We start from the raw sequence: 57,671 nt of genomic DNA on the forward strand, positions 1-57,671 counted from the left end.
CAAATTCTTTTTTTGTTTTCTTTTTAGTTTTTTAAAGCGGTCTCCTCTCCTGCGCGGGGGGGCTCCCGCGGGCCCCCCGCCCGGACCGTTCGAACGGTCCGGGCGCCGCTGTCGTTCCGCGCTTCGCCGCGAGGTGCGCTCGGCCCGGTCTCCCGCCCGGCTCAAGCCCGCACCGGCCCCCGGCAACAGGCTTGCCGCCGAGAGCCGTTGGCGGTGATGGAGACCGCCCGTCGGGCGGGCGCCGATCGCGCAGCCGTCCGACGGGCGGAAGCAGGGAAGTGCGGGGCCGGGGTGGTCAGGCGCCGGACTCCTCGTAGCGGTGGGCGAGTTCGGTCGCGCCCGATTCCGTCAGGCTGCCGTGCAGGCGCATGCGGGCGACGCCGCCGTCCGGGAAGGCGTCGAGGCGGACGTGGGTGACGACCGCCCGGGCACGGAGCGGGAAGCGGTGCAGGGTGTCGGGCTGGAGCCGGGTGCGGGGGATGATCTCGAACCATTCGCCGGTCTCGCCGTTGCGGCCCTGGAGGGCGATCCAGCCGGCCGAGTTGCCCTTGAGGTAGGCCGTGTCGATCTCGATCGCGCGGACCGCGCCCTGGGCGGGCAGACGGAAGCGGACCCAGTCGTTCGTGTCGCGGACCCGGCGGCGGCGGTTCTCCCAGCCGTCGTCCATCTTGCGGGAGGTGCCGGGCAGGATGATCTGGGTCGGCGAGGAGTAGAAGCGGTCGGAGGCGTCCTCGTAACTGCCGCCGTTCAGGACCGAGATCAGGTCGAACGTGCCGAGCGTGGCGAGCCAGGACGGGTCGGGGAGGACCTCGCCGTGGACGCGGAGGCGGGCGATGCCGCCGTCGGGGTGCTGGCACAGGCGTACGTGGGTGTAGCGGCGGCCGCCGGTGATCTCGAAGCCGTTGGCGGCGTGGCCGCGCACGGGGGTCGGCGGGACGATCTCCTCCCACTTCACGTCGTCGGCGAGGAGTTCGGCGGGGCCGGGCGAGCCCTCTGCCGAGGTGGCCTGGACCGAGACGCGCTGCGGGTAGTTGCCGCGGAAGTGGGCCGTGTCGACGACGATGCCGCGGATGATGCCGGGCGCGCCGAGGCGGATCAGCGCCCAGTCGTGCTCGCCGGGGGCCGGGAACGGGTGCTCCGCGTCCGCGCCGCGTCGGCGGCGGGTCTCCCAGCCGTCCATGATCTTGCCCTTGTGGCCGAAGTGCTCGGGGTCGAAGGCCGCGCGCTCCCGGAGCAGGAGGTTCTCGCGCTGGGCGAAGAACTCGTCGTTGGCGGCGATCACGCCCGCGCCGAGGCGGCGGTCGGCGAGGTCGACGAGCTCGGTGAAGGGGAGGTCGGTGGTCCGGTAGTCGGCGTACGGGTCACCACCGCTGTACGGGGCCGCGTCGTTGGCGTGGGGGTCCTCGTGGTGGTTCTCATTCTGGTCGAAGGTCATGCACGTAGTGTCACGGCGAGCAACCCATCAGGTCCAGCGAAAGTTTTTGCACTGTTCATTCAGTGGAAGTGAACGATTCGGCGGTCGTGGTGAGCGTGGCGAGGACCCTGGCCACCGCGGGGCCCCGCTCGGCGCCCTGCCGCACCGCCGCCACCACATGACGGCGCGGCTGGTCGGCGTCGAGCGCCCGCATCACCACGCCGCCCCGGCTGCGGCGTTCCGCCGATGCCATGCGCGGGACCAGTGCCACGCCCATGCCCGCCTCGACCATGGCCAGGATCGCCGTCCAGCCGGAGGCGCTGTGCGCCTGCTCGGGCACGAACCCGGCGGCCTCGCAGGCGGCCGTCGTGATCTGCGACCAGGGCCCCGAGCCGCCGAAGATCCAGGGCTCGCCGGAGAGGTCCGCCAGCCGGAGGGCGGGCGCGGCGGCGAGACGGTGGCCGGCGGGCAGCGCCACGTCCAGGGGGTCCGCGAGCAGCGGCAGCACCGCGAACCGGGGATCGCGGGCCGTCGGGGCGTGCGCGGCGAGGGACAGCGCGAGGTCCACGTCACCGGCGACCAGCAGTTCGTACGCCTGCGCGGCCTCCGCCTCCCGCACCCGCACGTCGGGCCCCGGGCGGTCCTCGGCGCGCAGCCGCCGGATCGCCGGTACGACGAGGGCGGACACCGCCGTGGAGAACGCCGCGATCCGCACCTCGCCGGCCTCGCCGCGCAGATAGCCGGTCAGTTCGGCGTCGGCGCGCTCCAGTTGGGCGAAGACCGCCTCGGCGTGACGCAGCACCAGGTGTGCGGCGTCGGTGAGCCTGACCCTTCTGCCCTGGGCCTCCAGGAGCGGTACGCCGAGCTGCCTGGAGAGGCCGGAGAGCTGCTGCGAGACCCCGGAGGGGGTCATCAGCAGGGCCTGTGCGGTGGCGGTGACCGTGCCCCGGTCGCGCAGGGTGCGCAGGATGCGGAGCTTCTTGACGTCCCACTCGATCATGGCCGCAACCTACCCGGCGCCCCCGACGGGGAGACGTGCCGCGGACATGCGTGTGCGCCGCGCGGTACTCGGGGAGTACCTGCGGCGCACTCGGGACGGGCGTGGAGCGTCAGGCCTGCTTCTTGGACTTGTCCAGGACCATGACCAGGCCCGTGATGACCAGGTACAGGACGATGGGTGCCACGACGTAGAGGCCGATGGTCTCCATCGCGCTCAGGCCGGGCCCCGGGTCGTCACCGTCGTCGCGGGTGAGCGCGAGCGCGGGGGACGACATGAGCAGCATCATCAGCGTCGTTCCGGCCGCGACGGCGCCGGCGCGCATAGCGTTCTTCTTGTCCACGGTGCAAACGTAGCGAACGCCCGCGAGGGGCGCGCGCCCGGGGGTGCCGTACGGGGTTCGGGGCGGGACTTGGGGCGGAGTTCGGGGTGGCGAAACGGGCCTGGCCCCGGGGAGGACCGCGGGCCTGCCCCGGGCCGGATCGTGGGCCCGGTCGCGGGCCTGATCGCGGGCCCGGCCCCGGGGAGGATCGCGGGCCCGGTCGCGGGCCTGATCGCGGGCCGGATCGCGGGTCGGGTCACCGGGCGGACTCCGGGTGGTCCCCGTGTGGTTGGAAGACCTCCATCAGGCGGTGCAGGCGGGGCGCGGCGGCCAGTTCCTCCAGGGTGACCGGGTGGCCCTCCGCGTCGGCGACGGGCAGGCGCCAGTTGGGGTACTGGTCCCAGGTGCCGGGGAGGTTCTGCGGGCGGCGGTCGCCCAGCGCGTCGGGCAGCCAGACGCCGGTCATGCGGGCGGGGGTGCGCAGCAGGAAGCGGTGCACGGCGCGGACGGCGCCCTCCTCGTCGCCCTCGCCCTCGGGGAGCAGGCCGAGTCTGGAGAGGTGCCCCAGCCATTCGGTGGTGTCCGCCGCGTCCGCCGTCAGCTCCTGGTCGAGCGGGCGGGTGAGCAGGCCGAGGCGATGGCGCAGCGTCACATGGTCGCCGCTCAGCCGGGCCGCGGTGGACGGCAGGTCATGGGTGGTGACCGTCGCCAGGCAGTCCTCGCGCCACTGCTCGGGGGCCAGTGGGCGGCCGGTGCCCGCCCAGTCCCGCTCGAACCAGAGGACGGAGGTGCCGAGCACCCCGCGCCGGGCCAGCTCCTCGCGCACCCCGGGCTCGACGGTGCCGAGGTCCTCCCCCATGACGACCGCGCCGGCCCGGTGCGCCTCCAGGACGAGGACGGCGAGCATCGCCTCGGCGTCGTGGCCGACGTAGGTGCCCTCGGTGGGCGGGCGTCCCTCGGGCACCCACCAGAGCCGGAACAGGCCCATGACGTGGTCGATGCGCAGGGCGCCCGCGTGGGCGAGGAGCCCGCGCAGCAGTCCGCGGTACGGGGCGTAGCCCGACGCGGCCAGGACGTCCGGGCGCCAGGGCGGCAGGCCCCAGTCCTGGCCCCGGGCGTTGAAGGCGTCCGGGGGCGCGCCGACGGACATGCCGTGCGCGAAGGCGTCCTGCTGGGCCCAGGCGTCGGCGCCGCCGGGGTGCACGCCGACGGCGAGGTCGTGGACGATGCCGACGGACATGCCCGCGTCGAGCGCGGCGCGCTGGGCGTCGGCGAGCTGACCGTCGGTCAGCCAGGCGAGCCGGCAGTGGAGGTCGACCCGGTCCAGCAGCTCGCCGCGGGCGCGGGCGGTCTCCTTGGAGCGGGGGTCGCGCAGCCCGGCGGGCCAGGTGTGCCAGTCGGGGCCGTGCACCTCGGCGAGGGCGCACCACAGGGCGTGGTCCTCCAGGGCCTGCCCCTGCTCGGCCAGGAAGTCGCAGTACGCGGCGCGGCGGCCCGGGGTGAGGGGCACCTTCCGTACGAGGTCGAGAGCCTGGCGCTTGAGCTCCCACACGGCGTCACGGTCGATCAGGGCGCCCTTGTTCAGGACGGTGTCGCTGAGCGTCGCGGCGTCCTGCCGCAGGTCGTCGAGAGTGCCCCGGTCCGTCACGTGCCCGTACTCGGGGACGGACTCGATGCGCAGATGCACGGGGTCGGGGAAGCGGCGCGAGGAGGGGCGGTACGGAGACGGGTCGGAGGGGCGGCCGGGCACCCCGGCGTGGAGCGGGTTGACCTGGAGGAAGCCGGCGCCCAGCGTCCGCCCGGACCAGGCGGCGAGGTCGGCGAGGTCCCCGAGGTCGCCCATGCCCCAGGAACGGGCGGAGAGCAGGGAGTAGAGCTGGACGAGGAAGCCGTGGCTGCGAGCGGGCGGCCGGGGCGCCCGGGGCGGGGCGACGACGAGTGTGCCGGACCCGGTCCGGCCGCCGGGGGCCCGCACGGCCAGCCGGTGCACCCCGAGCGGCGGCTCGGTCCACCAGGCGGGCGCCGCGGGCGCTTGCGCACCGGCGTCCGGCGCCGCGCCCGTGCCGCCCTCGCCCCGGCCGCCCCCCGGGTCCGGACGCCCGCCGGCGGCGCCCCACGCCGAAACGGCCGGATCCGGTCGGTCGGCCGGAACGCGCATCCGCGGGGGCGGGTCCGAGCCGGGGTCTTCGAGGTGGATGTCCAGCGTGGTGCCGGGCGGCAGGGCGGTCAGGGCCGCGGGCAGCGGCTCCCCGGTCCACACCACCAGCGTCGGCGGGAGCAGCCGGGAGCGGGCCGCGGACTCTGCGGCGGCGAGTGACTCCCGTACCGCCTCGGGTGTGGCGGCGTCCACGCCGAGTGCGGCGAGTACGGCGACGACCGTCTCGTCGGGGACGGACACCGTCGCATCGGCGGACGGGGAGTAGGAGGTGGCGACGCCGTGCAGTGCGGCGAGCCGGGACAAGCCCATTCAGACTCCTGGGGACTCCGTGCCCCATGCGCCGCCGGACGTGGCCGGCTCGCTGGTCAGCGGGGCGTTTACGGCGAGCGGCGGCTCGCTGGTCAGGGGGGTGGCGTCGGCGAGCGGCGGCTCGCTGGTGAGGGGTATCGCATCGGCGAGCGGCGGCTCGCTCGTCAGCGGGCCGGTGCGGGGCGCCGGGACCAGCGGCGCGTCGTGGCGGGGAGCCGGGGGCGCGGTGGCGTCCGGCACCTGTCCGGAGAGGGCGGAGAGCAGAAGCTGTGCGGCGGCGGGCATGGCGGCCTCCTGGCCGTGGGGATACAGGACACAGCAGACCTACCCGGCGGGCTCGACCACAGACGTAGGCGTCATCACAACGAGTCCAACGTGCCCTGGGTCACATTCCGTTCCCCCCGGGCCGGTTCCCCGCAAGTTGTCCGCTCTTTTCGGCCATCCGGCGTCATCTTTGGCGTCCGTCGCCCCGCCCGGCCACTGCCCGCACCATCTGCGGCTACGGGCATTTCCGGCACACCACCCACGCGCATTGACACCCTCGCGCGGGGGTGGTGGGCTCGGAGCCCTCCGGTCCGAACGCCGGGGGCCACCGGCGGGAACGAGGGAGACGGGCGATGCGGCTCAGACGCGGAAAGCAGGCGGCGGCCATCGCGGTCGCCGTGCTCGGCGGACTGCTCTCCACGGGAACGCCGACGGCCGTCGCGGCCCCTTCGGCACCCGGCTCCCCCGCCGTCGCCACCCCCGACCGCACGGACGACGCGGGGCTGCCCGCCGTATGGCCCCGGCCGCAGTCCATCGAGGCCGCCGGACAGTCCGTACCGCTGACCGCCGAGGCCACCCTCGTCGCCGGCGCGCACGCCGATCCGTACGCGGTCGACGCGCTCCGCCGCGTTCTGCGGGGCGCGGGCGTGCGCACCGTCCACGAGGCCCTGCCCGGCCGCGGCCCGGTCATCAGGCTCGGCGGCGACGGGGCCCGCGACGCGCTGCGCACGCTGCGCGTCCCGGAGCGCGGCGATCTGCCCGGCGGGGGCTACCGGATCGCGGCCGGCCGGGTCGCGGGCCGGGACACCGTCGCCGTGGACGGCGTCGGTGAGGACGGCCTCTTCCACGGCGTGCAGACCCTGCGGCAGCTGATCCGGGACGGAGGCGTCGCCGGGGTCACCGTCAGGGACTGGCCGGGCACCGCCGTGCGCGGGACGACCGAGGGCTTCTACGGGCAGCCGTGGACCCGTCAGGAACGGCTGGCCCAGATCGGCTTCATGGGGCGCACCAAGCAGAACCGGTATCTGTACGCGGCGGGCGACGATCCGTACCGGCAGGCCCGTTGGCGCGACCCCTACCCGGCCGACCGGCGCGCCGACTTCCGGGCGCTGGGCGAGCGGGCCCGCGCCGAGCATGTGACGCTCGGCTGGGCCGTCGCCCCGGGCCAGGCCATGTGCATGTCGTCGGCCGGTGACGTGAAGGCGCTGACGAAGAAGCTCGACTCGATGTGGGCGCTGGGCGTGCGGGTCTTCCAGCTCCAGTTCCAGGACGTCAGCTACAGCGAATGGCACTGCGACGGCGACGCCGAGACCTTCGGCAGCGGCCCCCGGGCGGCGGCCAGGGCACAGGCCCGGGTGGCCGGCGAGGTGGCGCGGCATCTCGCGGACCGGTATCCGGGTTCGCAGCCGCTGTCGGTGATGCCGACGGAGTTCTACCAGGACGGGTCCACCGACTACCGCAAGGCGCTCGCCGAGGAGCTGGACGACCGGGTCCAGATCGCCTGGACGGGGGTCGGTGTCGTGCCGAGGACCATCACCGGCGGGGAACTGGCCGGTGCCCGTGCCGCGTTCGGGCACCCGCTGGTCACGATGGACAACTACCCGGTCAACGACTACGCCCAGGACCGGATCTTCCTCGGCCCCTACACCGGCCGGGACCCCGCCGTGGCCATGGGTTCCGCGGCGCTGCTCGCCAACGCGATGGAGCAGCCCTCCGCCTCCCGCATCCCGCTGTTCACCGCCGCCGACTTCGCCTGGAACCCGAAGGGTTACCGGCCGCAGGAGTCCTGGCGGGCCGCGATAGACGATCTGGCGGGCGGTGACGCACGCACCAGGGAGGCGCTGCGCGCGCTGGCCGGGAACAGCGCGACGTCGGTGCTGGGCGGTGACGAGTCCGCGTATCTGCGGCCGCTGCTGGCCGCGTTCTGGAAGTCCCGCGCGGCGCACGACGTCACGGCCCGGGACGATGCGGCGCGCGACCTGCGGGAGGCGTTCACCGTGATGCGGGAGGCCCCGCAGCGGCTGAAGGGCCTGGCGGACGGGCGGCTGGACGGCGAAGTGCGTCCCTGGACCGAGCAGTTGTCCCGGTACGGCCGGGCGGGCGAGCTGGCCGTGGATCTGCTCCAGGCCCAGTCGCGCGGCGACGGCGACGCCGCCTGGCAGGCGTCGCTGGCCCTGGAGCCGCTGCGCAGGGCGGCGAAGAAGGACGGCGCGACGGTCGGCAAGGGGGTCCTGGGCCCGTTCCTGGACCGGGTGCGCCGGGAGGCGGACGCCTGGACGGGCGCGGACCGCGACGCCGGTACGGTCACCAAGGCTCCGGGCAGCTACACGGTCCGGCTGAACCGGTCCCGTCCGGTGGAGGCCGTGACGACGATGACCCTGCCCGGCGGTGGCACGGTGGCCGGCGCGGCGCTGGAGGCGCATGTGCCCGGCGAGGGCTGGCGCCGCCTGGGCACGCTGTCGGAGACCGGCTGGACCCAGACGGCGGGCAAGGGGCTGCGGACCGACGCGATCCGGATCAGCTGGCCCACGGGCGGCCCGTCGATGCCCCCGGTCGTCGCGGGCCCGGTGGCGCCGATGGCCCCCGGGAGCAGCACCGCCGGGAGCACCTCGGCGCCGGCTCCCCGGGTGCACGCGCTGGTGCCCTGGTTCGGCGACGAGCCCGCGGCCCGGCTCGATCTCGCGCGCGGCGAGACGGACGCCGAGATCGGCGGCGGGCCGCAGCGGGTCGACGCCCGCCTGGCCGCCCGGCGCCCCACCGAGGTGCGTGGCGCGCTCACCGCGAAGGCGCCCAAGGGCATCAAGGTGGACATACCGAAGCAGACGAGGCTGCCGCGAGGTTCGCGTACCGAGGTCCCCGTCGAGATCACGGTCCCGGCGGGCACCCCGGCCGGGGAGTACGAGGTGCCGCTGAGCTTCGGCGACGAGCGCAGCACGCTCACCGTCCGGGCGTTCCCGCGCACCGCGGGCCCCGATCTGCTGCGTGCCGCCACCGCGTCCTCGTCCGGCGACGAGACCCCCGACTTCCCGGCGTCGGCCGCCACCGACGGCGATCCGGAGACCCGCTGGTCCTCACCGGTCGAGGACGACGCCTGGTGGCAGGCGGAGCTGCCGCGGACCGCCCGGATCGGCCGGGTGGTGCTGAACTGGCAGGACGCGTACGCCACCCGCTACCGGCTCCAGGTCTCCTCGGACGGCCGCAGCTGGCGCACGGCGGCGACCGTCCGGGACGGCAGGGGCGGGCACGAGTCGGTCCGGATGGACGCGAAGGACGCCCGCTATCTCAGGGTCCAGGGCGATGCCCGGGGCAGCGAGTTCGGCTACTCGCTCTGGTCGGTGGAGGCGTACGCCGTCGCCGGGACGGAGTAGCGATCCGGGCCCGTTCCGTCCCGGGGACGGCTGAGAGCGACCGGCAATTGGGGGGTGGGAGAAGGAGCGGGGCTGGGTGCGTGCGGTTGCAAGGCGGAGGATTGAGACAGATGGGGTCTCCCCTGCTCGAGCGCAGTCGAGAGCTCGGGGAAGGAGCGTTGTTGATTGACGGCAACGCCGCAGACGCGCGTGCCCAGCCCCGCGACGCCGCCCCCCAATTGCCGGTCGGTCTAAGGCCCGGATCTCTCAGGCGGAAATGCCGTCGATCCGGGCCATGGCGTCGTCCGCGCCGAACGGTTGCAAGTAGGGCAACCAGCGCGGGTCGCGGTGTCCCGTGCCGATGATCCGCCAGGCCAGGCCCGTGGGCGGGGCGGGTTGCTGGTGCAGCCGCCAGCCGAGCTCGGGCAGGTGCCGGTCCGCCTTGACGTGGTTGCAGCGGCGGCAGGCAGCCACCACGTTGTCCCAGGCGTGCTGTCCGCCGCGACTGCGCGGAATCACGTGGTCGACGCTGGTCGCGGCGGCGCCGCAGTACATGCAGCGCCCCCCGTCCCGGGCGAACAGCGCCCTGCGGGTCAGCGGCACGGGCCCCCGGTAGGGGACGCGTACGAACCGCTTCAGGCGGACGACGCTGGGGGCCGGGACGGCCCGGGTGGCACTGTGCATGAAGGCGCCGGACTCCTCTAGGCAGGTGGCCTTGTTTTCGAGGACGAGGACGAGCGCGCGGCGGAGCGGTACGACGCCGAGTGGCTCGTACGACGCGTTGAGAACCAGGACATGCGGCACGGTGGATGCCTCCTTGTACGCCGGCGGCGCGTGGCTCGCGCCGGGACGATCCGATCTCAGTCTCTACTCCTGCCTGGTCGAAGCGCCACCACGTGCGGGTAACGGGCCGGGAGGATTTTTCTCCGGGCCCCCCGCCGCCCGTGCCGCGGCCGCGCGCCGGAAGCGGGTGCTCCGGCGGCGTTGTCCGGGCGGCCGCACCGATGTGCGATCGGCCACAGACGACCGCGGCGGCCGCTCGCCGCACCCGCTTCCCGGCCTCGGAATCCCCTCGTGAGACGTGTCTCTCCGCTCGGTCACGGCAACGGAGTACGCGGGTGAGGCCGTTAGTGTGGTCGGGCCGTCGTCGCCCACCTGGAGGTTCCACCGTGTCCCTGTCCGCCCTGTTGGCCGCAGCCCCGTCACCCGAGCCCGGCAGCTCGTTGGACGAAGCCGCCAAGCAGGCCGGCGACGCCGCGGGCTGGGTGGAGGAGAACTGGTCCACCTGGCTGAACACCGGTCTGCGCATCATCCTCATCGCCGCGATCGCGATCGTGTTGCGGATCGCGATCCGGCGTGCTCTGACCAAACTCATAGAACGGATGAACCGCAGCGCCCAGGCGGTGGAGGGCACCGCGCTCGGCGGGCTGCTGGTCAACGCGGAGCGCCGCCGCCAGCGCTCGGAGGCGATCGGTTCGGTACTCCGCTCGGTCGCGTCGTTCCTGATCCTCGGCACCGCCGCCCTGATGATCCTGGGCGCCTTCCAGATCAACCTGGCCCCGCTGCTGGCCTCCGCCGGTGTGGCCGGTGTGGCGCTCGGTTTTGGTGCGCGCAACCTGGTCACCGACTTCCTCTCCGGTGTCTTCATGATCCTGGAGGACCAGTACGGCGTGGGCGACACCGTCGACGCGGGCGTCGCCTCCGGCGAGGTCATAGAGGTCGGCCTGCGGGTCACGAAGCTGCGCGGCGACAACGGTGAGATCTGGTACGTCCGCAACGGCGAGGTGAAGCGGATCGGCAACCTCAGCCAGGGCTGGTCCACGGCCGGAGTCGATGTGACGGTGCGCCCCACCGAGGACCTCGACAGGGTCCGTACGGTGATCACCGGGGCCGCCGCGGCCATGGCCAAGGAAGACCCGTGGAACGAGCGCCTGTGGGGCCCCGTGGAGATCCTGGGCCTGGACGCCGTGCTCCTGGACTCGATGACGGTCCGGCTGAGCGCCAAGACGATGCCGGGCAAGGCGCTGGGCGTGGAGCGCGAGCTGCGCTGGCGGATCAAGCGGGCCTTCGACGAGGCGGGCATCCGCATCGTCGGCGGCGTCCCGGCCCAGGCGGACGAGCCCTCCAAGGCCGACCCGGCAGCCTCCGTGGCCGCCCCCTCGGCCTATGCCTCGGCCACCTCGCCGCAGTCGCTGGCCACGGCCCCGATCAACCCGCCGAACATCTCGAAGTAGGCCGCGGCCGTCCGGGCGGCCGGCGGGCCGGCGTGTCCCCAACTCGGTTCACCGGCGGCCCGATCGGGCATGCGCCACCATGGAGCCGGAGATTCCGGAAGTGACCGAGGTAACGCTTTGGTTGCCACCGGGGCGCTGCCCATTGACGCCCCGGTGACGTGCGCATACCGTCCTCTCACCGAATAGGAAACTTTCCTAACAGAGGGCAGGTGCAGCACTCATGGCCGGAACCACACCGGGTACGCCCCGCGTACTGCGGGCCATGAACGACCGGGCCGCCCTTGATCTGCTGCTGGAGCACGGCCCCCTGTCCCGGACCAGGATCGGGAAGCTGACCGGGCTCTCCAAGCCGACCGCCTCGCAGTTGCTGGCCCGGCTGGAGGCGGCCGGGCTGGTCGTCGCGACCGGGACGGTGGCGGGGCGCCCGGGGCCCAACGCGCAGTTGTACGGGGTGAACGCGCGGGCCGCCCATGTCGCGGGGCTGGATGTGAACGCCCGCCGGATCGTCGCCGCCGTCGCCGATGTGACCGGCGAAACGGTCGGGAACTTCGAGCTGCGCACCCCGGGGCGGCGCGCCGACAGTGTGGTGCGGCAGGTGGCGGAGGCGCTGGACGGGGCGGTGAAGGACGCCGGGCTCACCCGCGGCGATGTGCACCGGGTCGTCATCGGCACCCCGGGCGCCTTCGACCCCGGGACCGGGCGGCTGCGGTACGCCTCGCACCTGCCGGGCTGGCACTCCCCCACGCTGCTGGAGGAGCTGGCCGCCTTCCTGCCGATGCCGGTGGAGTACGAGAACGATGTGAACCTGGTCGCGGTGGCCGAGCAGCGGCTGGGCGCGGCGCGGGGGCACGACGACTTCGTCCTGCTGTGGAACGAGGAGGGGCTCGGTGCCGCCCTCGTCATAAACGGCCGGCTGCACCGCGGCTTCACCGGAGGCGCCGGCGAGGTCGGCTTCCTGCCGGTGCCGGGCGCCCCGCTGGTCCGTCAGGTCACCAAGGTGAACGCGGGCGGCTTCCAGGAGCTGGCCGGCGCCCAGGTGCTGTCCCGGCTGGGCCGGGAGCTCGGCATCGACGACGAGCCGGTCCGCGCCTCCGGCACCCACCACGAGGTCGCGGCCCGGCTGCTCACCCGCGCCGCCGAGGCCGAGGAGGCGGGTGAGGACGGCCCGTACATCCAGCTCCTCGACCGGTTCGCCACCGGCCTCGCGACCGGTCTCGCCTCCATGATCGCCGTGCTCGACCCGGAGATCGTCGTGCTGTCCGGCGATGTCATCGCGGCCGGCGGGGAGCCGCTGCGCTGCCGGGTGGAGGCCGAGCTCACCCAGCTGGCGGCCTCCCGTCCCCGGCTGATCGCCGGGGAAGTGATGCACCGCCCCGTACTGCGCGGCGCGCTGGAGAGCGCCCTCGCCACCACTCGTGACGAAGTCTTCGACACGTCCCGCTGAACCCTTCTCGGCCCGCCCGTTTCCTCCGTACCCCTGCCCCATTCCTTCACCGGGAGACCGCCATGTCCGGAAACCGCCGGAAGACGGCCGCCGCGCTCGCCGCGACCGCCGCCATATCTCTGCTCGCCTCGGCCTGTACGGGTCAGAGCGGCTCCGGTACCAGTGATGACCCGTCCAAGGAGACGACCATCAACTTCTGGCACGGCTGGAACACCCCGACCGAGGTCCAGGGAATTGAGGCGACGGTCGACGCCTTCGAGAAGGCTCACCCCAACATCCATGTGAAGGTCATCGGCAACATGACCGACGACAAGATCAACCAGGCGCTGCGGGCGGGCGGTTCGAAGGCCCCGGACGTCATCTCGTCGTTCACCACGAACAACGTCGGCAAGTTCTGCTCGTCGAAGGCGTTCGTCGATCTCGACCCCTTCCTGAAGAAGGACGGGATCGACCCGGACAAGACCTTCCCCAAGGCGATGAACGAGTACACCCAGTTCGACGGGGTGCGCTGCACCGTGCCGCAGCTCGGTGACGCGTACGGCCTCTACTACAACAAGGACGCGTTCGAGAAGGCCGGCATCAAGCGGCCCCCGCAGACCTGGTCGGAGCTGGCCGCGACCGCCAAGCGGCTGACGAAGACCAAGGGCGACTCGTACGAGCGGCTCGGCTTCATGCCGAACTACCACGGCTACGAGTCGACCACCGAGCACTACCTCGGCGGCTGGGACCCGAAGTACTTCGACGCGGACGGAAAGTCGAACATCGCCAAGGACCCGGCGTTCGCCTCCATGCTCAAGACCCAGAAGAAGCTGGTCGACGACCTGGGCGGTTACGAGAAGCTGGAGAAGTACCGCACGTCGTTCGGTGACGAGTGGGGCGCCAAGCACCCGTTCCACACCGGCCAGGTGGCCATGCAGCTGGACGGCGAGTGGCGGCTCGGGATGGCCGAGAAGACCAAGCCCAAGTTCGAGATCGGCGTCGCCCCCATGCCCGTCGCCGACGACGAGGCCGACTCTTACGGCAAGGGCTATCTGACCGGCACCATCGCCGGTATCGCCGCCACCTCGAAGAAGCAGAACGCGGCCTGGGAGCTGGTGAAGTTCATGACGACCGACACCGACGCCGTGGTGAACTTCGCCAATGCCATCCACAACGTGCCCTCGACCCTGGCGGCGCTGAAGTCGCCGAAGCTGAAGTACGACCCGCGGTTCAAGACCTTCCTGGACATCGCCGCGAACCCGAAGAGCACCACCACCCCGCCCTCGGTGAACGGCGGCGCGTACCTGACGTCCCTGCAGAACCTCGGATTCGACATCGAGAAGGGCAGGCAGCAGGACATCGAGGCGGGTCTGAAGAAGACCGCCGAGGAGATCGACGCGGCGATCGCCCAGGCGAAGTAGAGCCGGATCGATGAGCACGTACACACTTCGCTCGAAGCGCCGCCGGTCGGCGCTTCGGACAGCGGCCTTCATGTCGCCGTGGCTGATCGGGTTCTGCGTCTTCTTCGCCTACCCGCTGATCTCCACCGTCTATTTCTCCTTCACCTCGTACGACGGTTTCACGACCCCCGAGTTCAGCGGGCTGAAGAACTGGTCGTTCGTCCTCAACGACTACCCGCTGTTCTGGCCGGCGCTGCGCAACACGCTCTGGCTGGTCGTGGTCATGGTCACCTGCCGGGTGGTGTTCGGCCTCGGTGTCGGGCTGCTGATCACGAAGATCAAGACGGGTGCCGGGGTCTTCCGGACCCTGTTCTACCTGCCCTACCTGGCCCCGCCGGTCGCGGCGACCCTCGGCTTCGTCTTCCTGCTCAACCCGGGTACCGGGCCGGTCAATTCGATCCTCGGCGAGATCGGGCTGCCCACGCCCGGCTGGTTCACCGAGACCACCTGGTCCAAGCCGGCCCTGACCGCGCTCGCGGTCTGGGGGGTGGGCGACCTGATGGTGATCTTCATGGCCGCGCTGCTCGACGTACCGAAGGAGCAGTACGAGGCGGCGGAGCTGGACGGGGCGACCGCGTTCCAGCGGTTCCGCTTCGTCACCCTGCCGAACATCTCGCCGATCATCCTGTTCGCGGTGGTCACCGGGATCATCCAGACGATGCAGTACTACACCCAGCCGTACGTGGCCGGGAAGGTCGCCTCGGGCGTGATGGGCGGCTCCGGGCAGCAGTTCGAACCGGGCTATCCCGACAAGTCGACACTGACGCTGCCGCAGGTCGTCTACAACCTCGGTTTCCAGCGCTTCGACTACGGCTCCGCCTGCGTGGTCGCGCTCATTCTCTTCGTACTCGCCATGGCGTTCACCGCACTGCTGATGCGGCGCCGCAGCGGACTGATCCAGGCAGGTGAGTGACGTGGCGCAGGCTCTCGACGCCGTGAAGACGACCGGACCGGCGACCGGCCCCGCGACCGGTCCGGCCACCCCGGCCGAACGCGTCGCGCGGCGCAAGTCGCTGCTGAACTGGATCGCGGTGCACTCGCTCGGCGTCGCCGCCGCGCTCTTCTTCGTGCTGCCGTTCGTCTTCCTGCTGCTCACCTCGCTGATGAGCGACCAGCAGGCGCTGACCCGCGATCTGTGGCCGCACCCCTTCGAGTGGAGCAACTACCGGCGGGTCTTCGAGACCGACGGCTTCCTGACCTGGTGGCGCAACACCCTGCTCTACGCGGGGCTGGGCACCGTCCTCACCGTCGTCTCCTCGCTGCCCGTGGCGTACGCGCTCGCCAAGTTCCGCTTCCGCGGCCGGCATCTGTCGCTGATGCTGGTCATCTCGATGATGATGCTGCCGCCGCAGGTCGTCGTCATCCCGATGTATCTGTTCTGGGCCAAGCAGCTGGACATGTCCGGCACGCTCTGGCCGCTGATCATCCCGATGGCGTTCGGCGACGCGTTCTCCATCTTCCTGCTGCGGCAGTTCCTGCTGACCATCCCGGACGAGTACCTCGACGCGGCGAAGGTCGACGGCTGCGGCGAGCTGCGCACCCTGCTGCGCGTCGTGGTGCCGATGGCCAAGCCGGGCATCGCCGCCGTCGCCCTCTTCCAGTTCTTCTACGCCTGGAACGACTACTTCGGCCCGCAGATCTACGCGTCGGAGAACCCCGGTGCCTGGACGCTCAGTTACGGCCTGGATTCCTTCAAGGGCGCACACCACACCGACTGGAACCTGACCATGGCCGCGACCGTACTGGTCATGGCCCCCGTGATCCTCGTCTTCTTCTTCGCACAGAAGGCATTCGTCGAGGGCGTCACACTGACCGGAGTAAAGGGCTGACCTATGAAGCTCGCAGTAGTTGGTGGCGGGTCCACCTACACACCTGAACTGATCGACGGTTTCGCCCGGTTGCGGGACACGCTGCCCATCGAGGAGCTGGTGCTCGTCGACCCGGCGGCCGACCGCCTGGAGCTCGTCGGCGGCCTCGCCCGGCGGATCTTCGCCAAGCAGGGCCACCCGGGGAGGATCGTCACCACCTCCGACCTGGACGCGGGCGTCGAGGGCGCCGACGCGGTCCTGCTCCAGCTGCGCGTCGGCGGCCAGGCCGCCCGCAACCAGGACGAGACCTGGCCGCTGGAGTGCGGCTGCGTCGGCCAGGAGACCACCGGCGCCGGCGGCCTCGCCAAGGCGCTGCGCACCGTGCCGGTCGTCCTGGACATCGCCGAGCGGGTCCGCCGGACCAACCCGGACGCCTGGATCATCGACTTCACCAACCCGGTCGGCATCGTCACCCGGGCGCTGCTCCAGGCCGGTCACAAGGCCGTCGGCCTGTGCAACGTGGCGATCGGCTTCCAGCGCAAGTTCGCGCGGCTGCTCGACGTCACCCCCGCCGAGGTGCACCTCGACCATGTCGGGCTCAACCACCTGACCTGGGAGCTCGGCGTCCGCCTCGGCGGCCCGGACGGCGAGAACGTGCTGCCGAGGCTGCTCGCCGAGCACGGCGACGCGATCGCGGACGATCTGCGCATGCCCCGGGCGGTCACCGACCGGCTCGGCGTCGTCCCCTCGTACTACCTGCGTTACTTCTACGCGCACGACGCGGTCGTGCGGGAGCTCGGCACCAAGCCGTCCCGGGCGGCCGAGGTGGCCGCGATGGAGAAGGAACTGCTCGCCATGTACGGCGACCCGGCGCTGGACGAGAAGCCCGCGCTGCTCGCCAAGCGCGGCGGCGCCTTCTACTCGGAGGCGGCCGTGGACCTGGCGTCCTCGCTGCTCGGCTCGGGCGGCTCCGCGGTGCAGGTGGTCAACACGTACAACCGCGGCACCCTGCCGTTCCTGCCGGACGACGCGGTGATCGAGGTGCAGGCCCGGGTCGACGGCACGGGCGCGACGCCGCTCGCCGTGCCCGCGCTGGACCCGCTGTACGCCGGCCTGATCTCCAACGTGACGGCGTACGAGGACCTCGCCCTGGAGGCCGCGTTGCGCGGCGGGCGGTCCACCGGGCGGGCGGGCGGGCGGAACGCAGTGTTCAAGGCGCTGCTCGCGCACCCGCTGATCGGTCAGTTCGAGTACGCCGAGGCGCTCACCGACAAGCTGATCGCGCACAACCGGGAGCACCTGGCGTGGGCGTGAACGCTTCGGTCCTCGCGATCGACGCGGGGAACAGCAAGACCGACGTGGCACTGATCGGCGCGGACGGAACGGTGCTGTCGACGGCCCGGGGCGGCGGTTTCCAGCCGCCCGCCGTGGGTATCGAGACGGCCGTCGACGCCCTCGGGTCGGCGGTCGGCCGGGCGCTGGAGCAGTCCGGCGTACCGGTCGGCTCCGTCGCGCACGTGTCCGCCTGTCTCGCCAACGCCGACCTCCCGGTGGAGGAGGAACAGCTGGCCGCCGCGCTGCTCGCGCGGGGCTGGGGCGCCACCGTCGAGGTGCGCAACGACACCTTCGCGATACTGCGCGCGGGGGTGGACGAGCCGCGCGGTGTGGCCGTGGTCTGCGGCGCGGGGATCAACTGTGTCGGCATGGTGCCGGACGGGCGGACCGCTCGGTTCCCCGCCATAGGCCGGATCTCCGGTGACTGGGGCGGTGGCGCGGGGCTGGCCGAGGAGGCGATGTGGTTCGCCGCGCGGGCCGAGGACGGGCGCGGTGGGCCGACCGAGCTGGTCCGCACGCTGCCGGGGCACTTCGGGCTCGGCTCGATGTACGCGCTGATCGAGGCGCTGCATCTGGGCCGGGTCGAGTTCGAGCGCCGGCACGAGCTGGCTCCGGTGCTCTTCGCGACCGCGGCGGCCGGGGACGCGGTGGCGGGCGCGCTGGTGGACCGGCTGGCCGAGGAGGTCGTCGCGATGGCGTCGGTCGCGCTGGGCCGGCTCGGTCTGCTGGACGAACAGGCGCCGGTGGTGCTGGGCGGCAGCGTACTGGCCGCCCGTCACCCGCAGTTGGACGCGAAGATCACCGAACTCCTCGCGGCGCGCGCCCCGAAGGCGGTGATCCGGGTGGTGACCCAGCCGCCGGTGCTGGGCGCCGCGCTGCTCGGCCTGGACCACACGGGCGCGGCGGCGCCGGTGCACGAGAGGCTGCGCGCGCAGTACGGCTGACGTGTCGTCGGCCGCCAAGGGGCGTCCCCCGGTGCTTGTGCGCCGGGAGACGCCCCTTGCGTACGGGAACCGATCAGTTGTCCCGGACGTGTTCATGAGTGGGGAGATCGGCCCGCGTCGGGTACTGGTCCGCCGATCGTCTTGATCCGCGGCTCAGGCCTTGATCGAATGCGGGGTGACCGCAGTCGGATGTGTGCGAGCGTATCCGTGGGCCGATGCAGGATCCGGACGTTCCAGGTGTGGATGTCGTTCCCTGCGGCCATACTTCATGGCCGGGCACCAGCCCCCGATCGGCCGGGGGCCGGGCCACCGTCAGTGACCGAGGGGGAGGTCGAGTGACATACCCGCCGAATGTACGCACGGCGCCGGAACACGAGCAGGCATCGCCGCCCGCGACCGTACCCGCTCCGCCGCATCGCGGCGTGCTGTCCATGACGGCCGGCCGGGTGCGGGCCGCGGCCACCACCGAGCCCGGCAGGCTGCAGATCATCGGGGCCGTACTGGCCCTGCTCGTCGTGGCGTTCGGGGTCGTGACGGCGTTCGAGGTCGCCGACCGGGAGTCCGCCGCGAGTGACGTGGTGGGCCGCAGCCAGCCGCTGAGCGCCGACGCGGCGGCCGTCTACCGCTCGCTGGCGGATGCCGACACCGCCGCGGCGAGCGGCTTCCTGGCGGGGGCGCAGGAGCCGAAGGACGTCCACGACCAGTACGAGCGGGACATCAAGGAGGCGTCCCGGCTGCTGGTGAAGGCCGCCGCCAACACGGACGCGGCGACGAAGTCCGGGCAGGAGATCGCCACCCTCAACGTGGAGCTCCCCCGCTACACCGGCCTGATCGAGCGCGCCCGGGCCAACAACCGGCAGGGCCTGCCGCTGGGCGGCGCCTATCTCCGGTACGCCAACCAGAAGATGAGCAACGTACTGCTGCCGGCCGCCGAGCGGCTGTACACGGCGGAGACCGGCCGGCTCGGCGAGGACAATGACTCCGCGCGGACCTGGCCGTTCCTCTCGCTGGGGCTCGGTGCGGTGGCCCTGGCCGGGCTGTTCTGGGCGCAGCGGCGCAACTACCGCCGCACGAACCGGGTCTTCAACCACGGACTGCTGGTGGCGACCGCCGCGTCCACCGTGATCCTGCTGTGGCTGGCCGTGGGACACACGGTCGCCCGGTCCCAGCTGCATGCCGCGGATGTGAACGGGCAGCAGTCCCTCGATGTGCTCAACCACGCGCGGATCGACTCGCTGAAGGCCCGCGCCAATGAGAACCTCACGCTCGTCGCCCGTGGCGCGGTGCTCACCCCGGACGGCAAGAACGACAAGTACGAGTCGGACTACACGACGGACATGAAGGCACTTCGCGAAGCGCTGGGGAGTGCCGGGGGGCTGGCCGAGGACGACCTGGGGAAGTCCCCGGTGAAGGCCGCCGTCACCGCCGCCACCGAGTGGCAGGAACGTCACCGGGCCGCCCGCACCACCGACGACGGCGGTGACTACGAGGGCGCCCTGGAGCAGATCATCGGGCCGAAGGAATCGACCGGCCGGTCCTTCCAGCAGGTGGACGACGCGCTGGCGAAGGCGCTCGCCCACGAGCAGGACCAGTTCACCCGGGCCGCCGAGGACGGGCGCGGGGCGCTGTGGGGGCTGTCGGCCGGGGCCGCCGCGCTGGCCCTGCTGGGTGCCGCCGCCGCGATCGTCGGGGTCAACCGCAGGCTCTCGGAGTACCGATGAGAGGGGGAGCGATGACCGAGAAGCGCAGGGGCGCGTGGTCCGCCCGGGTCAGGCTGCGCGGCTGGGGCGGAGTGACGGCCATGGCCGCGGCCTGCGCCGTGACGGCCTCGCTGACCCTGCTGCCGCTCTCCCACGGCGGTGCCGAGGCCCTCGGCGGGATCGTCGCGGGCCAGCGGGCCGCGCAGGCGGTCCGGACCAGCGCCGAGGACTGCACCGATCCGGAGGCGAGCCTCCCGCCGTCGTCCGCCGACGGCCCGAGCATCGAGAAGATCAAGAAGCGCGGCAAGCTGATCGCGGGCGTCGACCAGAACAGCTTCCGCTGGGGCTACCGCAACCCGGAGAACCGCCAGATCGAGGGCTTCGACATCGATCTGGTGCGGGCCATCGCCGGGAACATCCTGAACGACCGCGACGCGGTGATCTTCCGGGCCATCCCCACCAACAAGCGGGCCGAGCTCCTGGCGGACGGCAAGGTCGACGTCGTGGTCCGTACGATGACGATCAACTGCAAGCAGGCCCGCAAGGTCTCGTTCTCCACCGCCTACTTCCAGGCCGGTCAGCAGGTCCTCGCGCCGAAGGACTCGACGATCACCGGGTACGACAAGTCCCTGGCCGGCAAGCGGGTCTGCACCGCCAACGGCTCCACCGCCTACGACGCGCTGAAGAAGCAGTCGTTCGGCGCGGTCTTCGAGGACCCGCACGACGGCACCGCCGCGGACGAGAACCAGCTCACCGTCCCCAACCAGCTGGACTGCCTGGTGCGGTTGCAGATGGGCGAGGTCGACGCGGTGGTCACGGACAACGCCCTGGCGGCCGGGCAGGCCGCCCAGGACCCGGCGGTCGAGCTGAAGGGCGACAAGCCGTTCACCACCGAGTACTACGGTGTGGCGGCGAAGCTCGGGGCGGACGATCTGGTGGCCAGGGTCAACCAGGTGCTGGTCGACTACCGCAGTGGCGGTGCCAGGAGCGACTGGATGCTGTCGTACCAGGAGTGGTTGGAGGCCGGGCTGCCGGGGATAAAGGGACCGCCGGCCCCCAAGTACCGGAGCGACTGACCGCCGACTCCGGCCGGGTGGGCGCGACGGCGCGGACCCGGGCGGTGAGGCAGTGGCACTGATCCTGCCGGGCACGTCCCGGCAGCAAGAGCGGAGAGGTGATCGATGGGCGCGGGCCCCTTCCCCGGCTATGCGGCCAGGCCCCCCGGCCCGGTCATGGACCGGGACGAGGCGGACCGTGCGCTGGCCCGGCTCGGCGCGGAGCACGAGGCGATCGAGACCTCGCTGCTCGCCCTGCAGGACCACGCGGGCCGCCGGCTCCTGGAGGGCGCCGAGCTGACCGGTGTCACCCGGGAGCGCTGGGCCTCCACCGAGCAGTCGATCACGCTGCTGTGGGGGTATTTCGACGCCTATGCGGGGGCGCTCGCCCAGGCCCGTTCGGTGCGGGCCCGCCGCCGCTATCCCAACCGGGACGATCTGGTGGCCCTCACCGAGCTGCTGCACGGCCAGGGCGTCACCGTGGCGCACGCGGCGGCCCGCCCCGACCCCTCGGTCAACGGCCCGGCCAAGCTCTCCGAGCGGTTCACGCTGGAGGAGCTGGTCGCCCGGATGAACGAGCTGTACGCCCGCTCGCTGGACATGGTCGTGGCCTCCGACTCCGTGTGGTCCGCGCTGCCCGCCCGGATAGATCTGCTCGCCGCCGAACTGCACCGCACCCGTTCGCTGGCGCACTCCGTGGGCGTGCGGCCCGGTGAGCACCCGGCGGGCGACGACCTGGAGGCGATCACCCACGAGCTGACCACGCTGCGGGTGCAGGTGATCTCCGATCCCCTGGCGTTCTGGCTGCCGGGGCCCGGCAGTTCGGCGCCCGGCGGCGGTCGCCCCGACACGGCTCGCTACGACCGGGCGGCCCGCGCCCTGGACGACGTACGCCGTGAGATCGAGGCGGTGCTCGCGGTCCGGCAGGACGCCGAGCAGCGCCTGGTCCAGCTGCGCGACGTGCTCTCCCGCGCGGACCGCACCCTGACCGAGGCCCGGTCGGCGCGCGGCGAGGTGCTGGCGAAGATCGCGGCCTCCGAGGTGCCCGCGGTCAGCGGCCCCGCGACGGTCCTCCAGGAGCGGCTGGCCGCCGCCTCGGAGTACCGCAGGCACGCCCAGTGGCACCGGCTGTCCCCGCTGCTGGAGACGCTGGAGCGGGAGGCGGAGGAGGAACTGCTGCGGGCCCGCGAGTCGTTGACCGCGGTCACGGCCCCGCTGGCCGTGCGGGCGGAGCTGCGCGGCAGGCTCGACGCGTACAAGGCGAAGGTCGCCCGGCACGGGCTGGCCGAGGATCCGCTGCTGATCGAGCGGTACGACGCGGCCCGCCGGATGCTGTGGAGCGCGCCGTGCGATCTGCGGGTCGCCGGGCAGGCGGTGCTGCGCTACCAGGAGGCGGCGGCCGAGCTGCTGTCCCAGCGCCGGGCGCCGGGGCCGGAGGACCGGCGATGACCACAGATGTGTGCAAGGTGGCAGGGCCGCTGCGGCGGCGGGGCGATCAGGGGGACCGACCATGAGTACGCAGTGCCAGCGCCCCGCGTGCGAGGGCAGTTACGAGGACATGGGCGGCGGTGAGCTGTACTGCGACACCTGCGGTCTGGCTCCGGTCGTCTCGCCGAACGGAATGGTGAGCTCGCCCGCCACCGGGATCGCGGGCGGCGGCGCGAACAGCCGCGGCAGCCGGGGAAGCAGGGGCAGCAGCAGTTCGCGGTCCTCGTCGCGGGCGTCCTCGCGGTCCTCGTCCCGCTCGTCGACCTCACGGCGTTCGGTGTCGGGACGGCTCTCGCGTTCGCTGTCCGGCGCCGCCACCTCCCCCTCGGTCTCGGTCCGTTCCTCCGGTTCGTCCTCGGGCGCGTCCGCCCGGGGCAGGCTGGGCGTGGGCCTGGTCGAGGTGCCGGACGTGCCGCGTCCCGACCCGCGCTCGGCGGTGATGGAGAACCCGGAGGTGCCGGAGCGGAAGCGATTCTGTTCGCGTTCGGACTGCGGGGCGCCGGTGGGCCGGTCACGCGGTGACCGGGTGGGCCGCACGGAGGGGTTCTGCACCAAGTGCGGCCACCCCTACTCCTTCGTGCCCAAGCTCCACGGGGGCGACATCGTCCACGGCCAGTACGAGGTGGCCGGCTGTCTGGCGCACGGCGGGCTCGGCTGGGTCTATCTCGCGGTCGACCGTGCGGTGTCGGACCGCTGGGTGGTCCTCAAGGGCCTGCTCGACACCGGTGACCAGGACGCCATGGAGGCCGCGATCTCCGAGCGCCGCTTCCTCGCCGAGATCGAGCACTCCAACATCGTCCGGATCTACAACTTCGTCGAGCACCTCGACCAGCGCACCGGCTCGCTCGACGGCTACATCGTGATGGAGTACGTCGGCGGCAAGGCGCTCAAGGACATCGCCAACGAGCGCCGCACCGCCGCCGGGAAGCGCGATCCGCTGCCGGTCGAGCAGGCCTGCGCGTACGGCATCGAGGCGCTGGAGGCGCTCGGTCATCTGCACAGCCGCAACCTGCTGTACTGCGACTTCAAGGTCGACAACGCGATCCAGACCGAGGACCAGCTGAAGCTGATCGACATGGGCGCCGTCCGCCGGATGGACGACGACGAGTCCGCCATCTACGGCACGGTGGGGTACCAGGCGCCGGAGGTCGCGGAGGTCGGCCCGTCGGTCGCCTCCGACCTGTACACGGTCGCGCGGACGCTCGCGGTGCTCACCTTCGACTTCCAGGGCTACACCAACGTCTTCGTGGACTCGCTGCCCGATCCGGACAACATCGAGGTGTTCCGGACCTACGAGTCGTTCTACCGGCTGCTGGTGCGGGCCACCGACCCGGATCCGGCGCGGCGGTTCGCCTCGGCGGCGGAGATGGCGGAGCAGCTGACGGGTGTGCTGCGCGAGGTGGTGTCGCTCCAGACGGGGCGGCCGCGCCCGGCGCTCTCGACGCTGTTCGGCACGGAAGTGCGGGTCACCGACACGGAGTTGTTCCCGGAGCTGATGGTCGATGTGTCGCAGCTGGGGGGCCGGGCCACCGCTCCGGCCCGGTCCGGCCGCTCCGGGCGGCGCGGCGGGGCCGGCACCGCGCCCCGGACCGCGGCACCGCTGACACCCGCCGCGCCGACCGCGCCGCCCACCCACGTGCAGCCGGGCGGGAACGGCTCGGCCGTCGCGTACGCGCAGCCGCAGGCCGCGATTCCGGCCCCCCGCGTCCCGGCCGCCGTCCCCGGTGCGCCGGCGCCCTCCCTCTTCCCGGGCGTCCCCCGGCTGTCCAGGCTCGACGTACGGTCCACGTCACTCGCGCTGCCGGTGCCCCGGGTCGACGTGAGCGACCCCAACGCGGGTTTCCTCGCCGGTCTGATGACCACCGCCCCGTCCGAACTGGTCTCCGCGCTTGGCGCGGTGCCGGTGGCCTCGCTGGAGACCCGGCTGCGCGAGCTGCGCGCCCGGCTGGAGCTGAACGACCTCGGTGCGGCGGGGCAGACCCTGACTGCGCTGGAGGGCCAGTACCCGGACGACTGGCGGGTCGTCTGGTACCGCGGCATCACCTCTCTGGTGACCGGTGACAACGAGAACGCGGCGCTGTCCTTCGACGCGGTGTACGACGCGTTCCCCGGCGAGCCGGCGCCCAAGCTGGCGCTGGGGATCTGCGCGGAGGTGCTGGGCCAGCTGGACAACGCCGCCGAGTACTACCGGCTGGTGTGGACGACCGACCCGAGCTTCGTCAGCGCCGCCTTCGGGCTGGCCAGGGTGCAGCTCGCCGCCGGCGACCGGACCGGGGCTGTGGCGGCGCTGGAGTCGGTGCCGGAGGCGTCGATCCACTACACGGCGGCCCGGGTGGCCGCGGTGCGTGCCCGGCTGCGCGGGCGGGCCCCGGACGAGCCGCTGATCACCGATCTGACGGCCGCCTCGGCCCAGGTCTCGGGGCTGGCCGGTTTCGGGCTGGACGCGGTGCGCCGGGAGCAGCTGTCGACCGAGGTGCTGGGCACGGCGCTCGACTGGGTACTCTCCGGTAGCCCCACGGCCCGCCCGTCGGCCGGGCCGGCCGGGCCGAGCACGCTGCTGGGCAGTGAGCTGAACGAGCGTGGCCTGCGCTTCGGGCTGGAGCGTTCGTACCGGATGCTCGCCAGGCTTGCGGAGCCCGGCGATGAGAGGATCGAACTGGTGGAGCGGGCCAACCGTTTCCGCCCCCGGACGTGGGTGTGAAAATGTCGCAGAAGCCCCAGGAGACAGCCGTGTCGAAGTGCCCCGGCTGCGAGGAGCCGCTGGAGCCGGGGGACCTGTTCTGCGGTGCGTGCGGGTACGACCTGTCGGCCGTGCCCGCCGTTCCCCAGGACCGTCCGACGATCGCCATGACCGCGCCGGCGGACGGCGCGGCGGAGGTGCGCTTCGACCGGCGGCACGGATCGGAGGGACCGGGCGGACCGGCCGGATCGAGCGCGTCGGACGACTTCGAGCTGCCCGCCCCCACGCCGGCCGCCGCCCCGTCCGCCGGCGCATCCGCGACGCCGCCCGTACCGGCGGCCGAGGCCCCGGTGCCGGCCGCCGCGCCCGACCCCCGTACCCCCGCCGTGGATCCGGTGGCGGCCACCCCGCCGGCCGGCGCCAAGCGCTGTGTGGCCTGCCGGGCGGGCAGTGTCGACAGCGACGGGTACTGCGAGAACTGCGGTCATGCCCAGCCGCGCGAGCGCGACCACATGGAGCAGGAGCTCGGTTCGGTGGCCGCCGTCAGCGACCGGGGTCTGCGCCATCACCGCAACGAGGACTCGTTCGCGGTGTCGACCACCGCCCTGCCCGACGGTTCACCGGCCGTCGTCGCGATCGTCTGCGACGGTGTCTCGTCGGCCAGCCGTCCGGACGAGGCGTCGGCGGCCGCCGCGAGCGCGGCCAACGAGGCGCTCCTGGAGTCGCTGCCGCGCGGCACCCACCCGCAGCAGGCGATGCACGAGGCGATCCTCGCGGCCGCCGAGGCGGTCAACGCCCTGGCCCAGGAGCCCGCCCGGGCCAGGGAGCACGACCGGCACCGCCATCAGAACGCCCCGGCGTGCACCCTGGTCGGCTCGATCATGGCGGGCGGTCTGCTGATCGTCGGCTGGGTCGGCGACAGCCGCGTCTACTGGGTGCCCGACGACCGCACCAACCCGCCCGCCCGGCTGACCGAGGACGACTCCTGGGCCGCGCAGATGGTGGCGGCGGGCCTGATGAACGAGGCGGAGGCATACGCGGACGAGCGGGCCCACGCCATCACGGGGTGGCTCGGCGCCGACGCGTACGACCTGGAACCACACACCGTGTCCTTCAAGCCGGACCGGTCCGGTCTGGTGGTCGTCTGCACGGACGGTCTGTGGAACTACGCGGAGTCGGCGGCCGATATGGCCGCGGCGGTGCCGGCCGACGCACATCAACGGCCGTTGCACGGCGCCCAGGTGCTGGTGGGTCATGCACTCGACGGCGGGGGCCACGACAACGTAACAGTGGCTCTGCTGCCGTTCGCCGTGGAACCTCAGGGGGCAGGATCGGCCTGCGGTACCACGTGAGTCCCGTTCCGTAACGCTTGATTCCAGTTCCGACCGCCCAGTCCGTCACCGCTGCCTTCGTCCGTTTTTCTTCCCTCACAGCTGTCTTCATCCGACACCTGGAGTCCCAAGGAGCCGACCAGATGGCCAACTTCTCCAAGTCGAACGTGCCGCAGTTCTCCGTCGAGGTGTACCAGAACGAATATCTGCCGGAGGGCGGTCGCGAGGTCAACGCGATCGTCACGGTCACCTCGACCGGGGGCGGCACCACCGGCGGCGTCCCGCTGTCCGGTGCGGCCGCGTCGCCCGCCCACGTTCCCGGGCAGGCGCCGAACGCCGCCGTGGTGATCATGGTCGACTGCTCCGGTTCGATGGACTATCCGCCGACGAAGATGCGCAACGCCCGCGACGCGACGGCCGCGGCCATCGACACCCTGCGTGACGGCACCTCGTTCGCCGTCGTCGGCGGCACGCACGTCGCCAAGGAGGTCTACCCGGGCAACGGCAGGCTCGCCGTGGCCGACGCGCAGACCAGGGCCCAGGCGAAGGGTGCCCTGCGGGCGCTCAGCGCCGGTGGCGGTACGGCGATCGGCACCTGGCTGCGGCTGGCCGACCGGCTGCTCGGCGCGGCCGATGTGCAGATCCGGCACGGCATCCTGCTGACCGACGGCCGTAACGAGCACGAGGCTCCGGAGGACCTGCGGGCCGCGCTCGAATCCTGCGCCGGCCGCTTCACCTGTGACGCCCGCGGTGTCGGTACCGACTGGGAGGTGAAAGAGGTCACAGCGATCGCCTCCGCGCTGCTCGGCACGGCGGACATCGTCGCCGACCCCGCGGGGCTGGCCGCCGACTTCACGCAGATGATGGAGAACGCGATGGGCAAGGAGGTCGCGGACGTGGCGCTGCGGCTCTGGACGCCCGTCGGGGTCGAGATCAAGTTTGTGAAACAGGTCGCACCGACGGTCGTCGATCTGACCGACCGGCGCACCGGGGCGGGGCCCCGCGCCGGGGACTACCCCACCGGCTCCTGGGGCGACGAGTCCCGCGACTATCACGTGTGCGTGACCGTCCCGCAGGCCGGAATCGGCCAGGAAATGCTGGCGTCCCGGGTCTCACTGGTCCTCCCCGACCCGTCGGGCGGGGCTCCGCAGCCCCTCTCGCAGGGCCTGGTCCGGGCCGTGTGGACCGAGGACATGGTGGCGTCCACCTCGATCAATCCGCAGGTCGCGCACTACACCGGCCAGGTGGAGCTGGCACAGGTCATCCAGCAGGGGCTCGATGCCCGCAAGTCGGGCGACTTCGACGGCGCGACCGCGAAACTGGGCCGCGCGGTGCAGCTGGCGTCGGTCTCCGGGAACGAGGACACTGCGAAACTGCTTTCGAAGGTGGTGGACGTCGTGGACGCGGCGACCGGTACTGTGCGACTGAAGGCAAAGGTCGCGGACGCCGACGAGATGACACTCGAAACGCGCTCGACCAAGACGGTTCGCGTCAAGAAGTAGAACCGCTCAACAAACAGCGAACAGTAGGCACAGAGCCACGCAGTCGAGCCGCCCGGCCGGAATGATCCACCGGGAGGCGAAGAGCAGAAAAATACGCCGGCCCCGGGGCCGGCCCAGGAGAGGGGGAAGCGCCGACATGCCGACATGCCCGAACGGACACCAGTCGGGTTCCGATGACTGGTGCGAGGTCTGCGGCCATCGCATGACCGGCGCGGGCGCGCCTGCGGGCGCGGTCCCCCCGCCGCCGCCTCCGCCGCCCGCCCCCGGTTACGGCTACCCGCCGGGTCCGGGTTCCCCGGGTTCCGACGCGACCCAGGCCGCGGAGCTCTGCCCGCAGTGCCGCACGCCTCGTGAGGCGATGGCGCCGTTCTGCGAGGAGTGCCGCTGGAACTTCCTCACGAACACCGCGACGTCGTACACGCCGCTGGCCCCGGCCCACGGCGTTCCGGGCCCGCCGCCCGGACTCAACCTGCCGCCCGGCTTCCAGGCCCAGCAGCCGCCGGTCGCGCCGCCGCAGCAGCAGCACGACCCGTTCGACTACCAGGGCTCGCGGCCCTCGCAGATGAACCGCCCGGCCGAGCCGCTCTCCGCCGAGCAGGGCAACCGGCCCGGCCCCCCGGCCCCCGGCCCCGGCCCGCAGTCGCCGCCCGCACCCGGCCCCGGCCCGCAGTCGCCCCCGCCGCCGTTCCAGCAGCAGGGGCCGCCACCGCCGCCGTCCTTCCAGCAGCAGTCGGCCCCGCCCGCGCCTCCCTCGCCGTTCCAGCAGCAGTCCGCGCCGCCGCCGTTCCAGCAGCAGTCGGCGCCGCCCGCGTTCCAGCAGCCCGGTCCGCCGGCTCCGCAGCCGCCCGCCCCGCAGCACCAGCAGGGCCCGCAGAGCAGCGACGACGACTGGATGCTGTCGCCGCCGTCCCGCGCCCAGGGCCCGCAGCAGGCGGCCCCGGAGCAGCAGCCGTTCCCGGGGCAGAGCCAGAACCAGCCGCCCGCGAGCTGGACCGCGGTCATCGCCCCGGACCGGGAGTACTTCCTGGCGATGATGCAGCGCAGCGGCCCCGAGGCGACCGAGCTGAACCTGCCCGCGTACTCCCCGGAGCAGCAGCTGCCGCTGGCCGGCAACCAGATCACGGTCGGCCGCCGCAGGCACAGCACCGGCGAGTCCCCCGACATCGATCTGTCCGTGCCGCCGGAGGACCCGGGCGTCTCGCACCAGCACGCGGTGCTGGTGCAGCAGCCCGACGGCAGCTGGGCCGTGGTCGACCAGAACTCCACCAACGGCACCACGCTCAACGGCGCCGAGGACCCGATCCAGCCCTATGTCCCCGTCCCGCTCCAGGACGGCGACAAGGTGCACGTCGGGGCGTGGACCACGATCACGATCCGCCGCGACTGATCCGCGTCGCAGGCATCGCACGCGCCTGACGCGTCGCACGCGCCTCACGCGTCACACGGTCGGCAGTGGCCAGGCGTACGGCCCCTCGGGGTCGTCCAGCCAGGCCCACTGCCGCCCGTCCCTGACCGTGATGCCGAACCTCTCCCGCTCGGGGCGCCTCTCGCGCTGCCAGAGGGAGAGGGCCTCGCGCGGGTCGAGGGAGCCCTCGGTCAGCTCCAGCAGGAACCGGAAGAGGTCGTTCTCGCTGACGCGCCTCGGCACCGCGCGGGTGTGCGGGCGCCGGTCGGGCCGTACCGGAGCGCCGCGCAGCGGTACGAAGTAGGCGGCCGTGTGCAGGAACCGGCCCTCGGCGTACTTCCCGTGCGCCGCCTCCCGTACCCGCAGCGCGATCAGTCCGGTGGCGAACGGGGCGAGGATCCGGGCGCCCGGCACGCACTGCTCCAGCCAGGACTGCGGTACGCACGGCAGGGTGCAGGTCGCGATGATCCGGTCGTACGGGCCGCGCCGGGGCCAGCCCCGGGCCCCGTCCCCGGTGATCACCGCCGGGTGGTAGCCGGCCGCGGCCAGGTGCCGGCGGGCCGACTCGGTGATCTCCGGGTCGAGGTCGACGGTGGTCACGGCGTCGTCGCCGAGCCGGTGGGCGAGCAACGCCGCGTTGTAGCCGCTGCCCGCGCCGATCTCCAGGACCCGGTGTCCCTCCCGTATGTCCAGCTCTTCGAGCATCCGGGCCATCAGTGACGGCTGGCTGCTCGACGAGATCAGTTCGCCGTCCCGGATCCGGGTGGCCAGCGGCCCGTCCGCGTACGCCCCGCGCAGCCACCGGGCCTGCCGGTCCGGGTCGGGGTCCTCGCACCACAGCCGGTCGTATCCGCCGCCCACGAAGTAGTACGGCACGAACAGGTGCCGCGGAACCTCCTCGAAGGCGGCCCGCCAGCCGGGATCGCCCAGCGCCCCGCCGGCCACGATGGACCGCACCATCGCCCACCGCTCCTCGGCGGCGGCCGCGGCGAACCGGTCGTTGTGCGCGTCCACACCTCCACCTTCCTGCGCCGGGGGCCCGGGGGCCAGGAACCCGGGCCGGACGGCGGTTCGGTGGGGAGGTACCGGTGCCTTCATCCGGATCGGTCCGGCATGGTCCGGACGGGAGCCCTGGGGCCTTTCGTTTGGATCAGGCCGGATCAGGGAGCGGGGTCCGGTGTCGTGCATCGCAAGGCGGAGGAGGGCGGCATGGCGGAGCCATGGCAACCGACGACAACGCGGCGAGGTGCGGCACCGGGGCACGCGAGCCCGGCCTGATCCAAACGAGAGGCCCTAGGACTCCGGTCCTCGGCCGGTGCGTCTGCGACGATGGACGGGTGACAGAGAACCCGCGCGACACGCTTCAGGAGCAGACCTTCTACGAGCAGGTCGGCGGCGAGGAGACCTTCCGGCGCCTGGTGCACCGCTTCTACCAGGGGGTCGCCGAGGACCCGCTGCTCCGGCCGATGTACCCGGAGGAGGATCTGGGCCCGGCCGAGGAACGGTTCGCGCTGTTCCTGATGCAGTACTGGGGCGGGCCCCGTACCTACGGCGAGCGGCGCGGGCACCCCCGGCTGCGGATGCGGCACGTCCCGTTCCGGGTGGACCGGGCGGCGCACGACGCCTGGCTGAGCCATATGCGGGTGGCCCTCGACGAACTCGGGCTGGCGCCGGAGCACGAGCGTCAGCTGTGGGACTACCTGACCTACGCGGCCGCGTCGATGGTGAACACCCAGGGCTGACGCCCGCCACCTGCGGCTCCTTCCCCGGGCGCGGAATTCGGTCTTCCGTCACCGATAAACGGTCACAATCGCATCAAGTACTCGTGCAAGCGGTTTCCAAGAGCACATGCGCCTTGAAAGCATCTGTGGAACGCCGGGGGGCGTGTGTGTTTTTAGGGCCCAGGGGGGCGTGAGTGACGGGTTTCGTCTTTCTCCGGGTTCGGGCCCACCGGCTCCTGCTCTCCGCGGCGGTGCTCGCCGTTCTGCTGACCACCTCGGTGCTGGCCGCGCTGACCGCCTTCTCCGGTTCGGTCGGTGACGCGGCGCTCCGCAACGCCCTCACTCACCGTTCGGCGGCCGACGCCTCCCTCGTGATGTCCTCGCAGGTGGCGCCCGCGCGGCGGGAGGCGGCCGACGCGATCGCCCGGAAGACGGCCCGCGAGACCTTCGGCGGGCTGCCGGTGACCGTCCGGACGATGGAGACATCGGGGGCGTACGCGCTGCCGCGCGATCCGCGGGCCGGGGGCGGCGAGCCCGATCTCACCCACTTCGCCTCGCTCGACCGCAGCCGCGTCCGGATCGCCGCGGGCAGGATGCCGGCGGCGGGCGGCGGAAAGCCGGGCGGGCCCGTCCAGGTGGCGCTGCCGCGGACCGCCGCCGAGGCGCTGAAGCTGAAGCCCGGTGCCCGGCTCACCGTCACCGACCGGCTGACCGACAAGCCGCTGCGGATCCTGGTCACGGGCGTGTACGAGGTGTCGGACCCGGCCGATCCGTACTGGCAGCTGGACGAGCTCGGCGGGCGCGGCATCCGCAAGGTCGCCTTCACCACCTACGGTCCGCTGCTCACCGACCCTGCCGCGACCGGATCCGGACGGCTCAGTTCCGGGACGGTGTCCTGGCTGGCGTCGGCCGACTTCCGTACGGTCACCACCGGCCGCATCGACGCGCTGCACGACTCCGCCTCCGCCGCTCCGAAGGCTCTGCTGACCGCCCCCGCGTTCAAGAGCGGTGCCACCGCGCGGACTTCGCTCCCCCAGGTGCTGGAGCAGATCGACCGGGCGCTGCTGGTCTCCCGCTCCACGATGATGATCGTGGCCGTCCAGCTGGTGCTGCTCGCGGGGTACGCGCTGCTGCTGGTGGCCCGGCTGCTGAGCAGCGAGCGCGACGGGGAGACCCGGCTGCTGCGGGCCCGGGGCGGCTCGCGCGGCCGCATCACGGCGCTCGCCGCGATCGAGGCGCTGCTGCTGGCGCTGCCCGCCGCGCTGATCGCCCCGCTGCTCGCCGGGCCGCTGACCCGGCTGCTCGCGACGCGCGGCGCACTGTCCCGGATCGGGCTGCGGGTCGACGGCGGCGCCACCGCCACCGTCTGGCTGGTCGCCGTCGTCACCGCGCTCTGCTGCGCGCTGGCCGTCGTGGCGCCCGCGCTGGCGGCGGGTGCCGCGGAGCGTCGGGCGGGCCGGGCCGCGGCGCTGCCGGGCCCGCTCCGGGCGGGTGCCGACCTCGGCCTGCTGGTGATCGCCGCGGTGGCGTACTGGCAGCTCGACCGGCGGGCCACCGGGGTCGGCGGCGGGGTGCTGAGCGGGGACCGGCAGGGGCGGCTCGGCGTCGATCCGCTGCTGGTCGCGGCGCCCGCGCTGCTGCTGCTCGCCGGCACCGTGCTGACGCTGCGGCTGCTGCCGCCCGCGGCCCGGCTCGCGGAGCGCAGCGCGGCGGGCGGCCGGGGGCTGATCGCGGCCCTGTCCGGCTGGCAGTTCAGCCGGCGCCCGCTGCGCAACGCCGGGCCCGTGCTGCTGCTGGTCCTCACGGTGGCGATGGGCATGCTGGCCATCGGGCAGCGCGCTTCCTGGGACCGTTCGCAGGGCGACCAGGCGGACTTCAGGGCCGGGGCGTCGCTGCGCGTGATCACCGGCGTCGAGGACGATCCGGTGAAGGCGGGCGGGTACGCGCGGCTGCCGGGCGTACGGGACGCGGCGCCCGCGTTCCGTACCACCACCGAACTCTCGGACAACCGGACCGCCTCGGTCCTCGTCCTGGACACCGCTCACGCCACCGAGCGGATGCTGATCCGCGACGATCTCGGCGACCGGACGCAGGAACGGCTGTTCGACCCGCTCGACCGGCCGCGCGCCGCACGGGCCGGGCTGGTGCTGCCGAAGCAGAGTGAGCGGCTCCGGTTCGACGTACGGATCACCTCGGCCGACGCGCACGGCCGGCCGGGCGAAGCGCCGGTCCTGGCCGTGCTGCTGGAGGACCGCTACGGCCTGCCCTACCGGGTGCCGGCCGGAACCGTACCCGCCGACGGCAAGGTGCACCCGGTCGCCCTCGCGGTGTCGGCCGCGGGCGACCTGGCCGTGACCGGCTTCGAGCTGAACGGCAACCGGCCGGCCGGCCCGAGCGAATCGCACCACTTCGACGTCGGCGCCCTGCGGACCGTGACGGCCGACGGCGCCGAGCGGCCGGTCCCGGTCCCCGAGGGCTTCCGCTGGAACGCCGAACTGACCGGCTCCGGAAACGGTGCCGAGACACAGGCCGGCGATCCGGTGGACGCGACGGCCTCCGCGAAGAGCCCGCTGGCCTTCTCGTACGACACCGGCTCCGCCCCCGACGTCTGGGACTGGACGCCCGCCTACTCCGTACGGGCCGCCGTGCCCCGCCCGAAGGCACCGATGCCGAAGGCGATCGCCACCGACGCGTATCTGAAGGCCGCCGGGGCCAAGAAGGGGCAGCACGTCGATGTCACGCTGGCCGGCGAGACGGTCCGGGTGGAGATCGTGGACGCGGTGCGCCGGCTGCCGACCACCGGCGCGGGATCGAACGGCTCCGCCGGGGACGACCAGGACCGCGACGGCGGGGCCCTGCTGCTCGACTTCAGGGCCGTCGGCCAGGTCTTCGCACAGCGTCCGGGCGCCGTGCTCGCCGCCAACGAATGGTGGCTGAGCACTGCCCCCGGACAGGCCGCGAAGGCCGCCGCCACGCTGCGGGCGCAGCCGGACACCGATCCGGCGCAGGTCCTGGTGCGGGACGAGATCGCACAGGAACTTGTCGGCGATCCGCTGGGCGCCGGGCCGCAGTCCGCGCTGCCCGCGGTCGCGGTGGTCGCCGCGGCCCTGGCGGCGGTCGGCTTCGCGGTGAGTGCCGTCGGCGCGCAGCGGGAGCGGGCCGCCGAGTTCGCCGTCCTGCGTGCGCTGGGCACCCCGCGCCGCAGGCTGACCAGGATGATCGCCGCCGAACAGGGCGTGCTGATCGCGATCGCGCTGCTGGTCGGAGCCGTGCTCGGGGCGGCGCTGAACCGCGCCGTCGTACCGCTCGTCGTACTGACCGGGCAGGCCACCGCGCCGGTGCCCGGGGTGCTGGTGCAACTGCCGGCCGGGCAGATCGCGGCACTGCTGGCGGGCGTCGCCGCGCTGCCGCTGGTGATCGTCGTGTCCCTCGCTCTGCGCGGTGCCGACCCCGCGGCCTCGCTGCGTGTCCAGGGGGACAACTGACATGACTCCGCGTTCCGTTCGAGACCGCCGCACCCCCGCCGGTGCGCCCTGGGTCCGTACCCGGCTGCGCACCGCACCCGGCACGGCCTGGGCGCTGGGGCTGCTGGTGCTGCTGACGTCGTTCCTCGCGGCCCTCTTCCCGCGCGCGGTGGAGCGCCAGGGAACCGACGGGCTGCACCACGACATCACCGCCGCCAGCCCCGGGCACAGCGTCCTGGAGCTGATCAGCCCGCAGCCCAGCCTTCAACTGCTCCCGGCCGAGCGCGAGGCGGCGGTGCGCGACGCGGCGCTGAAGGCCATCCACGAGAGCACGCGCGCCGCGCTGCCCGCCAAGGTGCGGCCAGGTGCCGCCGACTCCGCGTACGGCTTCCGCACCAGCCGGCCGATGCCCGCGCAGGAAACCTGGCTGCCCCGGCCCGAGGGGCTCGACCCGCAGCTGAGCTACGCCACCCTGTCGGGCCTCCCCCGCCACGCCACACTGCGCTCCGGTGCCTGGCCCACCGTGCGCGGCACGGTCACCGAGGACACCGACGCGGTGGAGGGCGCGGTCACCGAGGAGACCGCGAAGGCGCTGGGGGTCGAGCCCGGCGCGACGATCTCCGTACCGACCCGGGCCGGGGAGCATCTGACCGTACGGATCACCGGCGTCGTCGCCCCCAGGGAGCCCCGGAGCACCTACTGGTCGGCCGAGACACTGTTCCGGACCCCGGCCCTGGTGCCCGAGCCGAACTCGACCCCGCCTCGCCTGACCCCGCCTCGCTACTACTGGACCGCGGCCGTGCTGCTGCCGCCCGACGCCGCGCCCGCCCTGCTCGGCTCGACCGGAGAGCCGGAGATGTTCTGGCGGTTCGCGCCAGAGGTCTCCGGTCTGACCGCCGACGATGTGCCGGGGCTGCGCTCGGCGCTCGCCTCGCTGGAGAGCGGTCCGGGGCTGGTGCGGCTGCGGGCGATGGCCGGTGACAACGCGTCCTTCCGGACCGAACTGGACCAGATCCTCGCCGGGTACGACACGCTGCGCACGGCGATCGAGCCGGTCGTCGTGGTGGCCGCCGTGGGCGTCGGGGCCGTCGCCGCCGTGGTGCTGCTGATGACGGCCGGGCTGATCGGCGGGCGGCGCCGGGAGGAACTGGCACTGCTGCGGGCGCGCGGCGGTTCGCTGGCCGGGCTGGGCGGGCGGCTGCTCGCTGAGACGGCGGTGGTCGCGGTGCCCGCGGCGGCGCTGGGGCTGCTGGCCGCGCTGCCGTTCTTCGGACCGGCCCGGCTGTGGCCCTCGGTGGCCGGGCCGGCCGTCGTCGCCGCGCTGATCTGCGCCGCGGTGCCGGTAGGAGCGGTGCTGCCGCATCGCCGACCGCGGCTGCCCGGGGCCCGCGACGACCTGATGGACGCCCGCCCGTCCCGGCTGCGTACGGTCGCCGAGCTCACCGTGCTGGTGCTGGCGGTGGGGGCGGTGGCCGGGCTGCGGCGGCGCGGCACGGCGGACGGTGGCGGCGATCTGCTGGTCAGCGCGGCCCCGGTTCTCGTCGGGCTGATCGCGGCGCTGGTCCTGGTGCGGCTGCTGCCGTGGCCGCTGCGACTGGCCTCGCGGGCCGTCGCCCGGCGGCGCGGGGCGGTCGGCTTCCTGTCGCTGGCCCGTGCCGGGCGGAGTTCGGCGGCCGGCGCGCTGCCGCTGCTCGCGCTGCTGCTGGCGCTGACCACGGCGGCGTTCGGCGGTTCGGTCCTGGCCGGGGTCGCGGACGCGCGGGACCGGGCGGCGATGCTCGCGGTCGGCGCGGACGCCCGGATCAGCGGGCTGCTCGACACGGCGCCGCTCCCGGCCCGCCTGGTCCGGGAGGTCCGGGCGACGGACGGCGTCCGGCAGGTGGCCGCGGTGCAGGTGATGTCCGGAGTACCGATGCCGCCCGGCGCGGACGGCACCGGCAGCATGAAGAACATGGTCGTGCTGGGCGTCGACCCCGACGCGTACTCCGGGCTGGCCCGTACGGCGGACCTGGGGACATTCCCGGCCGACCGGCTGCGGGCGGACAAGGGCGAGGCCGGGAACGTGGTCGTGCCGGTGATCGTGTCACGGTCCGTCGCCGCGGAGCTGGGCGACGGACCGCGCGACCTGTCCACCCCGGCCGGGGACCTCAGGGTGCGGGTGGCCGGGATCGTGCCACGTACCGCTGCCGTCCCCGACCACGAGTTCCTGCTCGTCGACGCCGCGGCGCTCACCCGGCAGCGGACCACCACCCTGCTGGTGGCCGGTGACCCGGACCCGAAGGCGCTGCGGGCCGCGGCCCGGCAGGTGAGCAAGGGCATCTCCGTGCGGCTGCGCGCCGAGGAGCGAGCGGCGTTCGTCGACACCCCGATGCAGCAGGGGGCGCGCAAGATCTACGTGGCGGCGGTCGCAGCCGGGGCGGGCTACGCCCTGATGGCCGTCCTGCTGTCGCTGCTGCGCACCGCACCGGAGCGCACCGCCCTGCTGGCCCGGCTGCGGACCATGGGTCTCACCTCCCGGCAGGGCAGGCGGCTGCTGGGACTGGAATCGCTGCCGCAGGCGCTGCCCGCGGCCCTCGGCGGGGTGCTGGTCGGCTGGGCGACGATCACCCTGCTTGCCCCGGGCGTCGACCTCGTGGGGCTGGCGCTCTTCAACGGGCCGGGCGCCACCGCGCCGGACACCGCCCGGCTGCGGCCCGACCCGTGGTCGCTGACGCTCCCGGCACTCGGCGTGGCCGTTCTCACCGTCGGGGCGGTCGCCGCCCAGGCCTGGTGGGCGAGCCGCCGCGGATCGATCACCGAACTCAGGGCAGGAGACCCCCGATGACGTCGCAGTCGGCCGACACCACACTCGCCGAGCTCGAACAGCGCGCCACCGCGCGCCGCGACCGGCCCTCGTACGGGCACGACGCACTGATCGCCTGCGACCGGCTGGTCCGCATCTTCTCCGCGGACGGGGTGGAGGTGCAGGCCCTCCAGGGCCTGGATCTCCTGGTCACCGAGGGCGAGTTGATGGCCCTGGTCGGCGCGTCGGGCAGCGGCAAGTCGACCCTGATGAACATCCTGGCGGGCCTCGACGTGCCGACGGCCGGGTCGGCGAAGGTCGCGGGCTGCGATCTGCTGTCGATGGGGCCGAAGGAACGGCTGCGCTACCGGCGGGACGTCGTCGGGTTCGTCTGGCAGCAGACCGCCCGCAATCTGCTCCCGTACCTCACCGCCGTCCAGAACGTCACCCTGCCGATGCAGCTGCGCGGCCGGGGCCGGGTCCGGGGGGCCGAACGGGCCGCCCGCGCCGAGTCGCTGCTCAAGATCCTGGAGGTCGAGGACTGCCGCGACCGGCGCCCCCAGCAGCTCTCCGGCGGCCAGCAGCAGCGGGTGGCGATCGCGGTCGCGCTCGCCAACAACCCGTCGGTACTGCTCGCCGACGAACCGACCGGTGAGCTCGACTCGGCCACCGGTGAGCAGGTCTTCGCGGCGTTCCGCCGTGCCAACGAGGAGCTGGGCACCACGATCGTAATCGTCACCCACGACCAGACGGTGGCCTCCGAGGTCCGCCGCACGGTCGCCATCCGGGACGGCCGTACGTCCTCCGAGGTGCTGCGCCGCACCGAGGTCGACGCCACGACGGGCCTGGAGTCCCAGGTGGCCCGCGAGTACGCGATGCTCGACCGGGCAGGCCGGCTCCAGCTGCCCGCCGACTACACGGAGACGCTCGGGATGGAGCACCGGGTGATGCTGGAACTGGAGCACGACCACATCGGGGTCTGGCCGGACGACGACGCCAAGTCGTAACGGTTCCGGTGGTGCTGGCCCCAGGTCGCTTCGGCCGGGTGGCCCGATGTTCCCGCACCGCGTACGCGCCTAGCGTCGTGCGGGAGTCATCCACCTGATCCGAGGAGCACGATGCGCGTCGCCTCACTGGTCACCGCCGGCCTGGGCCTGACCTGTTTACTCGCGGGCAGCGTGCCCGCGTCGGCCACCCCCGTCACCCCCGCCCCGCCCACTCACCAGCGGCTCGTCTGGGGCCCCTGCTCACCGGAGCAGCGGGAGCTGAACGAGGCGGGTGCGCAGTGCACGGAGGTGACCGTCCCGCTCGACTACTCCGACCCCGACGGCCGGACGGTCAGGATCGCCGTCTCCCGCATCAGGGCCACCGCGAAGCCCGGACAGCGGCGCGGCATCCTGCTGTCGAACCCGGGTGGCCCGGGCGGCCCGGGGCTCGCCAACACCCTTTATCTGCGCCCCGCGTTGAAGGACGTCGCGGGCCGCTACGACCTGATCGGCTTCGATCCCCGCTTCCTCGGCGAGTCCACCCCCGTCGCCTGCGACCCCGCCGCCCCGGCACCCACGCCCGGCCCGGCCACGACCCGCCGCGAGGATTTCGAGCAGTCGGTACGGTCCGCCCGGGACACCGCACGCCGCTGCCAGGAGCACGGCGACAACGCCCGGCTCCTCCCGCACGCCACGTCCCGGAACGTCGCCCGCGACATGGACGCGATCCGCGCGGCGCTGGGTGAACGCCGGCTGTCGTACTACGGCGTCTCGTACGGCGCCGATCTGGGCGCCGTCTACACCCAGATGTTCCCCCGCCGCGCCGACCGCGTCGTCATCGACTCCTCGACCGACCCGACGGCCACCCAGTACGAGCTCTTCCAGCGGGCGGGCAGGCCGCTCGAAGAGGCCCTGGACGCCTGGGCCGGATGGGCCGCACAGCAGGACGGCACCTACCGGCTCGGCACCACGCCCGCCCAAGTGCGGTCGAGCGTCCAACGGCTGCTCGACGGGGCCGAGCGGCGCCCGGTGACCGTCTCCGGCGTCCGGCTCGACGCGCCGCTGCTGCGGCTGGTGCTGAGGCAGCTGATCCAGCACGAGGAGTACGACCCGGCGCTCGCCGGAACGGTGCGCGACCTGGCCGACGCCGCGGCGGGCAGGCCGGTCGAGCCCGGCCCGGAGCTCGCCGCCATGCTCGAACTGCTCGCCTCGCCCGAGCTGGCGGACAGCATGCTGGGCGGGGCCCTGTTCATGTGCGGCGACCGCGGCTGGCCGGCCGGCGGCTGGCCGAAGAACCCGGAGACGTACTGGAAGAACATGGAGCGCAGCCGCACCGCCCAGCCCGTCTTCGGCCCGCTCGTCAACGGCATGATGGCCCCGTGCGCGTTCTGGAGGAGCACATCCGGTGAACCCGCCACGGTGATCGGCAACGACGTACCCGTGCTGATGCTCCAGGCCCGGCGCGACAACAACGTCCCCTACGAAGGGGCACTGGCGCTGCACCGCCGGCTGACCGGTTCACGGCTGGTGACGGCCGACATCCGCTCGCACGGGGTGTACGGACGCGGCCTCGACGGCCTCACCCCGGTCCCCTGCGCCGACGAGGCCGTCAACGACTATCTGCGCGACGGCACCCTGCCCGGCACCGACCTGACCTGCCCGCGCACCGGGGAGGACCGGTGATCAGCAGACGTACGGGCCTGGCGGCCACGGCGGCGGCCCTGCTCACCGGAACGTCCGGCCCCGCGGCGGCGGCCGCGCCCCGCCACCGTTCCGCGCTCGGCGACCGCCTCCAGGAAGATGTGGACGCGATCGTGGCCACCGGAGCCACCGGCGTACTGGCCGAGGTCCAGAGCGCCCGCGGCCGGACCACGGCCCGCGCCGGCTCCGCCGTCCCCCGGGACGCCTACTACCGGATCGGCAGCGACACCAAGACGTTCACGGCCACGCTCGCCCTCCAACTGGCGGGCGAGGGACGGCTCGCGCTCACGGACACCGTCGAGCGGTGGCTGCCCGGCACCGTGCGCGGAAACGGCAACGACGGCCGCAGGATCACGGTCGCCGACCTGCTGCGCCAGACCAGCGGGCTCAACGACTACCTCGCCGTCTCACCGGACTCGGCCGACGCGTTCACCCCGGACGGCTACCGCCGCTCGCGGTTCCGCATCACCACCCCCGAGGACCAGCTGAAGGCGGCGCTGAGCCGGCCGCCCCTGTGGGTCCCGGACACGGAACGCCCCGACCCGGACCGGCGCTGGGGCTACTCCAACACCAACTACGTGGTGGCGGGCCTGATCATCGAGCGGGTGACCGGCAACTCCTGGGCGCAGGAGCTCCACGACCGGATCATCGAACCCCTGGGCCTGCGCCACACGTTCACCCCGGGAACCTCGCCGTACGTGCCCCGGCCCACGGCCACCGCGTACACCTGGTTCCCCGGCCGCACCCGGCCCACCGACACGACGCTGGCCTCCGGTGGCGGGGCGGACGGCTCCGTCATCAGCACCACCCACGACCACGGTGTCTTCCTGCGCGCCCTGATGAGCGGCCGGCTGCTGCGCCCGGCCCAGCTGGCCGCGATGAAGGAGACGGTCGTGGCCGAGGACTGGATCGCGGCACCGGGAGTCCGTTACGGACTGGGCATCGCCTGGCGCCCGGTGACCGGGAACGACGGCGGGATCTGGTTCCACGGCGGAACCCATCTCGGGATCGTCTCCGAGAGCGGGGTGACGCCGGACGGTGCGCGGGCCGCGACCAGCGCCACGTTCACCCTGCGGATGGGCGACCCGGCCCAGGACGCCCAGGACGCGGCCGCGCGACGTCTGGTGGACAGGGCCCTGACCGGTCGGGCCGGGGCGATCCGTCCGGGACGGGGCAGGTCATCGGGCCGGTCGCTCAGCCCGCGCCCACCGACAGGTTGAGCGTGCCGAGCCCGCTGCCCGGACCGCGCAGGGCGATGGAGCCGAACGGGGTGCGCAGCCGCAGCCAGGACCCGGCCGCGAGCAGGGCGACGGGGAAGTCCGGTGCCGGGCGGAGGAATCCCAGCGACTGGGCGGCGTGCACGGCGCGCAGCGGAAGCCCGGTACCGGCGACCGTGCGCGACCAGATCTCGCGGCCGATCAGGTCCCGCTCCGCCCGGGTGCGGCGCTCCTCGGGCAGCGCCTCGTCGCGGGAGCGGAACTCCGCCACCGCGGCGGTGACCGCCGCACGCAGGGAGACCGGGTCGGGCAGGCCGGGCTGTTCCCGCCAGCCGCCGCGCGGCGGGAGGACGCCCGTCCACGGCGGTCCGGTGACGGGTGCCGGGATCGCACCGGCCTCGGTGGACTCCCCGAGGGATTCGAGGAGTTCACCGGCGGACACGGTGACGTCGAAGCCGTCGTCCGGTCCGGCCAGCCGCGCCGTCCGGATCGCCAGGACCTCGAACGACGGCGGCCTGCCGAACACGGCCAGCGCGCCGCCGCCCGCCTGCATCCGCACCGCGGCGGCCCGGTCGTAGTGGAGCAGCCGGCCGAGGAAGGCCGCGAGATCCGCGGCCTCCCTCGTGTCGGCGAACTCCAGCGACCGTACGGGCACCGTCATACTGCGGCGGGCTCCTCGGCCAGGTACTGCTGGAGGAAGAGCTTCTCCTCGGCGGAGATCCGCCGGGGCCGCTCCTCGGCCAGGTCGTACGGCACGACGACGGTCGAGGCCCGGACGTACACCTGGTCCGGGTCCTTGATCTCGTACGCGATCGTCAGCGACGCGGCACCGATCTTCGTGACCCACGACTCGACGGTCACCGGCTCGTGCCGGTGGACCAGCGGCCGTACGTAGTCGATCTCGTGCCGGGCCACGACGGAGCCGCCCGCGAAGGACGGCGAACCGTCCCCCGGCGCCAGCCGGAACATGAAGTCGATGCGCGCCTCCTCCAGGTAGCGGAGGAAGACCACGTTGTTCACATGGCCGAAGGCGTCCATGTCCGACCAGCGCAGCGGGCAGTTGTAGATGTGACGAGCCAAGACGATCAGCCTCGCGTGAGCTTCTTGTACGTGGCACGGTGCGGACGGGCCGCGTCCGCGCCGAGCCGCTCGACCTTGTTCTTCTCGTACGACTCGAAGTTGCCCTCGAACCAGTACCACTTGGACTCGCCCTCGTAGGCGAGGATGTGCGTGGCGACCCGGTCCAGGAACCAGCGGTCGTGGGAGATGACCACGGCCGCACCCGGGAATTCGAGCAGCGCGTTCTCCAGCGAGGAGAGCGTCTCCACGTCGAGGTCGTTGGTGGGCTCGTCGAGGAGCAGCAGGTTGCCGCCCTCCTTGAGCGTCAGCGCCAGGTTGAGGCGGTTGCGCTCACCACCGGAGAGGACGCCGGCCGGCTTCTGCTGGTCCGGGCCCTTGAAGCCGAACGCGGAGACGTACGCCCGCGAGGGCATCTCGACCTGGCCGACGTTGATGTAGTCCAGCTCGTCCGAGACGACGGCCCAGAGGGTCTTCTTCGGGTCGATGTTGGCGCGGGACTGGTCGACGTAGGAGATCTTGACCGTGTCACCGATCTTGACCGAGCCGCTGTCGGGGGTCTCCAGGCCCTGGATCATCTTGAACAGCGTGGTCTTGCCCGCGCCGTTCGGACCGATGACGCCGACGATGCCGTTGCGCGGCAGCGTGAACGACAGGTCGTCGATGAGGACCTTGTCGCCGAAGGCCTTCGAGAGGTTCTCGACCTCGACGACGATGGAACCGAGCCGCGGGCCCGGCGGGATCTGGATCTCCTCGAAGTCCAGCTTCCGCATCTTGTCCGCCTCGGCCGCCATCTCCTCGTAACGGGCGAGACGGGCCTTGGACTTGGTCTGCCGGCCCTTGGCGTTGGAGCGGACCCACTCCAGCTCTTCCTTGAGCCGCTTGGCGCGCTTCTCGTCCTTGCGGCCCTCGACCTTGAGGCGGGTGGCCTTCTTGTCGAGGTACGTGGAGTAGTTGCCCTCGTACGGCAGGGCGCGGCCGCGGTCGAGCTCCAGGATCCACTCGGCGACGTTGTTCAGGAAGTACCGGTCGTGCGTGACGGCGACGACGGCGCCGGGGTACTTCGAGAGGTGCTGCTCCAGCCAGTTCACCGACTCGGCGTCGAGGTGGTTGGTGGGCTCGTCGAGGAGCAGCAGGTCGGGGGCCTCGATCAGCAGCTTGCAGAGCGCGACGCGGCGCTTCTCGCCACCGGAGAGGTTGACGACCGGCCAGTCGCCGGGCGGGCAGCCCAGCGCGTCCATGGCCTGCTCCAGCTGGGCGTCCAGGTCCCACGCGTTGGCGTGGTCCAGGTCCTCCTGGAGCTTGCCCATCTCGTCCATGAGCGCGTCGGAGTAGTCGGTCGCCATGAGCTCGGCGACCTCGTTGAAGCGCTTGAGCTTGCCCATGACCTCGGCGGCCCCGTCCTGGACGTTCTCCAGAACGGTCTTGGTCTCGTCGAGGTGCGGCTCCTGCATGAGGATGCCGACGCTGAAGCCGGGCGAGATGAACGCGTCACCGTTGGAGGGCTGCTCCAGGCCCGCCATGATCTTCAGCACCGTGGACTTACCGGCGCCGTTGGGGCCCACCACACCGATCTTCGCCCCGGGCAGGAAGTTCAGGTTGACGTCGTCAAGGATCACCTTGTCGCCGTGCGCCTTGCGCGTCTTGCGCATGGTGTAGATGTACTCAGCCAAGAGAAACCGTCCGGCTATCGATGTGTGGGCAGATACACCCCATCTTGCCTGACGTCCATCCCAGGATGGAAACCCGTATCACCGGGAACCCGTGACCTGCCCCTTCGCCGCCCCCGCCGGCAGCCGATCGGTCCCCGCGGGTAGCCGGCCGGTCACCGGTCGTCGCCGCCGATCACCGACGGACCACCGGCGACCGGGGCCGGGGTGTGGCCGCCGGGGCCGGCGGCCACACCCGTTCCTCACTGCCCGTAGGCGACCAGCAGGTGGGTGGCCGGGACCACCACGAGTCCGCCGCCCGCGCCGAGGCCGGTCAGGGGCTCGGACACGTTCTGCTCGTCGGGCTCGTTGATCGGCGCGCCGACGTCGGTGGACCACACGGACTGGCCGGTGGCGCCGTTGAGCGCCCACAGCCGGCCGGACTGAGAGCCGACGTAGACGTAGCCGTTGACGACTATCGGCGCCGTGCTGATCCGGCCGTCGCCCTCGAACTTCCAGCGGGTGTCCAGGGTGCGGCTGTGCCGTTCCTGGAGGACACCCTCGTCGACGAAGTAGCCCTGACGGCCGTCGAAGGCCGGGGCGGGCGACCGGCCGGAGGCCTGGTAGGTGCCGCGGACCTGCCCGTCGGTGGTGTTGAGGACCGAGGGGGTCATCCCGGCGGCGTCGCGGACCCAGACACCGCCGTCGGCGAGAACGGGGGTGCGGCCCCCGCCGCCGGAGCAGTCCGTCCGGTGGTGCCAGATCGGGTTGCCCGACTTGGGGTCGAAGGCGTACGTCTGCTCGCAGGCGTAGGAGACGTAGACCCCGTTGGCCGTGACGGCGGGCGAGCTGTTGTCCCCGTTCGCGACGGGTTGGGTCCAGAGCACGGAGCCGTCGGCCGCGTCCACCGCGTACAGGGTGCCGCCCGAGCCGGCGCCGCCCGTGTACACCACGCCGTTGGCGAAGGTGGGCGGGGAGGTGAAGGAGTACTGCGGGGTCAGTGTGGTGGTCCAGATCTTCGCCCCGGTGGCCGGGTCGAACGCGGTCAGTACGCCGTCGTGGTTCTGGGCGTAGAGCCGACCGCCCCCGTAGGCGAGCGCGGACCACCAGTAGGTGCCACCGAGGTCGACGGGCTCCCAGGCGTTCTCGCCCGTGGCCGCGTCGATGGCGTGGAGGACGGTGCCGTACCCGTCCGGCGAGGCGGCGGTGGCGAAGACGCGCCCGCCGGCCACGATGGGGTAGGAGACGTTCCCGCCCAGGTCGCGGGACCATTTCTGGCTGAGCGGCGGCGCACCCACGGCGGTGTCGACGAGGCTGCCGTCGTGCCGTGCGTTGATCTGGTAGGTGGTTGTGGCGCCGGTCTGCGCCGACTGCGCGTCGACCGGTGTCACGAACGCGACGACCGACAGGGCCGCACTGCACACGACGGCCATGGTTCTTCGAAGGTTCACTCGGACATCCCCCATCATCCGGCATCGCCGTGGCGATGCGCACAGGGCGGACCGACCACCGGATCCGGTGGCCCGCTTCGGGCCCAATGATCCCCTGCGGATGCCTCAACCGCCTTTTGTTTTTTGGCAGTTGAACCTCCCTGCGGCATGCGACGGCCCCGGTACGCGTCTGCGTGCCGGGGCCGTCATCGGGTGGACGTGATCGTCCGCCCGTCGTTCGTCACTCCGCCGTCCGTGTGCGGGGAGGTGGTGCGGGGTTACTGCGCGGCGGGCTGGGCCTTGCGCTTGCGGAGGAGGAAGACCGCGCCGCCGCCGACCACGACGAGGGCGATCGCGACGCCCGCGATGACCGGGGTGGCGCTGGAGCCACCGGTCTCGGCGAGGTCGCCCGAGCCGCCGGAGGTGCTGCCGCCGGAGGTGGCCGGGGCCGGCTTGTCGCCGCCGGTCTGGGTCTCGGTGCCGCCGGTGGTGCTGCCGCTGGTCTTGCAGTCCAGGACGCCCTTGAACGTCTTGGTGAAGCCGCCCGGGCCGGTGATCGTGAAGTCGTACGCCTGGTCCTCGGCGACCGGGACGGTGACCGTCTCGGACTTACCGGCCTCGATGGTGTGCTTCACACCGGCCAGCTCGAAGGTGAAGGCCTCGTCGCCCGTGTTGGCGGCGGTGACGTCCACGCCGCCCTTGGCGCAGTTCTTCTTGGCCGTGACGGCCGGGATGGCGCCCTTCTTGGCCCAGGTGCCGGTGGCGGTCGCGGAGACCGTGGTCTCGCTGGAGCCGGCCAGGATCATGGTCTGGCTCTTGGTGACACCGGCGAACGCCCGGCCGACCGGCACCGAGGTGGTGGCCTGGACCGTCAGCGAGGCGGAGCCGTCGGCGGCGCCGTCGGGCACGTCGAAGTAGAGCTCGGCGCCGTTGGCGGCGGCGGTGACGGGCTTGCCGGCCTTGTCGGTGACCTTGACGCCGCTGGCGGCGTCGGCGGGCGGGGTGACGGAGACCTGGCCGGCGTTGGTGCGGACGGTGACCGGGCCGAGCCGCTCACCGGACTTGCCGGAGACCGCGGCCGGGTCCAGCGCGAGGGACGCCTTGGGCTCGGCCTGGTCGACGGCGCTGTGCTCCAGCCAGTCGGCCAGCTTCTCGGCCTGACCGTCGGTGGCCTCGACGTTCACGTTGTCCGAGTAGCGCCAGATGGCGACCTGGGTGCCCGCCGCCGCGGTCTTCTCGGTGAGCGGGCCGGTGCCGGCCTCCTTGGCGAGCGCCGCGAGGTCGTCGACCTGCGGGTAGGAGTGCTCCAGGATCCAGCGGATCTTGCCCGCGTTCTTGTTGGCGCCGAGCGAGGTCTGGTTCCAGGGGGTCTCCAGGTACTTCGCCTGGTCCTGGGTGGGGTTGTGGATGTCGATGCAGTACGTCTTGAGCTGGCCGCCGCCGTCGACGGTCATCTCGAAGAGGCCGGCGGGCAGCTGCTGGTCCCGGCCGTCGGTGTGCAGCACGGCACGGTCGAAGGTCTTCAACCCGTCCAGCACCGCGGCCGCGCCGCCCTGGTGCTGCGGCGCCTCGTCGGCGACCGCGCTGCCCGCGCCGACGAGGGCGCCTGCCATGACCAGACCGGATGCCACCACCGATGCGGCCAGCCGGGCTATGCCGCGCCGCCGTGGAGAATTGGCCGTCGTCACCGAGGACGACGAAGCGGTCGCTGAAGAAGCAGAAAACACAGAATTCCCCTCCGGGCGGGACCCTCCGCGCCTGATGCGCGTGTGGGGATTGCCCCGCCAGTCGACTCAAGTGCCCCGTGAGTACTGGGGAATCCTAAGGACGAAGCGATGAACAGTCCCCCGTCATACCGTCGTACAACCATTCCGAATCGGAATCGTTATCGCCGGTATCACTCGCGTTCGCCTGCCCGGCCCGCTTCCGGGTCTCCCCCGGGCCGCCCCGGCCGCCCTGCGCGTCACCAAGGCGCTCCCCAACTCGCTCCCGTCATTCGTTCCCGGCTCTCGTTCTCGGCGCTCGTTCTCGGCGTTCACTCCCGGTCCTCACGGCGCCGATACGAGCTCCTGTCCGGCCTTCTGACGGCCTGTCGAGCGCCTGGTCCCGGAACCATCCGGTTTCCCTGAATCGCCCGGATCACGCAGGACATCCGGACCGTCCGGACCGTTTGGACCGGTGCCCCCTTCCGGTCGGGCCGGTGCGCCCGGCCTCTCCGCCCGGCCCACCCGGGCCGTCAGCGCGGGTTCCCCCCTCATCACCCGCCGGAACGCCGCCGTACCCCGTGTCAGATCGTGGCCCACCGCGACCGCCTCGATGTCCACGAACGTCCTGTGCTGTCCCTCCCGTTCCTCCTCGCGCACCTTCAGCCGGCCGTGCACGACCAGTGGTTCACCGACGGAAACGGAACCGGACAGATTCAATGCCAGGGTCCGCCAGGCCCACACCGTGTAAAAGCTGGTGTGCCCGTCCGTCCAGAGCTGTTTCTCGCGGTCCCAGCGGCGCGGCGTCACCGCGAACCGGAATCGCGCCATTCCACCGGTCGCGGTCTCCCGGAACTCCACACCCGTAGCCGCGTTGCCCACCAATGTCACCAAGGTGTCGTTCATGACTCCGCCTTCCCTTCGGCCTTCGGAACAGCGATCGCGTCCGCGCGGTCACTGATCCCAGGTTGAAGGGAAGGCGGAAATCCTGCCGGGGCCTGTGGACTACCCGCCGGTTGTGGAAATCTCCGTCACCGCCGCGTACCTCTCGCGCACCTCGCGGTACCGCACGAGCTCCGCGGCCACCGGATCGAGTACCCGGGCCCGCCCGCAGGCCGCCGCCGCCTCGCGCAACTGCCGATCGGCCTCCTGCCCGTACCGTCGCGCCGGCCCACGCGCCGCCGCCGCGCACGACCACTCCACGAGGGGCCCGCCCACGACCCCGGTCAGCATCACCAGGGCGGGCGTGAGGTAGCCCGGTTCGAGCACGCCGACGATCTGCCCGACCAGCCAGAGCCCGCCGAAGATCTGCAGCAGCGTCATCGCGGCCTGCGCCAGCACCGCGGCGGGCCACCACTTCGGCCGCGGCGGCTTCCCGCCCACCCGGCCACTGTGCGCCACCCCGGAGGCCCCGGCCACGCCCGTCGCCACCACGGCCGGACCGCCCGACGCGTGCTCCGCACCGGCCCGTTCCACCAGCGCGTCCAGCGCCTCCGGCAGCCCGTCCGCGCCGTGCACCGCCGCCTCGCGGACCGCCTGGGCCCAGGGGCCCGGCAGCCCGTCGGCGGCCTCGTCCGCCACCGTCCGTACCGCCTGCTCGACGCGCTGCCGGGCGGTGAGCTCCTCCTCCGGGGGCTCGGGCTGCACCGGGCGTTCCAGGCTTCCGGGCCGCCGGGCCGACTCGTACCAGCGCCACAGCCGCAGCCACGGCGTGCCGCACGCCCGTCCGGCGTTCCTGCGCCACTCGCGCTCGGCCGCCTGGCCCGCCGCGGCCGCCCCGACAGCCTCCGCCAGCCGGTCGGCGAACTCCTCGCGGGTCTGTTCGCCGAGGCCGGGCCGCCCCTCGGCCACGTACACCGGGCGGAGCCTGGCCGCGGCGGCGTCCACGTCCGCGGAGAGCCGGCGCGCCGCCGCGGTGCGCTCCTGGACGAACCGGCCGAGCACCTCGCGCAGTTCGCCGACACCCTCGCCGGTGAGCGCGGACAGGGACATGACGGTGGCGCCCGGTTCGCCGTGTTCGCCGAGTGCCATGCCGTCCTCGTCGAGCAGCCGGCGCAGATCGTCGAGGACCAGGTCGGCGGCGTCACCGGGCAGCCGGTCGATCTGGTTGAGGACGACGAAGGTGATCTCGGCGTGCCCGGCGAGCGGCCGCAGATAGCGCTCATGCAGGGCCGCGTCCGCGTACTTCTCCGGGTCGACGACCCAGATCACGGCGTCGACCAGCGCCAGGACCCGGTCGACCTGTTCCCGGTGTTCGGTCGCCGCCGAGTCGTGGTCGGGCAGGTCGACGAGTACGAGCCCCTGGAGGGCCTCGTCGGTGTCCGCGCCGCCCTGCTGCGGCCTGCGCCTGAGCCGTCCCGGAATGGCGAGCCGGTCGAGCAGTCCGGCGGCCCCGTCGGTCCAGGAGCAGGCGATGGGGGCGGCGGTGGTCGGTCTGCGCAGTCCGGTTTCGGAGATCTGGGCGCCCGCGAGGGTGTTGAAGAGCATCGACTTGCCGCTGCCGGTGGCCCCGGCGATGGCGACGACGGTGTGCCGGGAGGACAGCCGCTGCCGGGCCGCCGCCTCGTCGAGTACCCGTCCCGCCTCGGCGAGGGTGTCCCCGTCGAGCCGGGCCCGGGACAGTCCGAGCAGTTCACGCAGTGCGTCGAGCCGCGGCCGGAGGGGGCCGCCGGAGGGTACGTAGGCCTCGACCTGGGGCGGCCGTACGTCGTCGTCCCGGGCGGTCTCGGGCTCGGGATCCACCGCCTTGGCCACCGCCCGCCGGGCGATGAGCCCGTCGTTCCAGTCCCGGCCCGGCTCCGGCACCCGGCCCGGCTCCGGCACCCGGCCGGTCTCCGGCACCGGGACCGCCCCGTCCGCGTCCTGGTCCTCGTGGGAAGCGGGACTCCCGGCCGGGCCGGTCCCCTCGTCAGTGACGGCAGTCATCGCTGCCACCTCTCCTTCTGAAGTACGGACAGCGCGGCGATCAGTTCGGCCTGCGGCTCCGGGGCCACGTCGAGCGCGTCGAGCGGTGCGAGCCGCCGGTCGCGCTCACCGTTCAGCACCCGGTCCAGGCATTCGGTGAGCAGTACCCCGCCCTTGTCGCACAGCCGCAGCGCGCCCTGGGCGCCGATCCGTTCGGCGAGCTGCTCCCCGGCGCCGCGGGTGCGGCGGCCGCCGAGCAGTGCGGCGGCCAGCAGCGCCGCCACGGTCTCGGCGTCGGGCGCGGCATTGCGTTCCGGACCGCGCACCTCCTCCTCGGCCAGCTCCTCCAGGACCCGCCACCACCGCCGTACGGCCATGGCGATCCGGCCCCGGATGTCCTCGGCGGGCCCCCATCCCCCGGCTTCCCGGCCGACGTCCTCGAAGCCGAACTCCCGGGCCGCGGGTTCGCGCTGCCAGGTCGTGCGGATCTGTTCGTCGGCGGCGGCGACGGCGCACTGCAGAAGTGCGGCGAGGCTTTCGACCAGCGCTTCGAGGAGTTCCCCCGAGGTGCTGTACTGCGGGTAGCCGCGCCACCTGGTCCGGGCGTCCCCGGCGAGCACGCCGCCGTTGCGGAGCCTGCGCCGGACCCGGGCGCCCTCCGCCCGGTACGCCTCCTCGACCACACCGGTCAGGCGCACGGCCGCCGCGTACTGCGCCGCGACGGCCCCGGCCAGCTCGGGCATCCGTACGTCCAGCGAGTCGATGACCCCGGCCGCCGTACGTCCGGCCGCCTGCTGACGGGCCGCCGGGTCCTGGGCGCGGTGGCTGAGCCAGGCCCGCAGCGGGGCGACGGCGGTGGTGGGCAGCAGCCCGCTGCCGCCACCGGCCGATTCGGGCAGTTCGGGAATGGTGAAGCGCGGCACCTCGCCGAGCCCGGCCCGCGTGAGCAGCGCCCCGTACTGCTGCGACACCTCGGCGATCACCTGGTGCGGCACCCGGTCGAGGACGGTGACGAGCGAGGCGTCGTACTGCTTGGCGGTACGCAGCAGATGCCAGGGCACCGCGTCCGCGTACCGGGAGGCCGTGGTCACCATCACCCATACGTCCGCGGCGCAGATCAGCTCGGCGGCCAGCCTCCGGTTGCGCACCACGAGCGAGTCGATGTCGGGCGCGTCGAGCAGCGCGAGCCCGCGCGGCAGCCCCGGCGAGGTCTCGACCCGCAGCGAGATCCCGTCCTCCTCGTCTCCGCCGAGTCCGTCGAGCCCGTCGAGGCCGTCGCACCGGCCGGGCCCCCCGGACTCCTCCGGCGGAAGCCAGACCCGGGTCAGCCGCGGCAGTACGCGCGCCCCCGCGAACCAGTGGTGATCGTCCGGATGGCAGACGAGCACGGGTGTCCGGGTGGTCGGCCGCAGCACCCCGGCCTCGCTGACCGGCCGCCCCACCAGCGAATTGACCAGCGTCGACTTCCCCGCCCCGGTCGACCCGCCGATGACCACGAGCAGCGGCGCTTCGGGATCCCTGAGCCGGGGAAGCAGATAGTCGTCGAGCTGGGCGAGCAGCTCGCTCCGGGTCTGCCGGGCGCGCTCGGCCCCCGGCAGCGGGAGTGGAAGACGCACGGCAGCGACACGGTCGCGCAGGGCGGAAAGTGCGTCGATGAGCTGAGGCCGTACGTCCAAGGTCACCACATGCGAAGAATGCCCAATTTTGGCGCCTTTTTGAAGCGTATAGCCACCTCTGCGCGCCGGTTCTCTCCCAGGGATGAAGTCGGGACAGAGGGGATGAGTGGGGCGCAGGCATAACGAGTGCACAACACCCGGGGCGCGAGGCGTCAAAAGCGGTGCACGAATCCCACCCACCTGCGATTATCGGTTCGCTTCACCGAACCTCCACATCGTGCCACGCAGGTGAAGCAACCAGGACGAGGCGATCGGAGCCCTATCCTTGTCCGGGCAGGTCACCGACCGGCCCGGCCCCAGGGCACCAGGCCGCCGAGGCCAACACCCGGCCCCCGTAGCTCAGTGGATAGAGCAGGCGCCTTCTAAGCGCTTGGCCGCAGGTTCGAGTCCTGCCGGGGGCACACAACACGCACGGCTATGAGGCCCTCCGACCAGGAGGGCCTTTCTTTCTCGGCCCTCTCGGCCCCCTCGGGCCTTCTCGGGATTTCTCGATCCCCTCGGGCTTGCTCGGTTCGGGGCACGCTAGCGAGCGCGGCGCAGTGGTGACGTAAGTCCGGGCTCTTCCCCCCGAGCAGGGCAGGCACGCAGGAAGACGGGCCGGGCAGACCCGCCCGGCCGGTACGGCCTGCATCCGCCGCCGAGTGATCCTCACGCGCTCGTGTGCCGTCGCGGCGCACGAGCACCCCGGAAATCCTCACCGTCGACGGCTGCCTCAGGGCGGTGCCCCAGCACGGCCAGGTGTCCGCCGTGTCCCCAGGTCGGGCTGTCCGCCTCCGGAACGTCTCGTCGGCCGAACGGCGTTCCGTACCCCCGGCCCGAGCCCGGCACCCAGCAGCGGGGACTCCGGGGTCAACACCGGGCGGACCCACGCCTCCCGGGGCGGTTCCGTGAGGGACGACGGCGTGCGGCCGGCTCCGCGCGGCCGTCCGGTTCCGCCCCGCGGAGTGCTGCGGAGTGCTGCGGAGTGCCGCGGGACGGGCGCACACGCCCCGTCCCGCAGCGCTCCGCGTCGTTCGGGTGCCGCTTCCGCGGCGCGGTCAGCGGTTGAAGGACGAGCCGAGTTCGGCGGACTTCGCCACCGTGCCCAGGGTGCCGTGGCCGAAGGTGAACGAGCCCTTTGCCGTCGGGCCGGCCGCCGTGGTCGGGAAGATCCACAGGGAGCCGGCGTCGGTGTTCTCGCCGGGGGCGCCGACGGCCAGTTCGCTGCGGCCGTCACGGTTGGCGTCGACCAGCTTGGCGGCGCCGCCGAACCGGTCCTTCGCCTCGGCCGCTCCGGGCACGTCCGCCGTGTCCTGGTTGAAGCCGAAGGTGCCGGTCCCGGTCGGGCCGGACGCGGTGCCGGGGAGAACCAGGACGGAGCCCGCGTCCTTCGTCGTGCCGAGGTCCTCGTCGGGGACGCCGACGGCGATGTCGCCGTAGCCGTCGCCGTTCACGTCGCCGATCGACACCGAGGCCCCGAAGCCGTCGCCGGCCTCGGCGGCGCCCGGGACCCCGGCGCTGTCCTGGTTGAAGACCTTGGCGCGGTCGCCCCGCGGGCCGTTCGCGCCGCCCGGTACGTAGGTGATCATGCCGCCCTTGGCGAGCGGGAGGTCCGTGTCGCTGTCGTAGCCGTCGACCGGCCGGCCCACGACGAGGTCGGCGTACTTGTCGCCGTTGATGTGTCCGGCCGTGATGGTCTCGCCGGCCTGGAGGCGGTAGCCATTGGCCGCGTTGACGACGGTGTAGTCCTCGGCGAGGCCGGTGGCGCCGCCGTCACGGACGAGGATGCGGCGGGCGTCGTACTCGTCGCCGTCGTGGACGACACCGGCCAGGTCGTCGCGGCCGTCGCCGTCGAAGTCGCCCGCGGTGACGTCCATGTAGCGCAGGTCGTCCATGTCGCGGATCTCCCGGGCGGGGGCCGCGGTGCTGCCGTCGCGCTTGAACGGGCCCGACAGGACATAGGTGTTGTGCATACCGACGGTGGCGATGTCCATGGCGCCGTCGCCGTCGAAGTCACCGGCCGCGGTCAGGGCGCCGACCTCGTCGTACAGTTCGTCGCCGTTCAGGAGGGTCGCGCCGCCGGACAGGCCCTGCGCGCCGCCCCAGATCACGGTGAGCGTACCGGCGGACCCGGCCGTGCCGATCTTCTCGTTGCCCGCGCCGACCACGAGGTCGCTGTATCCGTCCTTGTCGAGGTCGGCGGAGACCATCGAGCCGCCGAACCCGTCGCCGGCCTCGGCGGAGTCAGGTATGCCGGGCGAGTTCTGGGTGAAGACCTGCTTGGTGGAGGTCTGCGGCCCGTTCTTGGAGCCGTACACCACGGCCACGTATCCGGCCTTGGTCCTGCCGTCGACCGTGGCACCCGGCGCGGTGAACGCGAGGTCCGGATAGCCGTCCCCGTTGAAGTCGTCACGGCGCGGGGTCGGTGCGGGCACCGCCCCGTTCGCGGACGCCGACACCGAGGTCGGGGCTCGGTCGGGCGTCGCTGCCTGGGCGGTGGGGAAGGTGATCACGGCGGTCGCCACGGTGATGGCGAGTACCACGGTGGTTCCTAGGGCGCGGGATGCCACGTGGACTCCTTCGGTCGGGTGCGGGAAGTTCGCTCAAGCGGAGGTCATCGACAGTTCGCTGCGCCGGTACGGCACCGTCACTGTGCAGAGTCAGACCGGCCGGGGCGCTTGTCGGTTGCGTTCACACGGCGACCGTCACAGCTCCTCCACTCGCGCGGGCGGTGGCCGCCAGGGGTCTGCCGGCCCCTGGGGGACGGGTCCGAAACGGCCGTGTCCACCTGCCCATTGACTGTGCCCGCACTCCCCGTCTAGCTTCCCAGCTACCTCATTGAATCCTTTCACGGTGTGTGGGGCACCGCGTCCCACCGGTGCGTGCCTCCGCTGAGGAGCCCTCATGAACCAGCCCGCCAAGGGCCCGGCCCCGGCCCCCGCCGGCCCGGTCCTGGCACTGAAAGACGTGAGCAAGTCCTTCGGCGCCGTACGCGCCCTGCACGATGTGTCGCTGTCCCTGTGCCCCGGCGAGGTCCACGCGCTCGCCGGGGAGAACGGTGCGGGAAAGTCCACCCTCATCAAGACCCTCGCCGGGGTGCACCGCCCGGACGGCGGGCAGGTGCTGCTCGACGGCCGGCCGGTCGCCTTCCACGGGCCCGCCGACGCCCGCGACGCCGGGATCGCCGTCATCTACCAGGAGCCGGCCCTCTTCCCCGATCTGTCCATCGCCGAGAACATCTTCATGGGCCGTCAGCCCCGGCGCCGCCTCGGGCGGATCGACCGCCGCGCCGTGCACGGGGCCACCGCGGGGCTGATGCGCCGGCTCGGCGTGGATCTGGCGCCCGAGCGGCCGGCCCGCGGGCTCTCCATCGCGGACCAGCAGATCGTCGAGATCGCCAAGGCGCTCTCCTTCGACGCCCGGGTCCTGATCATGGACGAGCCGACGGCCGCGCTCACCGGCGGTGAGACGGCCCGGCTCTTCTCCGTGGTGCGGACGCTGCGCGACGAGGGCGCGGCCGTGTTGTTCATCTCGCACCGGCTCGACGAGATCTTCGAACTGTGCGGGCGGGTCACGACGCTGCGCGACGGCCGCCTGATCTCCTGCGAACCACTGGCCGGGCTGACCGAGGACGATCTGGTGCGCCGGATGGTCGGCCGCGAGTTGGACGGGCTCTATCCGAAGCAGCGGGCCGAGGTCGGCGAAGTCGCCCTGTCCGTCCGCCGGTTGACCCGGGAAAGTGTCTTCCGCGATGTGTCGTTCGAGGTCCGGCGCGGGGAGATCGTCGCGCTCGCCGGGCTCGTCGGCGCCGGCCGGACCGAGGTTGCCCAGGCGGTCTTCGGCGTCGACCGCGCGGACGCCGGGGAGGTACGGGTGAACGGCGCCGTGCTGCGCCCCGGGTCGCCGACCGCCGCGATGGCCGCCGGGCTGGCGCTCGTACCGGAGGACCGCCGTCAGCGCGGGCTCGTCATGGCGATGTCCATCGAGCGCAACATCGGCCTCACCGGTCTCGGCGCCGTCCGCAGACGCGGACTGGTCCGACGGACCCTGGAGCACGACCGGGCCGCCGACTGGGCGGTGCGCCTCCAGCTCAAGTACAACCGGCTCACGGATGCCGTCGGCGTGCTGTCCGGCGGCAACCAGCAGAAGGTCGTGCTCGCCAAGTGGCTGGCGACCGAGCCGTCCGTGCTCATCGTCGACGAGCCGACCCGTGGCATCGACGTCGGCACCAAGGCCGAAGTCCACCGGCTGCTCTCCGCGTCGGCGGCGGACGGGCTCGCGGTGCTGATGATCTCCTCCGATCTGCCCGAGGTGATCCGGATGGCCGACCGGGTGCTGGTCATGCACGAGGGCCGGCTCGTCGCCGAGCTCCCGCGCCGCGGCGCCACCGAGGAGTCCGTCATGGCCGCGGCGACCGGCCTGGGCGGGAGGACGGCTCCATGACCACCACCGTCGAAGGTCCGCCGGACATCGGCGCCGGGGCCCCGGCCCGCAGCGCCGCCGCGCTCGTGGACGCCGTGTTCCGGGCCCGGGAGATCTCCATCGCCGGGGCGCTCCTCCTGCTGGTCCTCGTCACCTCCGTCGCCAACCCGCGGTTCCTGTCCGGTCAGGGCATCAAGGACCTGCTGCTCAACGCGTCGATCCTGGTACTGCTCGCGGTCGGTCAGTCGGCCGTCGTCATCACCCGCAACATCGACCTGTCGGTCGGGTCGGTCGTCGGTCTCTCCGCCTTCGCTTGCGGCAGGTTCGTCGCCGGGACGGATCACGGGGTGCTCACCGTGCTGCTGCTCGGCGTCGCCGTCGGGGTGGTCTGCGGGCTCGTCTCCGGCGCCCTGGTCAGCTTCGGCGAGGTCCCGGCGCTCGTCGTGACGCTGGGCATGCTCTACATCATCCAGGGCGTCGACTACTGGTGGGCACAGGGCGACCAGATCAGCGCCGCCGACGTGCCGGACCCGGTCCTGAGGCTCGGCAGCGGCAGCGTGCTCGGGGTGCCGTATCTGCCGCTGATCGCCCTGCTGCTGCTCGCCGCGACCGCGTACTTCCTGCGCTGCCACCGCTCGGGCCGGGAGCTGTACGCGATCGGTTCGAGCCCGGAGGCCGCCCTGCTCGCCGGGGTCCCGATCCGCCGCCGGGTCCTGGCCGCGTACGTCTTCTCCGGGGCCGTCGCCGGTTTCGCCGGGGCTCTGTGGCTGGCCCGGTTCGGCACGGTCGTCGCGGACAACGCGCACGGCTGGGAACTGACCGTGGTCAGCGCCGTGGTCGTCGGGGGTGTCGCCATCACCGGTGGTACGGGGACGGTCTGGGGCGCGGCGCTGGGCGCGCTGCTGCTCACCACCATCGGCAGTGTCCTGGTCGTGCTGAAGGTCGACTCGTTCTGGCAGGGCGCCATCACCGGTGCGCTGCTGCTGCTCGCCATCGGTGTCGACCGGATCGTGCACCTGCGGATGACCGCCGCACTGAGGAAGAGGAGCGCCCGGCATGGGAACGGCGGCTGAGACGCGGGAGGCGGCGGATGCCGCGCGGTCCGGGAAGGGCCGGGCCGGCCGGGTGCGGAGTCTGGCGCTGCGCTGGGACACCGCGGTCGGGGTGCTCCTGGTGGCGGTGATCGTCGTGGGCCTCGGTTCCACGGACGGCTTCGGCTCCGGCGAGAACCTCGCCTTCGCGTTCAACGACATCGTCGAGGTCGCCGTCATCGCGCTGCCGATGACGCTGCTCGTCGTCGCCGGTCAGGTCGATCTGTCGGTCGCCTCGATGCTGGGCCTGGGCAGTGCGCTGACCGGTGCGCTGTGGAACGCCGGCTGGGCCTTCGAGACGATCGTGCCGGTGGTGCTGCTGGCCGGTGTGGCGGGCGGGCTGCTCAACGGCTGGCTGGTCACCCGGGTGGGGCTGCCGTCGCTGGCCGTCACCATCGGCACCCTGGCCCTGTACCGGGGCCTGGCCTCGGTGGCGCTGGGCAGCGACGCGGTGACCGACTTCCCGGGCACGTACGCGCGGTGGACCGTCGACACGACCACGGTGCCCGGCACCTTCCTCACGTACCCGGTCCTGCTCTTCGCGGTCCTCGCGGTGATCACCGCGGTCGTGCTGCACGCCACCGGGTTCGGCCGTTCGCTGTTCGCCATCGGTGCCCAGGAGGAGGCGGCGTACTTCGCGGGCATCCGGGTCAAGCGGATCAAGCTGCTGCTGTTCGTCGTGACGGGGCTGTT

The 57,671-nt window shown here is 72.9% G+C and carries 40 protein-coding genes and 1 tRNA gene (1 of these 41 running past the window's edge); 25 read left to right on the forward strand and 16 right to left on the reverse strand.

Annotation, left to right across the window (positions count from 1 at the left end; translation table 11 throughout):
- Nucleotides 1-295: 295 nt before the first annotated feature.
- The 5 genes from alc to ABZ622_RS18410 all read right to left on the reverse strand — a co-directional run bounded on the left by alc (nucleotide 296) and on the right by ABZ622_RS18410 (nucleotide 5,485).
- Nucleotides 296-1,435 carry an allantoicase gene (gene alc, locus ABZ622_RS18390; RefSeq protein ID WP_360544294.1) on the reverse strand — a complete coding sequence of 380 codons (1,140 nt, stop codon included), beginning with the start codon at nucleotides 1,433-1,435 and terminating at the stop codon, nucleotides 296-298.
- A 55-nt stretch (nucleotides 1,436-1,490) separates the two neighbouring features.
- Nucleotides 1,491-2,414, reverse strand: coding sequence for a LysR family transcriptional regulator (locus ABZ622_RS18395; protein ID WP_360544296.1), 924 nt, complete (start codon nucleotides 2,412-2,414; stop codon nucleotides 1,491-1,493).
- Between the two features lie 109 nt (nucleotides 2,415-2,523).
- Nucleotides 2,524-2,754: a hypothetical protein gene (locus ABZ622_RS18400; protein ID WP_072488871.1), complete on the reverse strand. Its 231-nt coding sequence runs from the start codon at nucleotides 2,752-2,754 to the stop codon at nucleotides 2,524-2,526.
- A 235-nt stretch (nucleotides 2,755-2,989) separates the two neighbouring features.
- Complete coding sequence (gene malQ, locus ABZ622_RS18405; RefSeq protein WP_360544298.1) at nucleotides 2,990-5,200, reverse strand: 4-alpha-glucanotransferase; 2,211 nt, start codon at nucleotides 5,198-5,200, stop codon at nucleotides 2,990-2,992.
- On the reverse strand, nucleotides 5,201-5,485 hold the full coding sequence (locus tag ABZ622_RS18410; RefSeq protein ID WP_360544300.1) for a hypothetical protein: 285 nt from the start codon (nucleotides 5,483-5,485) through the stop codon (nucleotides 5,201-5,203). It abuts the gene before it with no gap.
- A gap of 332 nt (nucleotides 5,486-5,817) precedes the next feature.
- Between ABZ622_RS18410 and ABZ622_RS18415 the strand changes: the two genes are divergently transcribed.
- Nucleotides 5,818-8,832 carry a beta-N-acetylglucosaminidase domain-containing protein gene (locus ABZ622_RS18415; protein ID WP_360544302.1) on the forward strand — a complete coding sequence of 1,005 codons (3,015 nt, stop codon included), beginning with the start codon at nucleotides 5,818-5,820 and terminating at the stop codon, nucleotides 8,830-8,832.
- Nucleotides 8,833-9,078: 246 nt separating this feature from the next.
- Here ABZ622_RS18415 and ABZ622_RS18420 read toward each other — a convergent pair whose 3' ends face one another.
- Nucleotides 9,079-9,615, reverse strand: coding sequence for an HNH endonuclease (locus tag ABZ622_RS18420; protein WP_360544304.1), 537 nt, complete (start codon nucleotides 9,613-9,615; stop codon nucleotides 9,079-9,081).
- Between the two features lie 365 nt (nucleotides 9,616-9,980).
- On the opposite strand from ABZ622_RS18420, the gene ABZ622_RS18425 reads away from it, so the two are divergent.
- From ABZ622_RS18425 to ABZ622_RS18490, 14 genes are all read left to right on the forward strand, one after another.
- Nucleotides 9,981-11,045, forward strand: a complete 1,065-nt coding sequence (locus ABZ622_RS18425; protein ID WP_360544306.1) for a mechanosensitive ion channel family protein — start codon at nucleotides 9,981-9,983, stop codon at nucleotides 11,043-11,045.
- 220 nt (nucleotides 11,046-11,265) lie between these two features.
- Complete coding sequence (locus ABZ622_RS18430) at nucleotides 11,266-12,489, forward strand: ROK family transcriptional regulator (RefSeq protein WP_360544308.1); 1,224 nt, start codon at nucleotides 11,266-11,268, stop codon at nucleotides 12,487-12,489.
- Between the two features lie 62 nt (nucleotides 12,490-12,551).
- Nucleotides 12,552-13,889, forward strand: a complete 1,338-nt coding sequence (locus ABZ622_RS18435; protein ID WP_360544310.1) for an ABC transporter substrate-binding protein — start codon at nucleotides 12,552-12,554, stop codon at nucleotides 13,887-13,889.
- Between the two features lie 10 nt (nucleotides 13,890-13,899).
- Complete coding sequence (locus ABZ622_RS18440; RefSeq protein WP_360544312.1) at nucleotides 13,900-14,841, forward strand: sugar ABC transporter permease; 942 nt, start codon at nucleotides 13,900-13,902, stop codon at nucleotides 14,839-14,841.
- Nucleotides 14,842-14,863: 22 nt separating this feature from the next.
- The gene (locus ABZ622_RS18445) at nucleotides 14,864-15,757 is read left to right on the forward strand and encodes a carbohydrate ABC transporter permease (RefSeq protein ID WP_360544584.1); all 894 of its coding nucleotides are present in this window, start codon (nucleotides 14,864-14,866) and stop codon (nucleotides 15,755-15,757) included.
- Nucleotides 15,758-15,760: 3 nt separating this feature from the next.
- Nucleotides 15,761-17,050, forward strand: coding sequence for a 6-phospho-beta-glucosidase (locus ABZ622_RS18450; RefSeq protein ID WP_360544314.1), 1,290 nt, complete (start codon nucleotides 15,761-15,763; stop codon nucleotides 17,048-17,050).
- Nucleotides 17,041-18,015, forward strand: coding sequence for a BadF/BadG/BcrA/BcrD ATPase family protein (locus ABZ622_RS18455; protein WP_360544316.1), 975 nt, complete (start codon nucleotides 17,041-17,043; stop codon nucleotides 18,013-18,015). Before ABZ622_RS18450 ends, ABZ622_RS18455 begins: the two co-directional genes overlap by 10 nt.
- Nucleotides 18,016-18,446: 431 nt before the next feature.
- The gene (locus ABZ622_RS18460; protein ID WP_360544586.1) at nucleotides 18,447-19,736 is read left to right on the forward strand and encodes a hypothetical protein; all 1,290 of its coding nucleotides are present in this window, start codon (nucleotides 18,447-18,449) and stop codon (nucleotides 19,734-19,736) included.
- Between the two features lie 11 nt (nucleotides 19,737-19,747).
- Nucleotides 19,748-20,791, forward strand: a complete 1,044-nt coding sequence (locus ABZ622_RS18465) for a glutamate ABC transporter substrate-binding protein (RefSeq protein ID WP_360544318.1) — start codon at nucleotides 19,748-19,750, stop codon at nucleotides 20,789-20,791.
- A 105-nt stretch (nucleotides 20,792-20,896) separates the two neighbouring features.
- Nucleotides 20,897-22,219, forward strand: coding sequence for a hypothetical protein (locus ABZ622_RS18470; protein ID WP_360544320.1), 1,323 nt, complete (start codon nucleotides 20,897-20,899; stop codon nucleotides 22,217-22,219).
- Nucleotides 22,220-22,280: 61 nt separating this feature from the next.
- A complete protein-coding gene (locus tag ABZ622_RS18475) occupies nucleotides 22,281-24,959 on the forward strand; it encodes a tetratricopeptide repeat protein (RefSeq protein WP_360544322.1) in 2,679 nt (892 codons plus the stop codon).
- Nucleotides 24,960-24,961: 2 nt separating this feature from the next.
- A complete protein-coding gene (locus ABZ622_RS18480; RefSeq protein WP_360544324.1) occupies nucleotides 24,962-26,290 on the forward strand; it encodes a protein phosphatase 2C domain-containing protein in 1,329 nt (442 codons plus the stop codon).
- A gap of 122 nt (nucleotides 26,291-26,412) precedes the next feature.
- Complete coding sequence (locus ABZ622_RS18485) at nucleotides 26,413-27,771, forward strand: VWA domain-containing protein (protein ID WP_360544326.1); 1,359 nt, start codon at nucleotides 26,413-26,415, stop codon at nucleotides 27,769-27,771.
- Between the two features lie 136 nt (nucleotides 27,772-27,907).
- Nucleotides 27,908-29,158: an FHA domain-containing protein gene (locus ABZ622_RS18490; RefSeq protein ID WP_360544328.1), complete on the forward strand. Its 1,251-nt coding sequence runs from the start codon at nucleotides 27,908-27,910 to the stop codon at nucleotides 29,156-29,158.
- Nucleotides 29,159-29,209: 51 nt separating this feature from the next.
- On the opposite strand, the gene ABZ622_RS18495 is transcribed toward ABZ622_RS18490, so the two are convergent.
- A complete protein-coding gene (locus ABZ622_RS18495; protein ID WP_360544588.1) occupies nucleotides 29,210-30,136 on the reverse strand; it encodes a methyltransferase domain-containing protein in 927 nt (308 codons plus the stop codon).
- Between the two features lie 377 nt (nucleotides 30,137-30,513).
- Here ABZ622_RS18495 and ABZ622_RS18500 point away from each other — a divergent pair, with 377 nt between their 5' ends.
- The 6 genes from ABZ622_RS18500 to ABZ622_RS18525 all read left to right on the forward strand — a co-directional run bounded on the left by ABZ622_RS18500 (nucleotide 30,514) and on the right by ABZ622_RS18525 (nucleotide 41,050).
- Nucleotides 30,514-30,918, forward strand: a complete 405-nt coding sequence (locus ABZ622_RS18500) for a globin (protein ID WP_360544330.1) — start codon at nucleotides 30,514-30,516, stop codon at nucleotides 30,916-30,918.
- Nucleotides 30,919-31,091: 173 nt separating this feature from the next.
- Nucleotides 31,092-34,382 carry an ABC transporter permease gene (locus ABZ622_RS18505; protein WP_360544332.1) on the forward strand — a complete coding sequence of 1,097 codons (3,291 nt, stop codon included), beginning with the start codon at nucleotides 31,092-31,094 and terminating at the stop codon, nucleotides 34,380-34,382.
- Between the two features lies 1 nt (nucleotide 34,383).
- The gene (locus ABZ622_RS18510) at nucleotides 34,384-37,185 is read left to right on the forward strand and encodes an FtsX-like permease family protein (protein ID WP_360544334.1); all 2,802 of its coding nucleotides are present in this window, start codon (nucleotides 34,384-34,386) and stop codon (nucleotides 37,183-37,185) included.
- Entirely contained in the window at nucleotides 37,182-38,150 is a 969-nt protein-coding gene (locus ABZ622_RS18515) for an ABC transporter ATP-binding protein (RefSeq protein ID WP_360544336.1), read from the forward strand. The genes ABZ622_RS18510 and ABZ622_RS18515 overlap by 4 nt, the downstream gene beginning before the upstream one ends.
- Before the next feature lie 111 nt (nucleotides 38,151-38,261).
- Nucleotides 38,262-39,812, forward strand: coding sequence for an alpha/beta hydrolase (locus tag ABZ622_RS18520; protein ID WP_360544338.1), 1,551 nt, complete (start codon nucleotides 38,262-38,264; stop codon nucleotides 39,810-39,812).
- Nucleotides 39,809-41,050, forward strand: coding sequence for a serine hydrolase domain-containing protein (locus ABZ622_RS18525; protein WP_360544340.1), 1,242 nt, complete (start codon nucleotides 39,809-39,811; stop codon nucleotides 41,048-41,050). The genes ABZ622_RS18520 and ABZ622_RS18525 overlap by 4 nt, the downstream gene beginning before the upstream one ends.
- On the opposite strand, the gene ABZ622_RS18530 is transcribed toward ABZ622_RS18525, so the two are convergent.
- The 8 genes from ABZ622_RS18530 to ABZ622_RS18565 form a co-directional block, all read right to left on the reverse strand.
- On the reverse strand, nucleotides 41,025-41,708 hold the full coding sequence (locus ABZ622_RS18530; RefSeq protein ID WP_360544342.1) for a hypothetical protein: 684 nt from the start codon (nucleotides 41,706-41,708) through the stop codon (nucleotides 41,025-41,027). The genes ABZ622_RS18525 and ABZ622_RS18530 overlap by 26 nt on opposite strands.
- Nucleotides 41,705-42,127 (reverse strand): thioesterase family protein, encoded by a 423-nt coding sequence (locus tag ABZ622_RS18535; RefSeq protein WP_266915789.1) that lies wholly within the window; start codon nucleotides 42,125-42,127, stop codon nucleotides 41,705-41,707. Before ABZ622_RS18535 ends, ABZ622_RS18530 begins: the two co-directional genes overlap by 4 nt.
- A 5-nt stretch (nucleotides 42,128-42,132) precedes the next feature.
- Nucleotides 42,133-43,797 (reverse strand): energy-dependent translational throttle protein EttA, encoded by a 1,665-nt coding sequence (gene ettA, locus ABZ622_RS18540; protein WP_360544344.1) that lies wholly within the window; start codon nucleotides 43,795-43,797, stop codon nucleotides 42,133-42,135.
- A gap of 239 nt (nucleotides 43,798-44,036) precedes the next feature.
- Nucleotides 44,037-45,224 (reverse strand): PQQ-binding-like beta-propeller repeat protein, encoded by a 1,188-nt coding sequence (locus tag ABZ622_RS18545; protein WP_360544346.1) that lies wholly within the window; start codon nucleotides 45,222-45,224, stop codon nucleotides 44,037-44,039.
- 257 nt (nucleotides 45,225-45,481) lie between these two features.
- Complete coding sequence (locus tag ABZ622_RS18550) at nucleotides 45,482-46,930, reverse strand: LAETG motif-containing sortase-dependent surface protein (protein WP_360544348.1); 1,449 nt, start codon at nucleotides 46,928-46,930, stop codon at nucleotides 45,482-45,484.
- Nucleotides 46,931-47,251: 321 nt separating this feature from the next.
- Nucleotides 47,252-47,812, reverse strand: coding sequence for a single-stranded DNA-binding protein (locus ABZ622_RS18555; protein ID WP_360544350.1), 561 nt, complete (start codon nucleotides 47,810-47,812; stop codon nucleotides 47,252-47,254).
- Between the two features lie 99 nt (nucleotides 47,813-47,911).
- On the reverse strand, nucleotides 47,912-49,831 hold the full coding sequence (locus ABZ622_RS18560) for a YfjP family GTPase (protein ID WP_360544352.1): 1,920 nt from the start codon (nucleotides 49,829-49,831) through the stop codon (nucleotides 47,912-47,914).
- On the reverse strand, nucleotides 49,828-51,486 hold the full coding sequence (locus ABZ622_RS18565; RefSeq protein WP_360544590.1) for an ATP-binding protein: 1,659 nt from the start codon (nucleotides 51,484-51,486) through the stop codon (nucleotides 49,828-49,830). The genes ABZ622_RS18560 and ABZ622_RS18565 overlap by 4 nt, the downstream gene beginning before the upstream one ends.
- A 328-nt stretch (nucleotides 51,487-51,814) precedes the next feature.
- Here ABZ622_RS18565 and ABZ622_RS18570 point away from each other — a divergent pair.
- A tRNA-Arg gene (locus ABZ622_RS18570) sits at nucleotides 51,815-51,887 on the forward strand.
- A 636-nt stretch (nucleotides 51,888-52,523) separates the two neighbouring features.
- Here ABZ622_RS18570 and ABZ622_RS18575 read toward each other — a convergent pair.
- The gene (locus ABZ622_RS18575; protein ID WP_360544354.1) at nucleotides 52,524-54,035 is read right to left on the reverse strand and encodes an FG-GAP and VCBS repeat-containing protein; all 1,512 of its coding nucleotides are present in this window, start codon (nucleotides 54,033-54,035) and stop codon (nucleotides 52,524-52,526) included.
- A 334-nt stretch (nucleotides 54,036-54,369) separates the two neighbouring features.
- Here ABZ622_RS18575 and ABZ622_RS18580 point away from each other — a divergent pair, with 334 nt between their 5' ends.
- The 3 genes in view from ABZ622_RS18580 to ABZ622_RS18590 are tightly spaced (each overlapping or abutting the next) and all read left to right on the forward strand, a layout consistent with a single transcriptional unit that may run on beyond the window.
- On the forward strand, nucleotides 54,370-55,908 hold the full coding sequence (locus tag ABZ622_RS18580; protein WP_360544356.1) for a sugar ABC transporter ATP-binding protein: 1,539 nt from the start codon (nucleotides 54,370-54,372) through the stop codon (nucleotides 55,906-55,908).
- A complete protein-coding gene (locus tag ABZ622_RS18585) occupies nucleotides 55,905-56,960 on the forward strand; it encodes an ABC transporter permease (protein ID WP_360544358.1) in 1,056 nt (351 codons plus the stop codon). Before ABZ622_RS18580 ends, ABZ622_RS18585 begins: the two co-directional genes overlap by 4 nt.
- Nucleotides 56,944-57,671, forward strand: partial view of an ABC transporter permease gene (locus ABZ622_RS18590; RefSeq protein WP_360544360.1) — the 5' portion only. Its footprint extends 322 nt past the window's final position; only the first 728 of its 1,050 coding nucleotides appear in the window; the start codon lies at nucleotides 56,944-56,946; its stop codon lies off the right edge, out of view. The genes ABZ622_RS18585 and ABZ622_RS18590 overlap by 17 nt, the downstream gene beginning before the upstream one ends.

The organism is Streptomyces sp. NPDC007164, from assembly GCF_040634135.1.
GTDB lineage: Bacteria > Actinomycetota > Actinomycetes > Streptomycetales > Streptomycetaceae > Streptomyces > Streptomyces sanglieri.

Excerpts from the sequence above, each read along its gene's own strand:
- alc (WP_360544294.1), bottom strand. The coding sequence starts at position 1,435 with ATGACCTTCGACCAGAATGAGAACCACCACGAGGACCCCCACGCCAAC.
- ABZ622_RS18395 (WP_360544296.1), bottom strand. The coding sequence starts at position 2,414 with ATGATCGAGTGGGACGTCAAGAAGCTCCGCATCCTGCGCACCCTGCGC.
- malQ (WP_360544298.1), bottom strand. The coding sequence starts at position 5,200 with ATGGGCTTGTCCCGGCTCGCCGCACTGCACGGCGTCGCCACCTCCTAC.
- ABZ622_RS18410 (WP_360544300.1), bottom strand. The coding sequence starts at position 5,485 with ATGCCCGCCGCCGCACAGCTTCTGCTCTCCGCCCTCTCCGGACAGGTG.
- ABZ622_RS18415 (WP_360544302.1), top strand. The coding sequence starts at position 5,818 with ATGCGGCTCAGACGCGGAAAGCAGGCGGCGGCCATCGCGGTCGCCGTG.
- ABZ622_RS18430 (WP_360544308.1), top strand. The coding sequence starts at position 11,266 with ATGGCCGGAACCACACCGGGTACGCCCCGCGTACTGCGGGCCATGAAC.
- ABZ622_RS18435 (WP_360544310.1), top strand. The coding sequence starts at position 12,552 with ATGTCCGGAAACCGCCGGAAGACGGCCGCCGCGCTCGCCGCGACCGCC.
- ABZ622_RS18440 (WP_360544312.1), top strand. The coding sequence starts at position 13,900 with ATGAGCACGTACACACTTCGCTCGAAGCGCCGCCGGTCGGCGCTTCGG.
- ABZ622_RS18450 (WP_360544314.1), top strand. The coding sequence starts at position 15,761 with ATGAAGCTCGCAGTAGTTGGTGGCGGGTCCACCTACACACCTGAACTG.
- ABZ622_RS18460 (WP_360544586.1), top strand. The coding sequence starts at position 18,447 with ATGACGGCCGGCCGGGTGCGGGCCGCGGCCACCACCGAGCCCGGCAGG.
- ABZ622_RS18465 (WP_360544318.1), top strand. The coding sequence starts at position 19,748 with ATGACCGAGAAGCGCAGGGGCGCGTGGTCCGCCCGGGTCAGGCTGCGC.
- ABZ622_RS18470 (WP_360544320.1), top strand. The coding sequence starts at position 20,897 with ATGGGCGCGGGCCCCTTCCCCGGCTATGCGGCCAGGCCCCCCGGCCCG.
- ABZ622_RS18475 (WP_360544322.1), top strand. The coding sequence starts at position 22,281 with ATGAGTACGCAGTGCCAGCGCCCCGCGTGCGAGGGCAGTTACGAGGAC.
- ABZ622_RS18480 (WP_360544324.1), top strand. The coding sequence starts at position 24,962 with ATGTCGCAGAAGCCCCAGGAGACAGCCGTGTCGAAGTGCCCCGGCTGC.
- ABZ622_RS18485 (WP_360544326.1), top strand. The coding sequence starts at position 26,413 with ATGGCCAACTTCTCCAAGTCGAACGTGCCGCAGTTCTCCGTCGAGGTG.
- ABZ622_RS18490 (WP_360544328.1), top strand. The coding sequence starts at position 27,908 with ATGCCGACATGCCCGAACGGACACCAGTCGGGTTCCGATGACTGGTGC.
- ABZ622_RS18495 (WP_360544588.1), bottom strand. The coding sequence starts at position 30,136 with ATGGTGCGGTCCATCGTGGCCGGCGGGGCGCTGGGCGATCCCGGCTGG.
- ABZ622_RS18510 (WP_360544334.1), top strand. The coding sequence starts at position 34,384 with ATGACTCCGCGTTCCGTTCGAGACCGCCGCACCCCCGCCGGTGCGCCC.
- ABZ622_RS18515 (WP_360544336.1), top strand. The coding sequence starts at position 37,182 with ATGACGTCGCAGTCGGCCGACACCACACTCGCCGAGCTCGAACAGCGC.
- ABZ622_RS18520 (WP_360544338.1), top strand. The coding sequence starts at position 38,262 with ATGCGCGTCGCCTCACTGGTCACCGCCGGCCTGGGCCTGACCTGTTTA.
- ABZ622_RS18530 (WP_360544342.1), bottom strand. The coding sequence starts at position 41,708 with ATGACGGTGCCCGTACGGTCGCTGGAGTTCGCCGACACGAGGGAGGCC.
- ABZ622_RS18555 (WP_360544350.1), bottom strand. The coding sequence starts at position 47,812 with ATGAACGACACCTTGGTGACATTGGTGGGCAACGCGGCTACGGGTGTG.
- ABZ622_RS18560 (WP_360544352.1), bottom strand. The coding sequence starts at position 49,831 with ATGACTGCCGTCACTGACGAGGGGACCGGCCCGGCCGGGAGTCCCGCT.
- ABZ622_RS18580 (WP_360544356.1), top strand. The coding sequence starts at position 54,370 with ATGAACCAGCCCGCCAAGGGCCCGGCCCCGGCCCCCGCCGGCCCGGTC.
- ABZ622_RS18585 (WP_360544358.1), top strand. The coding sequence starts at position 55,905 with ATGACCACCACCGTCGAAGGTCCGCCGGACATCGGCGCCGGGGCCCCG.